General features: G+C 73.7%; 58 protein-coding genes (1 of these 58 running past the window's edge). 37 read left to right on the forward strand and 21 right to left on the reverse strand.

The features are described from left to right. Positions 1-82 precede the first annotated feature (82 nt). Both MFF61_RS15990 and MFF61_RS15995 read left to right on the forward strand, forming a co-directional pair. Positions 83-1,528 (forward strand): YcjX family GTP-binding protein, encoded by a 1,446-nt coding sequence (locus MFF61_RS15990; protein WP_238236198.1) that lies wholly within the window; start codon positions 83-85, stop codon positions 1,526-1,528. A 10-nt stretch (positions 1,529-1,538) separates the two neighbouring features. Continuing rightward, positions 1,539-2,552 (forward strand): YcjF family protein, encoded by a 1,014-nt coding sequence (locus MFF61_RS15995; protein ID WP_238236067.1) that lies wholly within the window; start codon positions 1,539-1,541, stop codon positions 2,550-2,552. Between the two features lie 77 nt (positions 2,553-2,629). Here the strand turns inward: MFF61_RS15995 and pobA are convergent, their stop codons facing one another. After that, entirely contained in the window at positions 2,630-3,805 is a 1,176-nt protein-coding gene (pobA, locus tag MFF61_RS16000) for a 4-hydroxybenzoate 3-monooxygenase (protein ID WP_238236068.1), read from the reverse strand. Positions 3,806-3,964: 159 nt separating this feature from the next. Between pobA and MFF61_RS16005 the strand changes: the two genes are divergently transcribed. From MFF61_RS16005 to MFF61_RS16015, 3 genes are all read left to right on the forward strand, one after another. Further along, complete coding sequence (locus tag MFF61_RS16005) at positions 3,965-4,876, forward strand: helix-turn-helix domain-containing protein (protein WP_238236069.1); 912 nt, start codon at positions 3,965-3,967, stop codon at positions 4,874-4,876. Then, positions 4,873-5,784 carry an aldo/keto reductase gene (locus MFF61_RS16010; protein WP_238236070.1) on the forward strand — a complete coding sequence of 304 codons (912 nt, stop codon included), beginning with the start codon at positions 4,873-4,875 and terminating at the stop codon, positions 5,782-5,784. The genes MFF61_RS16005 and MFF61_RS16010 overlap by 4 nt, the downstream gene beginning before the upstream one ends. Before the next feature lie 247 nt (positions 5,785-6,031). After that, positions 6,032-6,433 carry a hypothetical protein gene (locus MFF61_RS16015; protein ID WP_238236072.1) on the forward strand — a complete coding sequence of 134 codons (402 nt, stop codon included), beginning with the start codon at positions 6,032-6,034 and terminating at the stop codon, positions 6,431-6,433. 26 nt (positions 6,434-6,459) lie between these two features. Here the strand turns inward: MFF61_RS16015 and MFF61_RS16020 are convergent, their stop codons facing one another. Beyond that, positions 6,460-7,152, reverse strand: coding sequence for a LexA family transcriptional regulator (locus MFF61_RS16020; RefSeq protein ID WP_238236073.1), 693 nt, complete (start codon positions 7,150-7,152; stop codon positions 6,460-6,462). A gap of 260 nt (positions 7,153-7,412) precedes the next feature. On the opposite strand from MFF61_RS16020, the gene MFF61_RS16025 reads away from it, so the two are divergent. The 22 genes from MFF61_RS16025 to MFF61_RS16130 all read left to right on the forward strand — a co-directional run bounded on the left by MFF61_RS16025 (position 7,413) and on the right by MFF61_RS16130 (position 25,650). Then, positions 7,413-7,589, forward strand: coding sequence for a hypothetical protein (locus MFF61_RS16025; RefSeq protein WP_238236074.1), 177 nt, complete (start codon positions 7,413-7,415; stop codon positions 7,587-7,589). Between the two features lie 61 nt (positions 7,590-7,650). Beyond that, complete coding sequence (gene nusG / locus MFF61_RS16030; protein ID WP_238236076.1) at positions 7,651-8,328, forward strand: transcription termination/antitermination protein NusG; 678 nt, start codon at positions 7,651-7,653, stop codon at positions 8,326-8,328. 181 nt (positions 8,329-8,509) lie between these two features. Next, positions 8,510-9,118, forward strand: a complete 609-nt coding sequence (locus MFF61_RS16035; RefSeq protein ID WP_238236077.1) for a hypothetical protein — start codon at positions 8,510-8,512, stop codon at positions 9,116-9,118. Between the two features lie 34 nt (positions 9,119-9,152). Beyond that, positions 9,153-10,520 (forward strand): phage terminase large subunit, encoded by a 1,368-nt coding sequence (gene terL, locus MFF61_RS16040; RefSeq protein WP_238236078.1) that lies wholly within the window; start codon positions 9,153-9,155, stop codon positions 10,518-10,520. Then, positions 10,520-11,782, forward strand: a complete 1,263-nt coding sequence (locus MFF61_RS16045; protein ID WP_238236079.1) for a DUF1073 domain-containing protein — start codon at positions 10,520-10,522, stop codon at positions 11,780-11,782. Before terL ends, MFF61_RS16045 begins: the two co-directional genes overlap by 1 nt. A 97-nt stretch (positions 11,783-11,879) precedes the next feature. After that, complete coding sequence (locus MFF61_RS16050; RefSeq protein WP_238236080.1) at positions 11,880-12,896, forward strand: DUF2213 domain-containing protein; 1,017 nt, start codon at positions 11,880-11,882, stop codon at positions 12,894-12,896. Then, positions 12,896-13,333, forward strand: coding sequence for a structural cement protein Gp24 (locus MFF61_RS16055; protein WP_238236081.1), 438 nt, complete (start codon positions 12,896-12,898; stop codon positions 13,331-13,333). The genes MFF61_RS16050 and MFF61_RS16055 overlap by 1 nt, the downstream gene beginning before the upstream one ends. A 13-nt stretch (positions 13,334-13,346) precedes the next feature. Next, positions 13,347-14,297, forward strand: a complete 951-nt coding sequence (locus MFF61_RS16060) for a DUF2184 domain-containing protein (protein ID WP_238236084.1) — start codon at positions 13,347-13,349, stop codon at positions 14,295-14,297. A gap of 3 nt (positions 14,298-14,300) precedes the next feature. Next, positions 14,301-14,519, forward strand: coding sequence for a hypothetical protein (locus tag MFF61_RS16065; protein WP_238236085.1), 219 nt, complete (start codon positions 14,301-14,303; stop codon positions 14,517-14,519). A 4-nt stretch (positions 14,520-14,523) separates the two neighbouring features. After that, positions 14,524-14,883 carry a DUF4054 domain-containing protein gene (locus MFF61_RS16070; protein ID WP_238236086.1) on the forward strand — a complete coding sequence of 120 codons (360 nt, stop codon included), beginning with the start codon at positions 14,524-14,526 and terminating at the stop codon, positions 14,881-14,883. Then, positions 14,883-15,206 (forward strand): hypothetical protein, encoded by a 324-nt coding sequence (locus MFF61_RS16075; protein ID WP_238236087.1) that lies wholly within the window; start codon positions 14,883-14,885, stop codon positions 15,204-15,206. The genes MFF61_RS16070 and MFF61_RS16075 overlap by 1 nt, the downstream gene beginning before the upstream one ends. Continuing rightward, positions 15,203-15,481, forward strand: a complete 279-nt coding sequence (locus MFF61_RS16080; protein ID WP_238236088.1) for a hypothetical protein — start codon at positions 15,203-15,205, stop codon at positions 15,479-15,481. Before MFF61_RS16075 ends, MFF61_RS16080 begins: the two co-directional genes overlap by 4 nt. Before the next feature lies 1 nt (position 15,482). Next, positions 15,483-15,902, forward strand: a complete 420-nt coding sequence (locus MFF61_RS16085; protein ID WP_238236089.1) for a DUF3168 domain-containing protein — start codon at positions 15,483-15,485, stop codon at positions 15,900-15,902. Between the two features lie 28 nt (positions 15,903-15,930). Continuing rightward, complete coding sequence (locus tag MFF61_RS16090) at positions 15,931-16,377, forward strand: phage tail tube protein (protein ID WP_238236092.1); 447 nt, start codon at positions 15,931-15,933, stop codon at positions 16,375-16,377. A gap of 8 nt (positions 16,378-16,385) precedes the next feature. After that, complete coding sequence (locus tag MFF61_RS16095) at positions 16,386-16,985, forward strand: gene transfer agent family protein (RefSeq protein WP_238236094.1); 600 nt, start codon at positions 16,386-16,388, stop codon at positions 16,983-16,985. Then, positions 16,969-17,925 carry a hypothetical protein gene (locus tag MFF61_RS16100; RefSeq protein ID WP_238236096.1) on the forward strand — a complete coding sequence of 319 codons (957 nt, stop codon included), beginning with the start codon at positions 16,969-16,971 and terminating at the stop codon, positions 17,923-17,925. The genes MFF61_RS16095 and MFF61_RS16100 overlap by 17 nt, the downstream gene beginning before the upstream one ends. Before the next feature lies 1 nt (position 17,926). Next, positions 17,927-18,562 carry a DUF2460 domain-containing protein gene (locus MFF61_RS16105; protein WP_238236099.1) on the forward strand — a complete coding sequence of 212 codons (636 nt, stop codon included), beginning with the start codon at positions 17,927-17,929 and terminating at the stop codon, positions 18,560-18,562. Next, on the forward strand, positions 18,559-19,452 hold the full coding sequence (locus MFF61_RS16110; RefSeq protein ID WP_238236100.1) for a phage/gene transfer agent baseplate hub protein: 894 nt from the start codon (positions 18,559-18,561) through the stop codon (positions 19,450-19,452). Before MFF61_RS16105 ends, MFF61_RS16110 begins: the two co-directional genes overlap by 4 nt. Beyond that, on the forward strand, positions 19,445-19,888 hold the full coding sequence (locus MFF61_RS16115) for an NlpC/P60 family protein (protein ID WP_238236101.1): 444 nt from the start codon (positions 19,445-19,447) through the stop codon (positions 19,886-19,888). Before MFF61_RS16110 ends, MFF61_RS16115 begins: the two co-directional genes overlap by 8 nt. Beyond that, a complete protein-coding gene (locus MFF61_RS16120) occupies positions 19,885-23,802 on the forward strand; it encodes a baseplate multidomain protein megatron (RefSeq protein ID WP_238236102.1) in 3,918 nt (1,305 codons plus the stop codon). Before MFF61_RS16115 ends, MFF61_RS16120 begins: the two co-directional genes overlap by 4 nt. Continuing rightward, positions 23,795-25,285 (forward strand): DUF2793 domain-containing protein, encoded by a 1,491-nt coding sequence (locus tag MFF61_RS16125; RefSeq protein WP_238236103.1) that lies wholly within the window; start codon positions 23,795-23,797, stop codon positions 25,283-25,285. Before MFF61_RS16120 ends, MFF61_RS16125 begins: the two co-directional genes overlap by 8 nt. Before the next feature lie 8 nt (positions 25,286-25,293). Then, on the forward strand, positions 25,294-25,650 hold the full coding sequence (locus MFF61_RS16130; protein ID WP_238236104.1) for a hypothetical protein: 357 nt from the start codon (positions 25,294-25,296) through the stop codon (positions 25,648-25,650). 18 nt (positions 25,651-25,668) lie between these two features. Here MFF61_RS16130 and MFF61_RS16135 read toward each other — a convergent pair whose 3' ends face one another. Beyond that, positions 25,669-26,487 (reverse strand): L,D-transpeptidase, encoded by an 819-nt coding sequence (locus MFF61_RS16135; RefSeq protein WP_238236105.1) that lies wholly within the window; start codon positions 26,485-26,487, stop codon positions 25,669-25,671. 282 nt (positions 26,488-26,769) lie between these two features. On the opposite strand from MFF61_RS16135, the gene MFF61_RS16140 reads away from it, so the two are divergent. Together MFF61_RS16140 and MFF61_RS16145 are read left to right on the forward strand one after the other, a co-directional pair. After that, positions 26,770-27,300 (forward strand): Ros/MucR family transcriptional regulator, encoded by a 531-nt coding sequence (locus MFF61_RS16140; RefSeq protein WP_238236106.1) that lies wholly within the window; start codon positions 26,770-26,772, stop codon positions 27,298-27,300. A 163-nt stretch (positions 27,301-27,463) separates the two neighbouring features. Next, positions 27,464-27,775 (forward strand): GCG_CRPN prefix-to-repeats domain-containing protein, encoded by a 312-nt coding sequence (locus MFF61_RS16145; RefSeq protein WP_238236108.1) that lies wholly within the window; start codon positions 27,464-27,466, stop codon positions 27,773-27,775. Positions 27,776-27,808: 33 nt separating this feature from the next. Here MFF61_RS16145 and MFF61_RS16150 read toward each other — a convergent pair whose 3' ends face one another. The 7 genes from MFF61_RS16150 to MFF61_RS16180 form a co-directional block, all read right to left on the reverse strand. After that, complete coding sequence (locus tag MFF61_RS16150) at positions 27,809-28,699, reverse strand: 3'-5' exonuclease (RefSeq protein WP_238236109.1); 891 nt, start codon at positions 28,697-28,699, stop codon at positions 27,809-27,811. A gap of 99 nt (positions 28,700-28,798) precedes the next feature. Then, positions 28,799-30,091, reverse strand: coding sequence for an MFS transporter (locus tag MFF61_RS16155; protein ID WP_238236112.1), 1,293 nt, complete (start codon positions 30,089-30,091; stop codon positions 28,799-28,801). Positions 30,092-30,162: 71 nt separating this feature from the next. Continuing rightward, entirely contained in the window at positions 30,163-31,713 is a 1,551-nt protein-coding gene (locus MFF61_RS16160) for a UxaA family hydrolase (protein ID WP_238236114.1), read from the reverse strand. A 107-nt stretch (positions 31,714-31,820) separates the two neighbouring features. Beyond that, a complete protein-coding gene (locus MFF61_RS16165; RefSeq protein WP_238236120.1) occupies positions 31,821-32,555 on the reverse strand; it encodes an ABC transporter ATP-binding protein in 735 nt (244 codons plus the stop codon). A gap of 10 nt (positions 32,556-32,565) precedes the next feature. Further along, positions 32,566-34,410: a branched-chain amino acid ABC transporter ATP-binding protein/permease gene (locus tag MFF61_RS16170; protein ID WP_238236121.1), complete on the reverse strand. Its 1,845-nt coding sequence runs from the start codon at positions 34,408-34,410 to the stop codon at positions 32,566-32,568. Then, positions 34,407-35,282 carry a branched-chain amino acid ABC transporter permease gene (locus MFF61_RS16175; protein WP_238236122.1) on the reverse strand — a complete coding sequence of 292 codons (876 nt, stop codon included), beginning with the start codon at positions 35,280-35,282 and terminating at the stop codon, positions 34,407-34,409. The genes MFF61_RS16170 and MFF61_RS16175 overlap by 4 nt, the downstream gene beginning before the upstream one ends. Before the next feature lie 64 nt (positions 35,283-35,346). Continuing rightward, positions 35,347-36,513 (reverse strand): ABC transporter substrate-binding protein, encoded by a 1,167-nt coding sequence (locus MFF61_RS16180; protein WP_238236123.1) that lies wholly within the window; start codon positions 36,511-36,513, stop codon positions 35,347-35,349. Between the two features lie 214 nt (positions 36,514-36,727). On the opposite strand from MFF61_RS16180, the gene MFF61_RS16185 reads away from it, so the two are divergent. After that, entirely contained in the window at positions 36,728-37,804 is a 1,077-nt protein-coding gene (locus tag MFF61_RS16185) for a malate/lactate/ureidoglycolate dehydrogenase (RefSeq protein WP_238236124.1), read from the forward strand. Positions 37,805-37,895: 91 nt separating this feature from the next. Here MFF61_RS16185 and MFF61_RS16190 read toward each other — a convergent pair whose 3' ends face one another. The 5 genes from MFF61_RS16190 to MFF61_RS16210 are packed head-to-tail and all read right to left on the reverse strand — an operon-like array spanning position 37,896 to position 42,219. Next, the gene (locus tag MFF61_RS16190) at positions 37,896-38,738 is read right to left on the reverse strand and encodes an alpha/beta hydrolase (RefSeq protein WP_238236125.1); all 843 of its coding nucleotides are present in this window, start codon (positions 38,736-38,738) and stop codon (positions 37,896-37,898) included. Next, complete coding sequence (locus tag MFF61_RS16195) at positions 38,731-39,636, reverse strand: polysaccharide deacetylase family protein (protein ID WP_238236127.1); 906 nt, start codon at positions 39,634-39,636, stop codon at positions 38,731-38,733. The genes MFF61_RS16190 and MFF61_RS16195 overlap by 8 nt, the downstream gene beginning before the upstream one ends. Then, a complete protein-coding gene (locus tag MFF61_RS16200) occupies positions 39,633-40,412 on the reverse strand; it encodes an ABC transporter ATP-binding protein (protein WP_238236130.1) in 780 nt (259 codons plus the stop codon). The genes MFF61_RS16195 and MFF61_RS16200 overlap by 4 nt, the downstream gene beginning before the upstream one ends. A gap of 8 nt (positions 40,413-40,420) precedes the next feature. Then, positions 40,421-41,275, reverse strand: coding sequence for an ABC transporter permease (locus MFF61_RS16205; protein WP_373324711.1), 855 nt, complete (start codon positions 41,273-41,275; stop codon positions 40,421-40,423). Continuing rightward, entirely contained in the window at positions 41,272-42,219 is a 948-nt protein-coding gene (locus MFF61_RS16210; RefSeq protein WP_238236131.1) for an ABC transporter substrate-binding protein, read from the reverse strand. The genes MFF61_RS16205 and MFF61_RS16210 overlap by 4 nt, the downstream gene beginning before the upstream one ends. 120 nt (positions 42,220-42,339) lie before the next feature. On the opposite strand from MFF61_RS16210, the gene MFF61_RS16215 reads away from it, so the two are divergent. Further along, positions 42,340-43,263 carry a LysR family transcriptional regulator gene (locus MFF61_RS16215; protein ID WP_238236132.1) on the forward strand — a complete coding sequence of 308 codons (924 nt, stop codon included), beginning with the start codon at positions 42,340-42,342 and terminating at the stop codon, positions 43,261-43,263. A gap of 106 nt (positions 43,264-43,369) precedes the next feature. Here the strand turns inward: MFF61_RS16215 and MFF61_RS16220 are convergent, their stop codons facing one another. Both MFF61_RS16220 and MFF61_RS16225 read right to left on the reverse strand, forming a co-directional pair. Further along, the gene (locus MFF61_RS16220; protein ID WP_238236133.1) at positions 43,370-44,467 is read right to left on the reverse strand and encodes an SPL family radical SAM protein; all 1,098 of its coding nucleotides are present in this window, start codon (positions 44,465-44,467) and stop codon (positions 43,370-43,372) included. Between the two features lie 56 nt (positions 44,468-44,523). Next, on the reverse strand, positions 44,524-46,926 hold the full coding sequence (locus tag MFF61_RS16225; RefSeq protein ID WP_238236134.1) for a PAS domain-containing sensor histidine kinase: 2,403 nt from the start codon (positions 46,924-46,926) through the stop codon (positions 44,524-44,526). Between the two features lie 182 nt (positions 46,927-47,108). Here MFF61_RS16225 and MFF61_RS16230 point away from each other — a divergent pair, with 182 nt between their 5' ends. Then, positions 47,109-47,996 (forward strand): lytic transglycosylase domain-containing protein, encoded by an 888-nt coding sequence (locus MFF61_RS16230; RefSeq protein WP_373324714.1) that lies wholly within the window; start codon positions 47,109-47,111, stop codon positions 47,994-47,996. Positions 47,997-48,023: 27 nt separating this feature from the next. Here the strand turns inward: MFF61_RS16230 and MFF61_RS16235 are convergent, their stop codons facing one another. The 3 genes from MFF61_RS16235 to MFF61_RS16245 are packed head-to-tail and all read right to left on the reverse strand — an operon-like array spanning position 48,024 to position 49,284. Further along, positions 48,024-48,734: a hypothetical protein gene (locus MFF61_RS16235; protein ID WP_238236135.1), complete on the reverse strand. Its 711-nt coding sequence runs from the start codon at positions 48,732-48,734 to the stop codon at positions 48,024-48,026. 56 nt (positions 48,735-48,790) lie between these two features. Next, positions 48,791-49,117, reverse strand: a complete 327-nt coding sequence (locus MFF61_RS16240; protein WP_238236138.1) for a hypothetical protein — start codon at positions 49,115-49,117, stop codon at positions 48,791-48,793. Beyond that, a complete protein-coding gene (locus MFF61_RS16245) occupies positions 49,114-49,284 on the reverse strand; it encodes a hypothetical protein (RefSeq protein WP_238236139.1) in 171 nt (56 codons plus the stop codon). Before MFF61_RS16245 ends, MFF61_RS16240 begins: the two co-directional genes overlap by 4 nt. A 224-nt stretch (positions 49,285-49,508) precedes the next feature. Between MFF61_RS16245 and MFF61_RS16250 the strand changes: the two genes are divergently transcribed. Continuing rightward, entirely contained in the window at positions 49,509-49,760 is a 252-nt protein-coding gene (locus MFF61_RS16250; protein WP_238236140.1) for a DUF3297 family protein, read from the forward strand. A gap of 15 nt (positions 49,761-49,775) precedes the next feature. Here the strand turns inward: MFF61_RS16250 and MFF61_RS16255 are convergent, their stop codons facing one another. Continuing rightward, positions 49,776-50,009, reverse strand: a complete 234-nt coding sequence (locus MFF61_RS16255) for a hypothetical protein (protein WP_238236142.1) — start codon at positions 50,007-50,009, stop codon at positions 49,776-49,778. A 177-nt stretch (positions 50,010-50,186) separates the two neighbouring features. Here MFF61_RS16255 and MFF61_RS16260 point away from each other — a divergent pair, with 177 nt between their 5' ends. From MFF61_RS16260 to upp, 4 genes are all read left to right on the forward strand, one after another. Then, positions 50,187-50,609 carry a DUF2852 domain-containing protein gene (locus tag MFF61_RS16260; protein ID WP_238236144.1) on the forward strand — a complete coding sequence of 141 codons (423 nt, stop codon included), beginning with the start codon at positions 50,187-50,189 and terminating at the stop codon, positions 50,607-50,609. 171 nt (positions 50,610-50,780) lie between these two features. Beyond that, a complete protein-coding gene (locus MFF61_RS16265) occupies positions 50,781-52,037 on the forward strand; it encodes a GTP cyclohydrolase II (protein WP_238236145.1) in 1,257 nt (418 codons plus the stop codon). 11 nt (positions 52,038-52,048) lie between these two features. Next, positions 52,049-53,296, forward strand: coding sequence for a URC4/urg3 family protein (locus MFF61_RS16270; RefSeq protein WP_238236146.1), 1,248 nt, complete (start codon positions 52,049-52,051; stop codon positions 53,294-53,296). Between the two features lie 125 nt (positions 53,297-53,421). Then, positions 53,422-53,909, forward strand: the 5' portion of a protein-coding gene (upp, locus tag MFF61_RS16275) for a uracil phosphoribosyltransferase (protein WP_238236206.1). The gene runs 175 nt beyond the window's last position; only the first 488 of its 663 coding nucleotides appear in the window; the start codon lies at positions 53,422-53,424; its stop codon lies off the right edge, out of view.

Below are 53,909 nucleotides of genomic sequence, written 5' to 3' on the forward strand. Positions count from 1 at the left end.
CCGCGCCCTGACCGCGCCCTTGCGCAAAGCGTGGGCGGGCGCCACCTCCACACCCGACCTCCAGAGAGAGCCTGACTTCCTCGTGCTTGCCCTCCCCAGCTTCGTCGAGCGCGCCGGCTCCGCCGCCCGGGCGCTCGCCGAGGCGTCGAGCGACCTCCTCGTCCAGCCGACCGTGCGCCTCGGCGTCACCGGCCTTGCCCGCTCGGGCAAGACCGTGTTCACGGCCGCGCTCGTCCACCACCTCACCGGCCTCCACCCGCTGCCGGCGCTCCGGGCCTCGCAGGAGGGCCGCCTGCGCCGCGCCCGCCTCGTGCCGCAGCCCGACGACGACGTGCCGCGCTTCCCCTACGAGGAGCATTTCGCCGCCCTCACGCAGGAGCGGCGCTGGCCCCGCTCCACCGACCGCATCAGTCAGCTGCGGCTCGCGGTCGATTACGAGCGCAAGTCCGGCTGGCGTCCCGGCCCGGCGAACCTGATGGTCGACATCGTGGACTATCCGGGCGAATGGCTGCTCGACCTCGCGCTGATCGAGCAGACCTACGAGGGCTGGTCGCGCGAGACCATCGCGGCCGCGCAGCGCCCCGGCCGCGCCGCGGTCGCGGCGCCCTGGCTCGACGTCCTGCGCCGCCTCGACCCGAACCAGCCCCTCGACGAGGTGGTGGCCGAGCGGGCGAGCGACGCCTTCAAGACCTACCTCGCCGCCGTGCGGGCCGGGCCGGAGGCGGTGGCCACCACGCCGCCGGGCCGCTTCCTGATGCCCGGCGACCTCGCGGGCTCGCCCGCGCTCACCTTCGCGCCGCTGGCGCTGACCAGTCCCATCGCGCCGGACAGCCTCGGCGGCCTGATGGAGCGCCGCTTCGAAGCCTACAAGAGCCGCGTGGTGACGCCGTTCTTCCGGGATCACTTCCAGCGCATCGACCGCCAGATCGTGCTGGTCGACGTGCTGGCGGCGGTCGATGCCGGCGCGGCCGCGCTCGCCGAGCTGGAGGATGCCCTCGACCGGGTGCTGATGAGCCTGAACATCGGGCGCAACACCCTGTTGTCGCGCCTGTTCGCGCCGCGCACCGACCGGATCATGTTCGCCGCCACCAAGGCCGACCACCTCCACCACGCCAGCCACGACCGGCTCGACGCGCTGCTGCGCCTCCTCGTCGCCCGCGCGATGCGGCGCACCGAGGCGGCGGGCGCCCGGGTCGGCACCGTGGCGCTCGCCTCGGTGCGGGCCACCCGCGAGGTGATGGTGGAGGAGGGCGGGCAGGCCCTGCGCACGGTGGCCGGCACGCCCGAGGCCGGCGAGGCGATCGACGGCGAGATCTTCGACGGGGAGACGGAGGCGGCGATCTTCCCGGGCGAGCTGCCGGAGCGCCCGGAGGCGGTGCTGGAGGGCGCGGTGCCGCCGGGATCGCTGCGCTTCCCGCGCTTCCGGCCGCCGCGCGTGCCCCTCGACGCGCTCGGGCGGCCGGGCCGGCTGCCGCAGATCCGCCTCGACCGTGCCCTGGAATTCCTGGTCGGCGACCGCCTGGCCTGAGGATCGTGCGATGAGCCAGCCCCCGAAGCCCAGGGCCTTCCGCCTGCCCGCGGACCCGCCGCGCCCCGCCGGCACCGAGACGCCGCTCGCCGAGGGCGTGCGGGTGGTGGAGGAGCCGTTCGAGATCGTGGACGCCGCCGACGGCGTGCCGGTGCCGGTGGCGCCGCGCTCCGGCCCGCCCTGGGGAAGCCTGCTGCTCTCGGCCCTCGGCGCCCTGGCGACGCTCGGGATCGGGCTTGCGGTCGAACGGCTGATCGCGGACCTGTTCAGCGCCGCCCCCTGGCTCGGCGTGGTGGCGCTCGCGCTCCTCGCCGTCGCGGCCGTGGCGCTCCTCGCCCTCGTCTGGCGCGAGGTCGCGGGCGTGCTGCGCGAGCGGCGCATCGAGGCGATCCGCGAGGCCGCCCTGGAGGCCCTGGCCGCCCGCGACCACACCGCCGCCAAGGCCGTGGTGCGGGACGTGACGGCGCTCTACGCCGACCGTCCGGGTCTCGCGGCCGGCCGCGGGCGGCTCGACGCGGTGGCGGACGCGATCCTCGACGTGGAGGACCGCCTCGGCATCGCCGAGCACGAGTTGCTCGGTCCGCTCGACCGGCAGGCGAAGGGCGCGGTGGCGGAGGCCGCCAAGCAGGTCTCGGCCGTGACGGCGCTGAGCCCGCGGGCGATCGTCGATGTCGGCTTCGTGATCTTCGCGGCGGTCCGGCTCCTGCGCCGCATCGCCACGATCTATGGCGGCCGGCCCGGCCTGTTCGGGTTCCTGCGCCTCGCGCGCGCGGCGCTCGCGCATCTCGCGGTCACGGGGGGCGTCGCGGTGGGCGACAGCCTCGTGCAGCAGGTGCTGGGGCTCGGTCTCGCCGCCCGCGTCTCGGCGAAGCTCGGCGAGGGCGTGCTCAACGGCCTCATGACCGCCCGCTTCGGCCTCGCGGCCCTGGCCGTCTGCCGCCCGCTGCCCTTCGTGCGCGAGCCGGCGCCCCGGCTCGGGGACGTTGCCGGGGAGCTGATCCGCAGCGGGGAGCCGGATCGATGACCCGGTGATCAGCTGCGGATCGCCCTCACCTCAAGCCGCGGCGGGTTCGCGCGGCCTGATCGTCGGACCACCCGCCGCTACGCCAGCGGCAGCCCCACGTAGTTCTCGGCCAGCACCGTCTGCGCCGCGCGCGAGCCGCGGATATAGGCGAGTTCGGCCACCTGCATGCGGCGCGCGAACGGGTCCATGTCGGGGAAGCGGTGGGTGAGGCCGGTGAACCACCAGCTGAACCGCTCCGCCTTCCAGATCCGGGCCAGCGCCCGTTCGGAATAGCCGTCGAGCCCGGACGGATCGCCGTCGCGGTAGTGGCGCACCAGCGCCTCGGCCAGCATGGCGACGTCCGAGACCGCGAGGTTCATGCCCTTGGCGCCGGTCGGCGGCACGATGTGGGCGGCATCGCCCGCCAGAAACAGGCGGCCGTGGCGCATCGGCTCGGCGACGAAGCTGCGCAAGGGGGCGATGCTCTTCTCGAAGGAGGGACCGCGCTCCAGACCGGCCGCCGCTTCCGGCCCGAGGCGCACGGCCAGTTCGTCCCAGAACCGCGCGTCGGACCAATCCTCGATGCGCTCGTCGAGCCCGACCTGCACGTAGTAGCGGCTGCGCGTCGGCGAGCGCATGCTGGCGAGCGCGAAGCCGTTCTCGTGGTTGGCGTAGATGAGTTCGTGGTTGACCGGCGCCACCTCCGCCAGGATGCCGAGCCAGCCGAACGGGTAGACCCGCTCGAACACCTTGAGCACGTCGGCCGGCATCGCCGCACGGCTCGCCCCGTGGAAGCCGTCGCAGCCCGCAATCCAGTCGCAGGCCAGCGTGTGGCCGCTGCCGCCGCGGCGGAACCGGACGCTCGGGCTGTCGGTCTCGATTCCGCAGATCGCCACGTCCTCGGCCTCGAACAGGATGCGCACGCCCCGCGCCTCGGCGGCGTCGAAGAGGTCGCGCATCACCTCCTGCTGGCCGTAGACCGTGACGGTGGAGCCGCCGGTGAGCGCGGCCATGTCGATGCGGAAGAGACGCCCGTCATAGGCGATGTTGGTGCCGGTATGGACCAGCCCCTCCGCACGCAGGCGCGCGTCGAGCCCGAGTTCGGCGAGGAGCGCGACGGTGCCCTGCTCCAGCACGCCCGCCCGCACCCGGCCCTCGACGTAGTCGCGGGTGCGCCGCTCCAGCACCACCGCGTCGATCCCGGCCCGGGCGAGGAGATGGGCAAGCACCAGGCCGGCCGGTCCGGCCCCGATGATCGCGACTTGCGTGCGCATGGAGATCCTCCGGGTGTTTCGCTCCGGCCGCCCGCGCGGCGTCGAGGCCCCACGGTGGCGATGGTGCGACTCTGCCCCCGCGCGGGCCGGCCGGCGATGGACGGCACGGCGAAAGTGTTGGACTTTTTTGCTCCTGCCCGATGGCCGCGAGAGAGGCCCGTGAGATCCGCCGAGCCCGCGCAACTCCCTGTCGTGCCGCACTTCTTCCTCTACGGGGAGGCGCCGCGCGACGTCGACGACCGCTTCCTGCATGTGGAGGCCTTGGACGATCGCAGCCGTCCCAACCGCTGGAGCATCCGCCCCCACGTCCACGCCGCCCTGCATCAGGTGTTTCACCTCTCGGCGGGCGGCGGCGTGATGCAGGCGGAAGCCGAGACGCTGGTGCTTGCGGCGCCCTGCCTCGTTCTCGTACCGGCCGGCACGGCGCACGGCTTCCGCTTCGGCGACGAGACGCAGGGGACCGTGCTCACCCTCTCGGACCGCTACTGGCGCGACCTCGCCCGCCGCGAGCCCGACCTCGCGGGGCTGTTCGCGGCCCCCGCGGCCCTGCCCGCCGGGGAGGGGGAGCCGTTCGGCGAGAGCATCGCCGAACTCGCCCGCGAACTGGCCTGGGCGGTGCCGGGCCGGCGGGCGGCGATCGAGGGGCATTTGCTGATCCTGCTCGTCGCCGCCCTGCGGCAGCGGGAGGTGGTGCAGGGTGCGGCGGCGCAGCCGGGGCCGCAGGCGGTGCTGGTGGCGCGCTTCCGGGAGGCGGTGGAGGCGCATCACCGCCGCGAGCGCGCCCTCGACGACTACGCCCGCGACCTCGGCGTGACGCCCGCCCGCCTGCGCGCCGCCTGCCGGGGCGTGACGGGCCTGAGCCCCGGCAGGCTGATCCGCGACCGGCGCCTCATCGAGGCCAAGCGCCTGCTGCTCTACTCCGACCTCGCGGTGGCCGAGGTCGCCTACGATCTCGGCTTCACCGACCCGGCCTATTTCTCGCGCTTCTTCGCCAAGGGCACCGGAGAGGCCCCGCGCGCGTTCCGGGAGCGGAGAGGCGCCCCGGCGGGCGCGACGGGAGAATCCGCATGATCACGCACAAGCCGGGCCTGACCCGGCAGGGCATGATGCGGGGCGCGCTCGGGGCGACGCTCGCCGCCGCGCTGCCGGCCGCCGCGCAGACCGCCCTGCACCGGCGGGCGATCCCGTCGAGCGGCGAGAGCCTGCCGGTGATCGGGCTCGGCACCTGGATCGGCTTCGATGTCGGTGAGGCCGACGGGGAGCGCCAGCGGCTGGGACAGGTGCTCGCGGCGCTCCTCGACGGCGGCGGCCGGGTGATCGATTCCTCGCCGATGTACGGCCGCGCCGAGGCCGTGACGGGCGATCTCGTGGCCGCCGCCGGCGCCCGCGAGCGCGTCTTCCTCGCCACCAAGGTCTGGACCCGCGGGCGCGAGGCCGGGCTCGCGCAGATGCGCCAGTCGCTGGAGCGGCTGCGCACGGACCGGCTCGACCTGATGCAGATCCACAATCTCCTCGACTGGCGCACGCATCTCCCGGTGCTGCGCGCCTGGAAGCAGGAGGGGCGGATCCGCTACCTCGGCATCTCGCACTACACCGAGAGCGCCTACGACGAGGTCGAGGCGGTGCTGCGGGCCGAGCCGCTCGACTTCCTGCAGATCAACTACGCGCTCGACGACCGGGCCGCGGAGGAGCGCCTGCTGCCCCTGGCCGCCGACCGGGGCGTGGCGGTGCTGGTGAACCGGCCCTTCGGCGGCGGGGGGCTGCTGCGGCGCCTGCGCGACCGGCCGCTCCCGGGCTATGCGGCCGAGATCGGCTGCGGGAGCTGGGCCGAGATCCTGCTCAAGTTCGTGATCGCCCACCCGGCCGTGACCTGCGCGATCCCCGGCACCGGGCAGCCGCACCACATGGCCATGAACCTGCGCGCCGGCACCGGCCCCTTGCCCGACCGAGCCCTGCGCCGCCGCATGCAGGCCGCATAGATGAACGACAGTTCATCCGGCGCCCGGCGCCAACTGGCCAAGCTCGACCGTGACGAAGGCGCGACGAAAGGTCCGCGAGCGGCAGCGTCATGCGGGCGGAACCTGCCGCCTTCGCCCTATTTCTGCCAGTTCTTCTGAGTTAATCACCCCTCATTCACGCCATCGCAGCGGCGAGCGCGCCGGGGCTGCTGCCCGGGTCGCGCCGAGGCCGGGCTGTTGCCCGGCCATTACTCGAAGAGGGGGTCTCATGCTCAAGTCGGTCGTCGTCATGCTCGGTGTCGGTGCGGGGCTGGTCGCGTCGCTGCAGGCGGTCTCGGCGGAATCGCGCGGCGGCGGCAGCGACTACAACGGCACCTGGAACGTCCAGCTGGTGACCGAATCGGGCCTGTGCGACAGCCGCTACAGCTTCTCCCTCGCGGTGCGCGACGGCGACATCCGCCTCGCCTCGACCGCGGAGGGCGCGTCGGTCAGCGGCCGCATCTCCGGGGACGGCAATGTCGGCCTCAGCGTGCGGCGCAGCGGCGCGAGCGGCGCCGCCTCCGGGCGCCTCCAGGCCAATTCGGGCTCCGGCACGTGGAGCGTGTCCTCGCTGTGCTCCGGCCGCTGGACCGCCCAGCGCCGCTCGACCCGGGTCGCCCAGGCCGACTGAGCGAGGCCCGGGACCGTCCCGCGGACTCAGCCCAGGAACCGCGCCCAGGCCTGGGCGTGGACCGTGCTGATGATGCCCGAGGCCCAAACAAGGTGCCGGTCCGGCATCAGCGGCGCGTTGTGGCTCTCCAGGTGGTAGACCCCGCGCCGCGAGCCCCGCAGGATCTTCTTGAGGTAGCGGTGGCCGTCCCACGTGGCGACCGCGGCGTAGCGGTCGATCAGGCGCTCGGGATTCTCCCCGGCCCGTGCGCAGAGCACGACGTCATCCGGCTCGTACTTCGGATACATCGACGTCCCGGCAACCCGGAACGCGATCGTGCCGTGCGGAACCGGGAACGGCACCGCGATCTCGAACAGGATGCCGTGCGGCTCGGGTTGCTCGTCGCCGGTCTCGATCAGCCCGCCCGCGCTGATCACCCCCTGCACCGCCACCACGTGACTGCCGTCCCCCGGCGGCTCTGCCGCCTGGTCATCCCCGAACAGCAGCCCCTTGGCGCTGACCAGCACCCCGTCCCGACGGAAGCGCTCGGCGTAACGCTCGGCGTCGTCGCGGCCGATCGTGCGCGTCCCGGCCTCGTGCGCCCGGTAGGTGCTCTCCGGCCAGCCGTTGCGCAGAGCCGCGTCGCGGGCGGACCGATAGCCGGCCGCGAGCCGCGCCAGCCGCAGCCGCTCGCCCTGCTCCAGGCGGATCAGGCTCTCGCGCGATCGATCGGCGGCCATCCACAACCCTGCCATCCACAACCTTGAACGACGAAATCACCACCTAGCGTGTTGATCGTAATCATTACATCGGGTAGCAATCACGATCGCAAGCCGCCGTCTGGCGGCCGCCATCTTCCCCAACGGCAGGAGCTGCCTCATGTTCCGGCGCCCCCATGCGCCGCGCGCCTGCGCGCGCGGCCCCACCCCCTTTCGGCCGCGTGCGTTGCCCCCGCCCACCGGCATGGCGCGGCCAGCCGCTTCCCGGGTAGACAGGCCCCATGAAGACCGCCCTGATCGTTCTCTGGACCCTGGCGGCAGGGATCCTGCTGTTCCTGATCGTGCGCAGGCGCATCACCCAGGCGATCCGCGACATCGCGCGCGAGGCGGGCGACCCGCCGCCCCGGGACGGCGACGCGCCCCCCAGGTCGCCGGAGGATCGCGGCCCGGCACCCTGAGCAACAATCGGCCGGAGGGGCCGCGGTTCTCCCGCACGGCAACAACGCGGGGTGATGCGCCATGACCGACCGCAAGCGGAAGCTGCGGCGCATCACCCGCCGCCGTCGCGAGGCGCTCGCCCACGACCGGCCGTCCGCCGCGCTGGCCGGGGCGATCCGCCGCCGCCGACGGCGGCCGCGGCCGGCGCGCATCGTGGTGGCGCCCGACCGGGTCTGGCTCGTGGTGCGCACCCGCCCGCGCTGGTCGGCGCGCGTCGCCCGCGAGCTGGAGGAGGCCGGTCTCGCCACCTTCGAGGCCCGCGAGGAGGTGGAGCGGGTGGAGGAGACCGGGCGCCGCCGGTTCGTCCGTGAGCCGCTGCTGCGCCGCCTCGTCTTCGTGGGCCTGCGCGACGATGCCGAGTTGCGGCTCGCGGAGGCCCATCCGGGCGTCGACCGGGTGCTGTTTCGCGACGGGCGCGCCGTGGTGATCCCGGCCGCGCTGCTCCAGGTCTTCGCGGACGCGCTCACCGGCCACACCGCGGACGGGGAGGCGGTCTCGGCCGTCCTGTTCGCCCTCGGGGACGCCGTGCGGGTGACCAAGGGGCCGCTCGCCCAGGCCGCCGGCATCATTGAGGCCGTCGATCCGGCGCGCCGCCGCTACCGCGTCGCGGTCGAGATGTTCGGCCGCGCGACCCCGGTCGATCTCGGCGAGGAGCAGATCGAGCCCGCCACCAAGCAGGATCCGAAAAAGAACATTTGACGAACAAAACGGGATCGCGTATCAGAGGGGCAGGTTATCCAGGTTTGCGGCCTGCCACTCACGGACGTGGCCGCTCGACTGCCCCTTTCGGGGGATGTGTCCCTGGACCCGGCCCACGGCATCACCGAGGCGACAGGGGGCTCGTGCCCTCGTCCGGCCGGGGCGGAGTCTCAGGCAGGACATGGCGCGATCAGACATCGACTGGGCGGCGATCGGGGCCGCGTGGCGGGAAGGCCGCTCGGCGGCGGCGATCGCCCGGGCCTTCGGGGTTCACCCGGACACGGTGCGCAGGCGCGCCAGGGCGGAACGCTGGGAGCGGGCGAAGGCCGAGGCGAGCCGGCTCGTCCCGGCACCGCCGCAGCCGAACCCCGCGGGCGACCGGGTGCTCGACGGGCACCGGACGGTGATCGAGCAGGGTCAGGCCCTGACCCTGCAACTCCTCGGCGAAGCGCTCGCCGCCTCCGGCCAGGCCGGGGCCTTCGCGGCGCTGCTCACCGAAGCCTCGAACGAGGACCCGGAGCGCCGAAGCGCCCTGGAACGGCTGGCCTCGCTCCCGAAGCGCAGCGCGGCCCTGCGCGACCTCGCCACCGCGGCGCGGCTCTGGATCGCTCTCGAACGGCAGGCCTGGGATCTGGATGGCAGAGATCTCGATGCGAAGGCGGCCGGCGAGATCCCGCCGCTCGACCTCGACGCCGCCCTCCGGCGTCTCGACCCCGAGCAGCGCGAGCAGCTGCGCCGGATCGCCGAGGTCCTGGCTGTCCGCGCCCGCGATCCTGCTGCGGGCGCTTGACCGGGTCGACAGCGAGCAGAGCCTCGCGGGCTTCGTGCGGCGGGCCTGGCCCACGGTGGAGCCGGGCGCCCCCTACATCCACGGCTGGCACATCGACGCGGTGGCTGAGCACCTGGAGGCGATCACCGCAGGCCGCATCACCCGGCTCCTCATCAACGTGCCCCCGGGCAGCATGAAGAGCCTGCTGGCCGGCGTCTTCTGGCCGGCCTGGGAATGGGGGCCGCGCAACCGGCCCGACCTGCGCACGCTCGCGGTCTCCCACACCCGCGCGCTCGCCATCCGCGACAACCTGCGCACCCGCCGCCTCGTCACCTCCGACTGGTACCGCGCCCTCTGGGGCGAGCGCGTCCGCCTCGCCCGCGACCAGAACCGCAAGCAGCGCTTCGAGACCACGGCGACCGGCCTGCGCGAGGCGCTCGCCGCCGGCTCGATCACCGGCGCGCGCGGCGACCGGGTCATCCTCGACGACCCGATCTCGGTGGACGGCGCCAATTCCGAGCGGGTGCGCGAGGCGGTCAACCGCTGGTTCCTCGAAGCCGTGCCGACCCGCCTCAACGATCCCGCCCGCTCGGCCATCGTGGTGATCATGCAGCGCCTCCACGCCCGCGACCTTTCCGGCCTGATCCTGGCGCGCGACCTCGGCTACGAGCACCTGATGCTGCCGATGGAGTTCGAGCGGGAGCGGCGCTGCGTCACCGGCATCGGCTTCGTCGACCCCCGGCGCCAGGAGGGGGAACTGCTGTTCCCGGCCCGCTTCCCCCGCGCGGTGGTGGAGCGCGACACGGCCGTGATGGGCGCCTATGCGGCGGCGGGCCAGTTCCAGCAGCGCCCGGCCCCGCGCGAGGGCGGGCTGTTCAAGCGCCACTGGTTCGGCCTCGTGCGCGCGCTGCCCGCCGGCTGCCGCTTCGTCCGCGCCTGGGACCTCGCGGCCAGCGTCGAGCGGGCCGGGCGCCCGCCCGCCTTCACGGCGGGGCTCAAGCTCGGGCGCGCGCCGGACGGGCACCTCTACGTGGCCGATGTGCGGCGCGACCGGCTCTCGCCGGGCGGCGTGGTGCGGATGATCCTCGCCACCGCCGCCGAGGACGGCCCCGAGTGCCGCATCGCCCTGCCGCAGGATCCCGGGCAGGCCGGGAAGGCCCAGGCCCAGGACCTGATCCGGCGGCTGGCCGGCTACGACGCCCGGGCGACACCCGAGAGCGGCGACAAGGCCACCCGCGCCGCGCCCGTCTCGGCGCAGGCCGAGGCCGGCAACCTGCACCTCCTCGAAGGCCCCTGGAACGAGGCCTTCCTCGACGAGGTCGCGTCCTTCCCCAACGGCGCCTTCCTCGACCAGGTCGACGCCCTCTCGCGCGCCTTCGGCACCCCGAGCGAGGCGCGCTACGGCATGCTGGGAGTTCTCTGATGTGGCTCGCCGACCGCCTCGCCAACCTCGTCACCGGCCTCGGCGGCCCGCGCGACAAGAGCGCCGGCAACCTCCACGTCCACGTGCCGCGCGCCAGGGCGGAGCTCGATGCCGCCTATCGCGACAACTGGCTCGCCCGCAAGATCGTGGACGTCGTGCCCTTCGACATGCTGCGCGAGTGGCGGGACTGGCAGGCGCCGCCCGCCGAGGTGGCGGCGATCGAGGCCGCCGAGACGGCGCTCGGCCTGCGCGAGGTGCTGCTGCGGGCCCTGCGCCTCGCACGCCTGCACGGCGGCGCCGCCATCCTGATCGGCGATGCGAGCCCCGATCCGGCCGCCCCTCTGCGCCCCGAGAGCCTCGGGCAGGGGGGCCTGCGCTACCTCCACGTGCTGGGGCGCCACGCGATCCAGGCCGGCGAGATCGAGCGCGACCCGCTCTCGCCCTGGTTCGGGGAGCCGGCGAGCTACGGGCTGGCGGGCGGCCAGCCGGTGCACCCGTCGCGCATCCTGCGCCTCGTCGGCGCCCCGGTGCCCGAGGAGGCGGGGGGCGATGCCTTCGGCGACAGCGTGCTGCAGGCGCTCCTCGAAGCCGTCGACCACGCCACCGCGGCGGCCGCCCACATCGCCGCGATGCTGCCCGAGGCCAAGCAGGACGTGATCTCGGTGCCGGGCCTCTCCCAGGCCCTCTCCACAGACGAGGGCACGCGCCGCCTCACCGAGCGCTTCGGCTACGCGGCGCGGATGAAGTCGATGTTCGGGATGCTGCTCCTCGAAGGCGACGGGCGCTCCCCCGAGGGCGAGCGCTACCAGCAGAAGCAGCTCGACTTCTCGGGCCTGCCCGAGGTGGCGCGCCTCTTCCTCCAGACCGCGGCCGGCGCCGCCGACATCCCGGTCACGCGGCTGCTGGGCCAGTCGCCCGCCGGCCTCAACGCCACGGGCGATGCCGACCTGCGCAACTACTACGACCACATCGCCGCGCGCCAAGCGGTGGAACTCACCCCCGCGCTCGCCCGCCTGGACGCGCTGCTCGTGCGCCACGCGCTGGGCCGCCCGGCCCCGGAGGTCTGGTACGCGTGGCGCCCACTGCTCCAGACCTCCGAGCGCGACAAGGCCGAGATCGGCCGCCTGAGGGCCGAGACCGCCGCCACCCTCGCGCGCGAGGCCCTGTGCCCCCGCGAGGTTCTGGCCGCCGGCGTCGAGGGCTGGCTCGTGAACGCCGACCTCTTCCCCGGCATCGAGGCCGCTTACCGGAAGGGCCGCTGATCGGGGCGTCGCCCCGCAGGGTTTCACCCTGAGACCCACGCGGGCGCCGCCCGCGACCCGCCGGGGTCGCAGACCCCGGAACCCAGAAGAGGGACCCATGCAGATCGTCGACAGGCTCAGCCTCGGCCCCCCGGCCGGGATCGCGGACGCGCGCCCCCTGCGCAGCGGGGCGCTGGTGGTGCAGGCCCGGGCGGCCCGCGCCGGCAACGTCCAGGTCTATGCCGGTGCCGAACTGGCGCGGCCCGACCGCGCGACCGTCCGGGTCTACCGCGACCCGGAGGAGATCTTCCGGGCGGAATCCCTGGCGAGCTTCGGCCACAAGCCCGTCACCCTCGACCACCCGCCCGAGGCGGTGACGCCCGAGACGTGGCGGCGCGTCGCCCGCGGGCATGTCGGCGACGAGGTGCTGCGGGACGGCGAGTTCGTGCGCATCCCGCTGCTCCTCGCCGACGCCGAGGCGATCGCGGCGGTGCGGGCGGGGCAGCAGGAGATCTCGGTCGGCTACACCTGCACCCTCGACTGGACCCCCGGCACCGCTCCGGACGGCACGCCCTACGACGCCCGGCAGACCGCCGTGGTCGTCGACCACGTCGCCATCGTGGCGGAGGGCCGGGCCGGACCGCAATGCCGGATCGACGACACCGCCGCTCTGCGCCGCGAACTGGCGGACGCGGTCGTCCGGGCGCTTGCCGCGGAGGCGCAGGCCGCGCGGCTCAGCGCCGAGCACGAGGCGGCCCTGGCGGAGCGGGAGCGCGAGATCGCGTCGCTGCGCGCGCCGGGCGCCCTCGACGCCCTGGCCGCGGCCCGGGCCGACGCGGTGGCGGGCGCGCGCCGCATCCTCGGCGACGCGTTCGACCCGGCCGGTCTCGATGCCGGCGCGATCCGGCGCGCCGCGGTCGCCCATGCCCTCGGCGAGGCCGCCGCCGGCCTCGACGCGGCCGGGATCGACGGCGCCTTCCGGGCGCTCACCGCCCCCACCGACCCGCTGCGCGCCGTCCTGCGCCGCCGGCAGGACGCCGTCACTCCCGACGCCCTCACCCCCGACGCGGCCCACGCCGCGATGGTCGAGACCCTCCGCACCGCCTGGAAGGCGAATCCCCGAGGAGCCCGCTGATGCCGATCCAGACCACCTATGCCGGCCGCGCCGCACCCGCCTACGAAGGCATGGTCGCCGCCGAGGAGCCGAGCCTCACCCTCAGCCGCACCGTCGAGACGCAAGGCGGGATCGCCTTCGGCAAACCCGCCTTCCAGGGCACGCGTGACGACGGCATCGCCGCCGCCGGATCGATCTTTCGCGGTGTCGTCCTCGCCGACCGCGGCGTCCGCCCGGAGAACGGCGGCGACCTCTTCGCCAGGGGCGACACGGCCCCGGTGCTCGTCAGGGGCGTCGTCTGGGTCGCGGTCGCGGGGGCCGTCACGGCCGGCGCGCCTGCCCATCTGACCGCCGCGGGCGGCTTCTCGACCGCGGGCGCCGGCACCACCGCCATCCCGGGCGGCCTCTTCGACTCCTCCGCCCCCGCGGGCGGGCTCGCGCGCCTGCGCCTCAACTAGGGAAGCCCTCGCCATGAATACCCGCACGCTCGTCACCGACGCGCCGCGCGCGCTCGCCTTCCTGGTGAGCCAGCAGGCCCATATCGAGCCCACCGTCTACCGCACGCAGTACCCGGCGATCCGCTATCCGCGGCTCGTGCCCGTCGACACCGACGCGCCCGACTGGGTGCCCACCGTCACCTACTTCTCCTCCGACCGCGTCGGCCAGGCGGCCTGGGTGCACGGCGCCGCCGACGACGTGCCCAAGGCCGAGGTGCTGCGCCGCCAGCACGAGACCGCCGTCGCGATGGCGGGCATCGGCTACGGCTACGACCTCGAGGAACTCGGCAAGGCCCAGCTGATGGGCATGAACCTCGGCACCGACAAGGCCGACGCCGCGCGGCTCGCCTCCGAGGAGTTCATCGATCAGGTCGCGCTGTTCGGGGACCAGGCCAAGGGCTTCGCGGGCCTGCTCAACCACCCCGCCGTCACCGTGGGGACCGCCGCGGCGACCGGGGAGGGCGGCAGCCGGGCCTGGGCGGCCAAGAGCGCCGAGCAGGTGCTGGCCGACGTCAACGGGCAGCTCACCGGCCTGTTCACCGCCTCGGCCCATGTCGAGATGGCCGACACCCTGCTCCTGCCCTACGAGCAGATGCTCGGGCTCGGCCTGCGCCGCATCGACTCCCTGAGCCCCATCACCATCCTCGACTGGGTCCGGCGCCACAACGTCTACACGCTGGAGACCGGGCAGGACCTGACGGTGATCGGCGTGCGGGCGCTGGAGAGCGCCGGCACCGGCGGGACGGCCCGCATGGTCGCCTACCGCCGCGACCCCTCGGTGCTGAAGCTCTGGCTGCCGATGCCGTTTCGGTTCTTCCCGGCGTGGCAGACCGGACCCTGGCGCTTCGAGGTGCCGGGCGCCTTCCGGCTCGGCGGCCTCGACATCCGCCGTCCCGGCGCCTTCCGCTACCTCGACGGGATCTGAGCGATGGCCCGCGTGACGAACCGCGCCCCGGGCGCCCGGCTGTTCTGGGTCCGCGGCGAGGCCGCACCCCGGCGCATCGCCCCCGGCGAGAGCGCCGACCTCGACCTCCTCGACCGCGACGACCCGCTCCTGCGCGCCTGGGAGGCGGCGGGCGAGGTCGCGGTCGAGGACGGACCGCCCGACGCCGCGCCGCGGCGCCGGCCCGCGCGGCGGGAGGGCTGACCGCATGGCCCCGACACCCGCCGCGCTCAAGGCGCGCTTCCCGGCCTTCGCGCCGGTGCCCGACGGCACCGTCGCGGCAGCGCTCGCCGAGGCCGAGGCCCGGGTCGACGCGGCCTGGGCCGCCGCCGACCGCGACCCGGCCCGGATGCTCTACGCCGCCCACCTCCTCACCCTCGACGGGCTCGGCGGCCCGGAGGGGGTGCTGGCGGGCGCGCTCGACCTGCGGGCGCTGCGCAGCGGCACGCTGCAGATCGAGCGGCATCCCCCGGACGCGACGCTGCCCGGAACCCTGGGGCAGACCTCCTACGGCCGGCGCTTCCACGAGCTGATGATGCGCAACGGCCCCGGCATCGTGGTGGTGTGATGGCGACGCTGACCGACAGCCTCGCGGCGATCCTGGCCGGCGCCGCCTCCCCCCTGTTCGGCGACGGGATGCTGCACCGCGCGCAGGCGCAAGGCGGCTTCGCGGACGTGCCGATTCGCTGCCGCACCGAGGCGCTGTGGCAGGGAACCGGCGAGCCCGGCCTGCCGGAGCACCGCCTCACCCTGATCGTGCTCCTGCCCGGCCTCGGCACCGGCCCGACGACCGAGGACGAGGTCACGGCGGCGGGGCGCCGCTGGCGCATCGCCGCGGTCGAGCAGGACCCGGCCGGGAGCCACGCCATCCTCGACGCGAGGCCGCTGTGAGCGACCAGCGGCGCATCGAGCGCCGGATCGCCCGCCTCGCCCGCGAGGGCACCCGCCGCGCCCGCAGGCGGGCCGGGGCCGCAGCCGAAGCCCTCGCCTCGTCCCTGCCCGCCACGGTGACCGTCGCGGTGAGCCGCGGACCCACGACTACCTCGGTCGTCGTCGCGGCACCGGGCTTGGCCGCGCGGGAACTCGGCACGGCCGCGACGCCGGCCGAGCCGGTGGTCGGGCCGGCCCTCGACCGCCTGCGGGCGGCCCCTCCGCCGGAGTCCTGACATGGCCGGCCTCGATCTCGGGCAACCCGTCGCCAGCGCGCTGCTGGCACATCTGCGCAGCGATCCCGCACTCGGCGCCCTCGTCGGGGAGCGCGTGCGCGACTATGTGCGCGCCTCGGAGGAATGGCCCTTCCTGCGGCTCGATCCCGTCGAGACCGCGCCCTACGAGGCGGAGGGGTGGATCGGCTGCACCTGCCGCATCACGCTGCACGCCTTCGTGCGGGGCGAGCGGAGCGCGGGCGCGATCCAGCGCCTCGCCGCCGTGGCGACCGCGCGCCTCGACGAGGCCGACCTCGCGCTGTCCCGCGGCCTGCTCCTGTGGATCGCGCACGAGCGCAGCCTGTTCGTGCCCGATCCGCAGGGCCCCGCCTCCTGGCACGCCGTCCTGCGCTTCGCCGCCGTCGCGGCCGAATCCGTCTAGCTCCCGATCCCAACCAGGAAGCCATCGCATGTCGAGCGCCGCCACCCTGCCGTTCTCGGGCGTCTCCGTGAAGCTGGAGAGCCCCACCGCCGCCGGCACCTTCGAGGCGCCCTGCGGCCTCACGGAGCGCGCCGTGCAGTTCACCAAGGAGGTGAACAGCGCCGTCATCCCCGATTGCGCCGACGAGGATGCGGCGCCCTACGTGGAGCGCGACGTAGTCTCGAAATCGGTCTCGATCACCGGCAAGGGGGTCATGGCCCGCCAGAGCATCGGGCGCTGGCGCGCGGCCTTCGAGGCCGACCAGCCCGTGCGCGCCCGCATCGACCTCGCCGGCAGCGGCGCCCAGAGCGGCGGGCGCTGGGAGGGCTCGTTCCACCTGACGAGCTTCGAGGTCGGCGCCGTGCGGGGCGAGCGCTGCACCGTCTCGGTCGCCCTCCAGTCGAGCGGCCCGGTGCCGTTCACCCCGGCCGCGTGAGGCGGGCGATGAGCCGGGACGGCCATGTCGACCTCGACTTCGCGGGCGCCGCGCGGCGCTTCCGCCTCGGGCTCGGCGATCTCGAAACGCTTCAGGAGGCGACGGGCCTCGGCCCCGGCGACCTCCTGCACCGCCTCCACGCGGGCCGCGCCTACCGCTTCGCCGACGTGCGCGAGGTGCTGCGCGCGGCGCTGATCGGCGGCGGGGCGGGCGTCGGAGAGGCGCATGCCCTCACGGCCGGGCTCGACCGGATGCCGTGCCTCACCGTCATCGCCACCGCGACGCTCGCGCTCGCGGCCGGGCTCGACGGCGCCGAGGACGAGCGGGTCGGGGATCTCGCGCGCGGCGAGCCGGCGCCGGGCCGCCCGGACGGCCGCATGGCCTTCGCGCCGTTCTACGAGGCCGCCGCCGCGATGGGCCTAGCCGTCGCGGACCTGCGGGCGATGAGCCTCTGGCAGTTCGCCGCCTACCTCGACGGGTTCAACCGCGCCCGCGGCGCCGAGGCGCAGACCCCCACGACGCCTGCCCCGATGACCCAGGCCGAGGCGGACGGGCTCTGGGACTGGATCCGCTCAGAGACGGGAGACCGCGATGGCGACCGAGCTTGACCGGCTGGTGGTGTCGCTCGAGGCCAATGTCGGGGCCTACGAGCGGGAACTCGCCCGTGCGGCGCCGCTCGCCGAGCGGGCGCTGGGCCAGGCGGAACGCACCGCGACGGCGGGCGCCGCACGGCTGCAGGCCGCGATGGCGCGGGCCGGGCAGGGGGTGCGCGACGAGGTCGCCCGCAGCGCCGCGTCCCCGGCGGCTGGCGGCACCACCGACGAATCCGACTTCACCGCGGAGGCGGCCCGCCTCGCCAAGCGCACCGGCCTGCTCAAGGTCCTGGCCGAGACGATGGGCCAGTCGGAGGGCGCGGCCGCGAAGGCCGAGGCCGCCTTCCGGCTCCTGACGGCGGCCAAGAGCGCCGACCTCGCGGTGACGCCCGCACTCTCCGCCGAGATCGAGCGCGTGGCGGCGGCCTACGGCGAGGCGGCCGAGCAGGCGGCCAAGGCCGAGCAGGCGCAGCGCACCTTCGAGCGCACCTCCCGCGATTTCGGAGCGGCTCTCTCGGACGGGCTGAAAGGCGCGATCCTGAACGGCGAGCGCCTGGGCAGCGTGCTCGACCGCCTCGCCACCACGCTGGCCTCGCGCGGCATCGATCGCGCGATCGACGGCCTGTTCGCCAAGGGCGGCCTGGGCAGCGACCTGCTGGGCGGCGTGTTCGGGAGCCTCGGTCTCGACCTCAATCCAACCGGCCGCGCGGCCGGCGGGCCGGTGACGCCGGGCCTCGCCTACACGGTGGGCGAGCGCGGCCGCGAGACCTTCGTGCCGCTCCAGCCCGGCCGCATCCTGCCCGCCGCCCGCGACCCCGGCCCGCCCGCCGCGGCGCCGCCCGTGCAGGTCTCGGTGTCGATCGCCACACCGGATGCGCCGAGCTTCGCGCGGGCCGAGGCCCAGGTCACCGCCGCTCTCGCTCGCGCGGTCCAGCGCGGCCTCAGGGGAGTGTGAGATGGCCCCGCCCTTCCACGAGGTGCGCTTCCCGCTCGCCCTCTCGTACGGCTCGCGCGGCGGGCCGGAGCGGCGCACCGAGATCGTGACGCTCGCCTCCGGCGAGGAGGAGCGCAACAGCCTCTGGCGCCACTCCCGGCGCACCTACAACGCCGGCCCGGCTCTGCGCCGCGCCGAGGACATCGCGCTCCTGATCGCCTTCTTCGAGGAGCGCCGCGGCCAGCTCTACGGCTTCCGCTGGCGCGACACCTTCGACCATGCCTCCGGCCCCCTCGGCCGCCCGCCTAACTCCGCCGACCAGCCGCTCGGCAGCGGCGACGGCAGCACCCGCGCCTTCCAGCTCACCAAGACCTACGGCGGCGCCTTCGCGCCCTACGCCCGCCCGATCACCAAGCCGGTGGCGGGCTCGCTGCGGCTGGCGGTGGCGGGCGCCGAGCTGGCGCCGTCCGGCTTCTCGCTCGATGCCACCACCGGCCGGGTGACGCTCGCCCAGGCGCCGCCGGCGGGGGCGGCCGTGACGGCCGGGTTCCTGTTCGACGTGCCGGTGCGCTTTGCCACCGACCGTCTGGAGATCGACCACCAGGCGGTGCTGGCCGGCGTGGTCGCCGACATCCCGGTCATCGAGCTGCGCCGATGAAGACGCTTCCCCCCGGCCTCGCCGCTAGCCTCGCGAGCGGCGCCACCACGCTGGCGTGGTGCTGGCTGCTCACCCGTGCGGATGGCCTGCGCCTCGGCTTCACCGACCACGACGAGGACCTCGTCGTCGAGGGCGTCGCCTGTGCGGCCGAGACCGGGCTCGCGGCCTCCGCCCTGGAGCAATCGACGGGGCTCGCCGTCGACGGGCTGGAGGTGATGGGCGCGCTCGCCGACGGCCGGCTGGCGGAGGCCGAGCTCGCCCGCGGCCTGTTCGACGGCGCCGCCGTCGAGGTCTGGCGGGTCGACTGGCAGCGCCCGGCCGACCGCGTGCTGGTGATGAGCGGCCATGTCGGCGAGGTCGCCCGCGGCCGCGCCGGCTTCGTGGCCGAGCTGCGCAGCCTCAGCGCCGCCCTCAACCAGCCCCGCGGCCGCCTCTACCAGCGCGCCTGCGACGCGCTGCTGGGCGACGCGCGCTGCGGCATCGACCTCACGCGCCCGCTCTACCGCGCGGCCGGCACGGTGGCGGGCGTGCTCTCGGCACGCACGCTGCGCACCGAGGAACTCGCCGCCTTCGCGGAGGGCTGGTTCGCCGGCGGGCGCCTCGCCTGGACCTCGGGCGCCAATGCCGGCCTGCAGGCCGAGGTGCGCGGCCATGCCCGCCCCGGCCCGCTCGCCCCGGCGCTCCTCGACCTGTGGGAGCCCTGCCCGGAGCCGATCGCACCGGGCGACGCGTTCACCCTCACGGCGGGCTGCGACAAGACCTTCGATGCCTGCCGGAGCAAGTTCGCCAACGCGGCCAACTTCCGCGGCTGCCCGCACATCCCGGGCAACGACTACGCCACCGCCTACGCGGCCTCGGGCGCGGGCAACGACGGAGGCCGGGTTGTCTGAGGTGGTGGCCGCCGCCCGGGCGTGGCTCGGCACGCCCTACCGGCATCAGGCCAGCTTGCGCGGGGTGGGCTGCGATTGCCTCGGCCTGGTGCGGGGCGTCTGGCGCGACCGGTTCGGCGAGGAGCCGGAGGCGCCCCCGCCCTACACCCCCGATTGGGGCGAGGCGGACGGGGCCGAGACCCTGCGCGATGCCGCCCGCCGTCACCTCGCCGAGATCCCGCTCGCGGCGGCCGCGCCCGGCGACGTGCTGCTGTTCCGCTGGCGCCAGGGCCTTCCGGCCAAGCACTGCGCCATCCTGTCCGAGCCCGGGCGGATGATCCACGCCTATGACGGCCACGCGGTGGTCGAGAGCTGGATCCCCGCCGCCTGGGAGCGGCGCCTCGCCTACGCGTTCCGGTTCCCGGCTGTGACGCCGATCGGGCGATCGGCCCCGTGAGCACCCTGATCCTCGGCGCAGCCGGCCGCACCGTCGGGGCGGCCGCCGGCCCGCTCGGCTCGCTTGCGGGCGGCCTCGTCGGCACGCTGGCCGGCGGGCTCCTCGACGGCGCCCTGTTCGGCCGCCGCGCCAAGCCGGTCATCAACCAGGGCGCCCGGCTCTCCGACCTCTACGTCACCGCCTCCACCGAGGGCGCCGTCGTGCCCCGCGTCTACGGCCGCATGCGCGTCGCCGGCCAGATCATCTGGGCCACCAAGCTCAAGGAGACCCAGAGCGTCGAGCGGGTCAGGACCAGCGGCGGCAAGGGCACCGCGCAGCCCAAGACCTTCAACGTCACCTACAGCTACACCGCCTCCTTCGCGGTCGCCCTGGGCGAGGGGCCGATCACCGGGCTCGGCACCGTCTACGCCGACGGCAAGCCCCTGCGCCTGGCCGACCACGTCCACCGCCTGCACCGCGGCGGCGAGGACCAGGCCCCCGACCCGCTGATCGAGGCGGTGGAGGGCACCGGCCACGCCCCGGCCTATCGCGGGCTGGCCTACCTCGTGTTCGAGAACCTGGCCCTGGGGCCGTTCGGCAATCGCGTCCCCGTCATCACCGCCGAGGTGATCCGCCGCCCGCCGCCGGCCGACGGCCGGCCCGCGCTCGAAGACCTCGTCACCGCCGTCACGCTGATCCCCGGCATGGGCGAATTCGCCTACGCCACCGACCCGGTCACCGCCACGGCGGGCGGCGCGCTCACCGGCCAGAACACCGTCACGGGCGGGCCGGACCTGCTGCTCGCCCTCGACCAGCTGCAGGAGACCGCCCCGCGCTGCCGCCACGTCTCGCTGGTGGTGGCGTGGCACGGCACCGACCTGCGGCTCGCCGCCTGCCGCATCCTCCCCAAGGTCGAGAGCCGCGGCAAGCAGACGCGCGGCGCCACCTGGCGCGCGGGCGGGCTGACGCGCGAGACCGCCGAGGCGGTCAGCCGCGATCTGGCCGGTGCTCCCTATCTCGGCGGCGCGCCCTCCGACCTCACGGTGGTGCAGGCCATCGCCGAGCTGAAGCGGCGCGGGCTCTCCGTCACGCTCTACCCGTTCGTGATGATGGACATCGCGCCCGGCAACGGCCTGCCCGACCCCTACGGCCGGCCCGAGCAGCCGCCCTTTCCCTGGCGCGGGCGCGTCACCTGCGACCCCGCCCCCGGCCGGCCGGGCAGCGTCGACCGCACGGCGGCGGCCGCCGTGCAGGTCGCGGCCTTCTTCGGCGCGACCGAGGCCGCCGACCTCGCCTGGAGCGGCGAGACCGTCACCAGCGCCCGCCCGCAGGACTGGGGCCTGCGCCGCTTCGTCCTGCACTGCGCCCGCCTCGCCGAGGCCGCCGGTGGCGTCGACGCTTTCCTGATCGGCTCGGAGATGATCGGGCTCACCACGGTGCGATCGAGCCCCACCGCCTTCCCGGCGGTGGCGCAGCTCCGGCGCCTCGCCGCCGACGTGCGCGCCGTGCTCGGCCCGGCCACCGCGCTGACCTACGCGGCCGACTGGACCGAGTACGGCGCCTACCGCCCGCAGGATGGCAGCGGCGACGTGTTCTTCCCCCTCGACCCGCTCTGGGCCGACCCGGCGATCGCCTGCATCGGCATCGACAACTACATGCCGCTGGCCGACTGGCGCGAGGGCTTCGACCACCGCGACGCCAAGGCCGGCTGGTCCGCGCCCTACGACCGCGCCTACCTCACCGCCAACATCGAAGGCGGCGAACTCTACGACTGGTACTACCCGACACCCGCCGACCGCGCCGCCCAGAACCGGGTGCCGATCACCGACGGCGCCCACGGCGAGGCCTGGATCCACCGGATCAAGGACCTGCGCGCGTGGTGGGAGAACCCGCACCACGAGCGCCCCGGCGGCGTGCGCGAAGCCCACCCTACCGCCTGGGTGCCGCGCGCGAAGCCGATCCGCTTCACCGAGCTCGGCTGCCCGGCGATCGACAAGGGCATGAACCAGCCCAACGTGTTCGTGGACCCGAAATCCGCCGAGTCGCTCACGCCGCACTTCTCCCTCGGCCGGCGCGACCTGCTGGCCCAGCGCGCCGCGCTGGAGGCGGTGCTGGCCTACTGGCGCCCGCAGGCCGGCCACAACCCGGTCTCGCCGCTCTATGGCGGGCCGATGCTCGACTGGGAGCGCATCGCGGTCTGGACCTGGGACGCGCGGCCCTACCCGGCCTTCCCGCGCCAGTCGGGCGTGTGGCGCGACGCGCCCAACTACCGGCTCGGCCACTGGATCAACGGCCGGCTCGGGCTGGCGCCGCTGGCCGACGTGGTGGCCGACCTCTGCCGCGACCTGCCGGTGCGGGTGGACGTCTCGGAGCTGCACGGCCTCGTCGAGGGCTACGCGCTCGCCGAGGTTGCGGCCCCCCGCGACGCGCTGGAGCCGCTCGGGCGCCTCTACCATTGCGAGGCGGTGGAGAGCGGCGGGGTGCTGCGCTTCCGCCACCTCGCCCGTGCCCCGGTGCTGCGGCTGACGCCCGACGACCTCGTGGCCGGCCGCGGCGGGCGGGCGGGCGCGGACTTCACCCGCACCCGGGCGGAGGCGCTGGCGCTGCCCGGCAGCCTCGCGCTCGGCTACGTCGACCCGCTGCGCGACCACCGCAGCGCCACGGTCGAGGCGCGCCGCAGCGTCGGGAGCGCCAAGGCCAGCCTGTCGGCGGATCTCGCCCTCGACGAGGGCGAGGCCCGGGCGCTCGCCCAGGCGCTGCTCTACCGGGCGCAGGCCGAGCGCGAGACGCTGGCCTGCGCGCTGCCGCCCTCGGCGCTGGCCCTCGATCCGGGCGACGTGATCTCCTTCAGTGTGGCGGGCCGGGCCACCGACTACCGGGTGACGCGGATCGGCATCGAGGGCGCGCGCCCGCTGGAGGCGGTGCGCTCCGATGCCGGCCTGTTCGCCTATCCGGACGGCGGGCGCACCAGCCGCGACCCCGACCCGCCGGCGACGGTGGGGGTGGGTCTGTTCGAGATCCTCGACCTGCCGCTGCTGCGGCCGGACGCAACCGCACACGCGCCCTACCTCGCGGCCTACACCCGACCCTGGTCGCCGGTGGCGGTGCTCCGGGGGGGCGAGGGAGCGGCGCTCGCCGAGGATGCGGTGATCGGCGCCCGCTCGATCATCGGGCGGCTCGCGGCCGACCTGCACAGCGGGCCGCGCTGGCGCTGGGACGGGGTGAACACCCTGCACATCGAGGTGCCGCGCGAGGCCGAGCTCGCCGCGGCCAGCGAGCGGGCGGTGCTCGACGGGGCGAACGCCGCGGCCGTGCGCACCCCGTCGGGCCGCTGGGAGGTGCTGCAATGGGCGCGGGCGGAGCTCATCGCGCCGGGCCGCTACCGGCTGACGCGGCTGCTGCGCGGCCAGCTCGGCACCGAAGCCGACATGGCGCCCGTGGTGCCAGCCGGCAGCGCCTTCGTTGTGCTCACCGACGCGCTGGTGCAGTCGGGCCTGCCCCTGTCGGCGCGCACGCTGCCGCAGGTCTTCCGCTACGGCCCGCTCGGCCGACCGAGCGAGGCGGGCGACCCGACGCTCACCCTCGTGCCCGACGGGGTGGGCCTGCGGCCCTACGCGCCGACGCAGGCGCGCCTGCACCGGCTGGAGAGCGGGGACCTGCTCCTCACCTGGATCCGCCGCACCCGCCTCAACGGCGATGCCTGGGAGCAGGCCGAGGTGCCGCTCGCCGAGGAGCGCGAGGCCTACGCCGTCGAGATCCTGAACGGCACCACCGTCCTGCGCCGCCGCGAGGTCGCCGAGCCGCGCCTCACCTACACGGCCGCCGAGCAAGCCACCGACCTCGGCGGACCCGTCACCAGCCTCGCGGTCGCCATCCACCAGCTCTCTACCGCCTATGGCCGCGGCCCCGCCCTACGGACCACCCTGCATGTCTGACGCGACCCCGCTCCTCGCCCTGCCGCTCCTCGCCGCCGCCCAGGCCCAGAAGCACGTCACCCACAACGAGGCCCTCACCGCGCTGGACACCCTCGTCCAGCTCGCCGTCCTCGACAAGGATCTCGCCGCGCCCCCGCCCACCCCCGCCGAGGGCGACCGCTACCTCATCGCCGGGAGCACCCCCACCGGCGCCTGGGCCGGATGGGCGGGCCGCATCGTGCGCTACCAGGACGGGGCCTGGCGCGCCTTCGTCCCGAAGCCCGGATGGTTCGCCTACGTCGCCGACGAGGCCGACCTCTACACCTACACCGGGGCCGGCGGCTGGGTGGGCTTCCGCGCCACCCTCACCGCCCTGCACAACCTCACCCGGCTCGGCATCGGCACCACGGCCGACGCCGCCAATCCCTTCGCCGCCAAGCTGAACGCCGCCCTCTGGACCGCGCGCGGCAGCACCGAGGGCGGCACGGGCGACCTGCGCTACACCCTCAACAAGGAAGGCCCCGCCCGCGTCCTCTCGCTGCTCATGCAATCGGGCTGGTCGGGCCGGGCCGAACTCGGCCTGATCGGCGATGACGATCTCACTCTCAAGGTCTCGGCCGACGGCGGCACCTGGCGCGAGGCGCTGCGGGTGGCGCGCGCCAGCGGCGGCGTCGATCTTGCCGCTACCGAGGCCAGCGCCGCGGCCGCCGCCACGGTCGACCTCGGCGCGCTCGCCGCCCTCAGGGTCGCGCTCAGCGGAGCGGGCACGGTCACGAGCTTCGGCAGCGCGCCCAACCGGCTGCGCTTCCTGCGCTTCACCGGCGCCGCCACCCTCGTGCACGACCCCGCCCGCCTGATCCTGCCGGGTGGAGCCTCCCTGGTGACCGCGCCCGGCGACACCGCGCTCGCCGCCTCGGACGGCGCCGGCCTGTGGCGGGTGCTCGCCTACGCGCGCGCCTCCGGCAAGGCGCTGGCCGGCCCGGCCGCGGCCGAGATCGCGGATGCCAGCAGCACGGGGCGCGCGGTGCTGACCGGCACGCCCGCGCAAGGGGCGGCGGCGCTGGGGCTCGGCCCGAGCGACGGCCCGACCTTCGCCACGCTGGTCGCCGGGAGCTTCGTGCGGTTGCTCCCCGGCCGGCAGCTCGATGCCAACGACGGCAAGGTGGGGGCGCGGCTGTTCGCGCGGGGCCTCAACATCGTCGGCGTGGCCAGCGAGGCGGACGACCCGCAGCGCTACCTGACGATGTTCGGCCTGCTGGATCTGTCGGGTCCGCTGATGGTGTACGGCCCGGCGTCGCTGTACGGCCCGGTGACGGTGGGCGGGAGCCTGCGTCTGGCGAGCTACACGGTGGCGACGGTGCCGGTTGGGGCGGCGGGGGCGACGATCTACGTCAGCAACGCCCGCAAGGTGGGCGAGGCGAGCGGGGCCGGGACGGGGGTGGCGGCCTACTACTCGAACGGCGCGTGGCGCCGTCCGTCCGACGACAGCGCCATAGCAGCGTGAGGCAAGCGATGAGCGAGACGTTCCTGTACGAGTTCCTGTTCCGGGGCCGGCCGGGCGGGGAGGCAGCTGCGGCGTCCTGGCACGTGATCCTGGGCCAGATGGTGATGCCGCCCGGCGGCGGGGCGGGCCAGTTCGTGGCGAGCGGGGCGCTGACGCCGGCGCAGGCGGCGGCGGCGGGGTTCCCGCTGGAGCGGGTTCTGGGGGGCATCGAGACGGCGGCGCTGGCGGAGCGGGATGCGGCGGTGGCGGCGCTGGCCGCGGTGACGGCCGAGCGCGACGCGCTGCGGGCCGAGATCGCCGCCCTCTCGGCCGGGCGCGCCGCGCCCGGGATCAACGCCGCCGCAGAGGTGGAACGATCGCCCTGATGCCATCCGCACGGCGCGTCAGCTCAGCACCACCACCTGCGCGCCCACCGCCACGCGCGCGTAGAGATCGATCACGTCCTGATTGATCATCCGGATGCAGCCGGAGGAAACGCTGCGTCCGATGCTCTCCGGCTCCGTCGTGCCGTGGATGCGGTAGAGCGTGTCCTTGTTGTTCTGCCACAGGTAGAGCGCCCGGGCGCCGAGCGGGTTGCGCGGCCCCCCGGGGACGCCGAGCCCGCTCTGCAGCTGACTCACCTGACGGGCGAGATCCGGCTGGCGAGCGATCATCTCCTTGGGCGGGTACCAGTCCGGCCAAGCCTGCTTGGAGTTGATCGTGGCGATGCCCGACCACGCGAAGCCCTGGCGCCCGACCCCGACGCCGTAGCGCCGCGCCCGGCCACCGCCCTCCACGAGGTAGAGCAGGCGCGCCCGCGGGTCGATCACCACCGTGCCGGGCTCGTAGCGGCCGCCATAGGCGACCTCCTGGCGCAGGAAGGTCGGGTTCGCCCGCTGCCAGCGGAAGGCCGGGACCGGGAAGGGCTCGCCGCCGATTGCCGCATAGGCGCGGGCATAGTCGATCGGCCCATTGTCGACGGCGACGGCCGGGCCCCCGGGGGGCGGTGCGGGCTGGCGCCGGACGGGCCCGCCCCAGAAGGATTCCTCCTCCGGCTCGACCTCCTGGCGGCGCGGGCCGAAGAGCCAGTCCTCGCTCTCCTCCTCGCGGGAGGGCGCCCGCGGAGCGCGCACGGGCCAAGCCCGCGCAGAGCCGGGCAGGGCCACCGCAGCCAAGCCCGCGAGGGCGCCGTTGACGAGGAAGCGGCGGTACAGATCGGTCATGGTCTATCGTGGGAACGCGGCGGGAGGGCGACCTTGGCCCCTTCCGCAAGGACCTGCAACGGCTTGGCGGCCGAAATGAGACGACGGCGGCCCGCCATCCCCATCCCTTTGGCCTCCTGACCATGCGCACCGCCGGTTTCGTTCATCCATGAAGATAATCGTGCACGATGCATTCGCTTCTTCGCGATTGTCACGATGTTGTTGAGTGACTTTATGGCTATGTAAGTTGACGTTTCTCGAAATACGTGCCCATGCTGTTGCACCAAGCCGCATTGGTGCAGCATGACGAACGACGATCCGAACCTTCCAGCCGACCTCATCGGTCTCGCTGCCGACATCGTGTCGGCCTATGTCTCGAACAATTCGGTTCCGGCGTCGGAAGTGCCGGGACTGATCGGGGCCATCCACTCCTCCCTGACCCAGCTCGGCACGCCGACGGCGCCCGAGCCGGAGAAGCTGACGCCGCCCGTGCCGATCAAGAGGACGGTGACGCCGGACCACATCATCAGCCTGGAGGACGGCAAACCCTACAAGACTCTCAAGCGGCACCTGTCGGGGCGTGGCCTGACCCCCGATCAGTACCGCCAGAAATGGGGTCTGCCGCCCGACTATCCGATGGTGGCGGCCAACTATGCCGCCCAGCGCTCCGAACTCGCCAAGACGAGCGGGCTCGGCCAGAGCCGCCGCAGCCGCACCGCCGCCCGCAGCGCGGCGCCCGACGCCGTGGTGTCGGGACCCGACGCGGGAGAGCGCAAGGGCCGGTCGGGCAAGGATCAGTCGGGCAAGGGCCGGTCGAGCAAGGCTTCGGCCTGACGGCCGGGGACCGGGCGGACCACCCCCGACGCGGCGCGTGGGCCGGATCGCCCGGCGCCGGACCGCTCTCTCGCGCTCATCGGACGTTCAGCTCGTGGGCGCTTATCTCTCCGCCGACCCGGCGGCCGTCAGGCCGTCCGGCAACGTCAGGAGAGATCGCACGATGACGCACGTCAAGGTGCTGGGGCTCGCGGCCCTGGTGGCGGGCAGCCTCGGACTCGCCTCGGCGGCCAGCGCCGCACCGATCGGCCTCGGCGCGGCCGGTTCCCTCGCGGGCGCGGCGGCGACGCCCGTCGCGGGCGGCTGCGGCCCCGGCTTCTTCCCGAACCGGTTCGGCATCTGCCGCCCGTTCTACGGCCCGCGGCCCTTCTACGGTCCGCGGCCGTACTATTACGGCCCGCGGCGCTTCTACGGTCCGAGACCGTTCTACGGGCCGCGCCCCTATTATGGACGCCGGTTCTACTACGGCTACTGACCGACCCGGCCCGGCGCCCTGGCGCCGGGTTTTTCATGTCTCCGGGTCGCTGCGGGCCGAGAAGCGGTCGCGGGCGGTGAACCGGTCCGCGGGCAGACCGGGCAGGATCCCACCGTAGATCTCGCGGGACAGGAACGAGCGCTCGATCTCGATCTGCTCCTCGTCGAGGTCGATGTACCAGCAGCGCCGCCGGCTCGACCAACGGTAGTTGCGGTCCTTCAGCCGGTCCTTGAGAGCGAAGGGCGCGTCGGAGGCCCAGAGGCGCACCGTGGGCCGGCGCGCCGCCTCCAGCAGGGCGGCAAGGCCGAGGCGGCCGGAGCGCCGCAGCGGCCATGCAAGCAGGGCGAGCAGCGCCTCGCAATCGTCGATCGCCCGGTGGCCGTTGTGGAAGTAGCCGTGGTCGGCGAGCAGCCCGCCGAGGCGCGCCGCCTCGTGGCCCTCCTCCCGCCAGGGAATCTGGTGGCAGGAACAGGCCCAGTTGCGCGTGGCGAAGACCGGCCAGCGCACCTCGCACATCCGGCGGTCGAAGCGGGCGTTGTGGGCGATGATCACCCGGGCGCGGCCCGCCAGGGCCTCCACGGCCGCGTCGTCGATGCGCTGCCCGGCCACGTCCGCGTCGGTGATGCCGGTGAGGCGCGTCACCGTCTCGGGGATCGGCCTGGACGGCTCCTGAAGCTGGTTGAAGCGCTGGCCCACCCGGTAGATGCGCCCGCTCGCCCCGTACGAGAAGGCGATGATGCCGAGTTCGATCACCTCGTCGGTCGCAGGGTCGAGGCCGGTGGTCTCGGTATCGAGGATCAGCCCGAGATAGGTCGGTTCATCCGCAGGCTCCCCGGAAGCCGCGAAGGGCTTGAGGCGCCGCAGTACCCTGTACTCCCCGGTACGCTCGAGGATTCCGGCGATGTCGTCGAGCGCGTCCGTCACGCGTCACCCACGCTGCCCGCGTCCCAGTTCGGCCACGCTCTCGATAGCCCGCTCCGGAGCGCGGCACCAGGGCAGGGCGGGCGACGTCCACCGCAGATTTCAACCGGACACGGACGCAACCTCGCCGACCCGCAGCCGGCTATCGCCGAGGCGCAGGGCCGTGAGGAGGCCGACCAGGGCGACGCCCGCGATGATGAGGCCGGGAGCGGCGGGCCAGCCCGTGGCGCCGATCAGCGCATTGGCGGCGAGCGGCCCCAGACCGCTGAGCAGCGTGAAGCCGAGGTTGAGCGAGAGCGCCACCCCGCTGAAGCGCACCCGGGTCGGGAACAGGGTCGCCAGCAGGTAGGCGAAGCTGCCGTTCGCGCCCGCCATCGCCACGGTGAGAAGCGGCAGGACCAGGAACAGGTTCGCGTCGCCCCGCGCCAGCACCACGTAGGCCGGCACGGCGCCGACGAGGAGCAGCAGCGTCGAGGCCTGGAGGAGCCGCCGGGGCGGGATGCGGTCCGCGAACCACGAGGCGGCGAGCAGCGAGACCGACATCGCCAGCAGCGCCACGTTGATGGCGAGCGCCACGGTCTGCCGGTCGTAGCGCAGCACCTGGCCCAGATAGGCCGGCATGTGCGCGAACAGGATGCCGTTGAAGGCAGCGGTCAGCGCGACGATGCCGATGCCGGTGAGGACGGCGCGGCGGTGGAGGCGCAGCACCTCGCCGACCGGGCTGCGCGAGGCCGTGTGCTGCAGGCGCAGGAATTCCGGCGTCTCCTCCAGCGAGCGGCGCAGCCAGAAGCTCACGAGGCCGAGCATGCCGCCGAACAGGAAGGCGATGCGCCAGCCGTACTCGGCCATGGCGGCGGGGGGCAGCCACGTCTGCAGGGCGAGGTAGACGAGGGCCGCGAGGATCACGCCGCTGTTGACGAAGCAGAAGACGATGCCGCAGGCGAAGCCCGGGCGACGCGAGGCGGTCTCGACCACGAAGGTGATGGCGCCCGGCAACTCGCCGCCGATGCACAGTCCCTGCACGAAGCGCAGACCGACGAGCAGCAGGGTCGCCGCCACGCCCCAGGAGGCGTGGGGCGGCACGAGCCCCATGCCGAGCGTGCAGGCCGACATGGTGAAGACCGTGACCACGAACACCGTCTTGCGCCCGTAGCGGTCGCCGAAATGGCTGAGCACCACGCCGCCGAGGGGCCGCGCGAGGTAGCCCACGGCGAAGACCGCGAGCGAGAGGGTGAGGGCGGCCACCGGATCGCTCGCCGGGAAGAACGCCGCGGCGATGTACTGGGCGAAGATGCCGTAGACGATGAAGTCGTAGTATTCGAGCCCGCCGCCGAGGCTCGCCAGCACCGTCATGGTCCATTGGCGGCGGGTCAGGTCCGGGGCTTCGGCTGTCATGGTCGCGTGTCCGCATCCGGAGCCCTCGATCCGGCTCCGGCCGCGCCCTTACCCCGGTTCGGGCCGCGCGCCTACATCACGGCGCCGATCTGCCAGGGCACGAACTCGGCGTCGCCGTAGCCGAGCGCCTCCGATTTCGAGCGCTCGCCGGAGGCAACAGAGAGGATCCTGGCGAAGATCTCGTCGCCCTTCTGGCGGATCGAGACGCCGTCGAGGACATCGCCGCAATCGATGTCCATGTCCTCTTCCATGCGGCGGTAGATCTCGCTGTTGGTCGCGAGCTTGATCGACGGCGTGGGCTTGCAGCCGTAGGCCGAGCCGCGCCCGGTGGTGAAGCACAGGATGTTCGCCCCGCCCGCCACCTGGCCGGTGGCCGAGACGGGATCGAAGCCCGGCGTGTCCATGTAGACGAAGCCCCTGGCGGTGACGGGCTCGGCGTAGCGGAAGACGCCGTTGAGCCGCGTCGTGCCGCCCTTGGCCGCGGCCCCGAGGGATTTTTCCAGGATGGTGGTGAGCCCGCCCGCCTTGTTGCCGGGGGAGGGATTGTTGTTCATCTCGCCGCCGTTGCGGGCGGTGTAGCCCTCCCACCAGCGGATCATCTCCACGAGCGCCTCGCCGGTGGCGCGGTCGACCGCGCGGCGGGTGAGCAGGTGCTCGGCCCCATAGATCTCGGGCGTCTCGGACAGGATCGCGGTGCCGCCCTCGGCCACGAGCCGGTCCACGGCGGCGCCGAGCGCCGGGTTGGCCGTGATGCCCGAATAGCCGTCCGAGCCGCCGCACTGGAGCGCGAGCATCAGCGCGGAGGCCGGCACGGTCTCGCGCCGGACCCTGGCCACGGCCGGCAGCATCTCGCGGATCGCCGCCACGCCCGCCTCGACGCTGCGGCGCGTGCCGCCGGTCTCCTGGATGGTGAAGCTGCGGAAGGTGTCGCTCTCGACGATCCCATAGGCGCGCTTCCAGCGGTCGATCTGGAAGCCCTCGCAGCCGAGGCCCACCATGATGACCCCGCCCATGTTGGGGTTGGCCGCGTAGCCCCACTGGGTGCGCTTGAGGATCTCGCTGCCCTCGCCCTGGATGTCGTAGCCGCAGCCGGTGCCGTGCACGAGCGGGATGATGCCGTCGATGGCCGGGTAGTCGTCGAGCAGGCCGGAGCGCCGCACCTCCTCGGCGATGAAGCGCGCGACGGAGGCCGAGCAGTTCACCGAAGTGAGGACGCCGATGTAGTTGCGGGTGCCGACCCGCCCGTCGGCCCGGCGGTAGCCCTGGAAGGTCGCGCGCTCGGCCTCCGGGACCATGGCCGTCTCGCGGGCCTCCTCGGCGAAGCGGTAGTCGCGGGCGAAGTCGCCCTTGGCCTCGCCCAGGCCCACATTGTGCTCGTGCACCCATTCGCCCGGGGCGATCCCGCGGCTCGCGAAGCCGATCACCTGCCCGAACTTGCGGATCGGGCCGCCCTCGGGAATCGCCGCCGTCGCGATCTTGTGGCCCTTGGGCACGCGGGCGGAGGCCGTCACGCCCTCGACCGCGGCGCCCGGCAGGATCGCGTCCACCGCCACCACCACGTTGTCGTCGGGGCTGAGGCGCACGGTGCGGGGCGGCGGGGGCAGGGCGGTTGCGGCGAACATGAGCGACTCCGAAACATCCATCGATGAAGCACTTGAGATGAAGCACTCGGAACCCCTCTCCCGCACCGGAGAGGGGTTTCCCGCGCCAGTCTCCTCGGCGGCTCACCCTATCCCGCGGCCGCCTTGCGCCCGCCGAGATACGCCGCCCGGATGTCGTCGTTGGCCCAGAGCGATTCCGGCGAGCCGCTGAGCACGAGCTGGCCGGTCTCCAGCACGTAGCCGCGATCGGCCACCGAGAGGCCCATGCGGGCGTTCTGCTCGACGAGCAGCACCGTGGTGCCGCGGCGGCGCACCTCGGCGATGATGGCGAAGACCGCCTGGACGATCACCGGGGCGAGCCCGAGCGAGGGCTCGTCGAGCAGGAGGATGCGCGGCTTGGCCATGAGGCCGCGGGCGAGCGCCACCATCTGGAGCTGGCCGCCCGAGAGCGTCCAGCCGAGGGCGTCGGCGAAGCGGCGGATGTCGGGGAAGAGGTCGAACATCGCGTCCGCCTCGTCGCGGATCTGGCGCGACGAGAGCCCGGTGCGGTTCGAGGCGCCGAGCATGATGTTCTCGCGCACGGTCAGCCCGGGGAAGACCCGGCGCCCCTCCGGCACGTGGGCGACGCCACGGCGCACGATCTCCTCGGGCTTGAGGCCGACGAGCGACTCGCCCTCGAACAGGATCTCGCCGCCCGCCGGCTTCACCAGGCCCGAGATGGTCTTGAGGGTGGTGGACTTGCCGGCCCCGTTGGAGCCGAGCAGCGTCACGACCTCGCCAGCCTCCACCGAGAAGGAGACGCCGCGCACGGCCTCGATCTCGCCGTAGCGGACGGTCAGGTCGCGGATGTCGAGGAGCGCCATGCTGCCGCCTTCAGGCCGGATGGAGGTCGGTGCGCAGGCCCGGGTCGCGGCGGCCCGCGCCCGGCTCCGCGCTGTCCTGGCCGAGATAGGCCTCGATCACCGCGGGCTCGCGCAGCACCGTGGCGGTCACGCCGTCGGCGATGCGCCGGCCGAAATTGAGCACCGTGATGTGGTTGGCGACGTCGCTCACCAGCGTCATGTCGTGGTCGATGATGAGGATCGTCACCCCCTTGGCGGCGACCCGGCGCAGGAGGCCGGTGAGCGCACCCTTCTCGCTGGTGTTGAGGCCCGCCGCCGGCTCGTCGAGGAGGAGGAGCGAGGGGTTGCCGGCGAGCGCCCGGGCGATCTCGATCAGGCGCTGGTGGCCGTAGGAGAAGGCCGAGACCGGCTCCTCGGCCCGCGCCTCCAGCCCCACGAAGGCGAGCGCCGCGCGGGCGCGGGCCTGGAGCGTGGCGCGGTCTGCCCCCGCAAACTCGTTGCCCGGACGCTCGGCGCCGATCACCACGTTCTCCAGCGCGCTCATCGAGCGGAAGAGCCGGATGTTCTGGAAGGTGCGACCCAGGCCCGCCGCCGCCCGGGCATGGGGCGGGAGGTGGGTGATGTCGCGCCCGTCGAGCCGCACCCGGCCCGCGGTCGGCTTGTAGAGGCCCGAGAGCACGTTGAGGGTCGTGGTCTTGCCCGAGCCGTTCGGGCCGATCAGCGCGTGGATGCCCCCGCGCGTCACCGTGAACGACACCTCGTCCACCGCCTTGAGGCCGCCGAAGTGCTTCGAGAGCGCCTCGACCTCCAGCACCGGGCCCGCGCTCGCCGCACTCTGCGTCAGCACGAGGTCGCCCGCGCGGGGCGGCGCCGGGCGCCGGGGGCGCAGGCGCTTCACCTGATCGCCGAGGAAGCCCCAGATGCCCTCGGGCATGAACACCACGATCAGGATCACCGCGAGCCCGTAGATGGCGAGGTAGAGACCCGGGATCTCCTTCAGGAACCGCAGCCATTCGGGGATCAGGATCAGGAGGCCCGTGCCGATCACCGCCCCTGCGGGCGAGCCGACGCCGCCGAGCAGGGCCATCGTCAGGAAGACGATCGATTCCGCGAAGGCGAACTGGTCGGGGCTGACATACGTGAAGCCGCCGGCGAACAGCCCGCCGCCGAGCCCCGCCAGCAGCGCCCCGATGGCGAAGGCCGTCACCTTGGTGCGGTAGACGTCGATGCCCGTGACGCCGGCCGCGAGCTCGTTGTCGCGCACCGCCCGCATGGCGCGGCCGAGCCGCGTGCGGGGCATGTGCCAGACCACCCAGGCCACGACCGCCAGCACCGCGAGGCACAGGCCGAGATAGACCTGCCCGTCCGTGAACAGGGCGGGGCGCTGGATGCGCGGCACGCCGTCCGGCCCGTGCGTGACCGGGATCCAGTTGACCAGCACCAGGGTGAGGATCTGCTGGAAGCTGATCGTCACCATGGCGAGGTAGTGGCCGCCCAGACGCAGCGTCGAGGCGCCCAGGAACGCCCCCATGACCAGGGCCGCCGCAAGACCGGCGGCGAGGCAGATCCAGAAATTGACGCCGAGATCCACCGTGCCGAGGCCCACCGCGTAGGCGCCGATGCCGAAGAAGGCCGCCTGCGCGAGGTTGATCTGCCCGCACAGCCCCAGCACGACGGTGAGGCCGATCACCGCGATCGCGTAGGTCGCGGCCTGCATCAGGATGTTGAGGAGGTAGCCGTTGAGCGGCGTCGACACCGCCACGAACACGGCGCAGGCCGAGAGCGCCGCGTAGATCAGGGAGCCCACCGGCAGGCGGCGGGGGGCGGGGGAGGCGGGCGCCGCCACGCCGGCCTGGGGGAGAGGGGAGCCGGTCATGCCTTCTCCGCGATGCGTTCGCCGAACAGCCCCTGGGGCCGCAGGACCAGGAAGGCGACGAGCACGATGAACGCGAAGGCATCCTTGTAGGGTACCGAGACGTAGGCCGCCCCGAACGTCTCGATGATGCCGAGCGCGAGCCCGCCGATGATCGCCCCCGTGACGTCGCCGAAGCCGCCGATGATGGTGGCGGCGAAGGCCTTGAGGGCGATCGTCGCGCCCATCTGGATCGACACGAACAGCACGGGCGCCACCAGGATGCCGGCGATGCCCCCCAGCACCGCGCTGTACACGAAGGTCAGCATGATCATCCCGGCGACCGGGATGCCCAGCAGCGCGGCCATCTCCTTGTCCTGCGAGGTGGCCTGCAGCTTCTTGCCGATCAAGGTGTGTTCGAAGAACCAGTACTGGAAGGCGACGAGCACCGCCGTCACGGCGATGATCAGCAGGTACTGGCTGTCGAGGAAGACCGGCCCGACGAGGAACCCTTGTGTCTCGAACACCGGCGAGAGCACCTGCGGCTGCGGCCCGTAGAGCGCCAGCGTCGAGTTGGCGAGGAAGATCGAGGCGCCGATGGTCGAGATGATCACCGGCAGGTAGGTGCGGTGGCGCAACGGATAGTAGACGCCGAGGTTGAACAGGGCGCCGAGCAGCGCCATGCCGCCGATGGCGATCAGGAACGACAGCCAGTAGGGCCATTCGAGGTCGACCGCGAAGACGACCATCAGGAACGCCGCCACCATCGAGAACTCGCCCTGGGCGAAGTTCACCACGTTGGTGGCGCGGAAGATCAGCACGAAGCCGAGCGCCACGAGGGCGTAGACGGCGCCGATGCCGATTCCGGTGAAGAGGAGTTGAAGGACGAGATCCATGCTGTCCGCCCCGGCTGGCCTGGAGGAGGGCCCGCCCCGGCGGGGCGGACCGGAGGTGGGGGGATCAGCCCTGGTAGAAGTCGATGCGCTTGTCGAAGACGATGTTGCCCTTGTCGTTCTTCACGACGTTGTAGCCGTGCAGGCCGTCGCCGTTCTTGTCGAAGTTGTAGGTGCCCTCGGCGCCCTCGTGGCCGCGCACGGCGAGCAGCGCCTCGCGGATCGCCTGCGGATCGGTCTTGCCGGCCTTGTTGATGGCAAGCGCCAGCACCGTGACGGCGTCGAAGGTCCAGGAGGACTGGTTGTCGGGCGCGATCTTGGTGGCGGCCCGGTAGGCCTTGCCGAAGTTCCGCGCCGCGTCGCTCGATTCCTCGGCGTAGTCCGCGACCCCGTAGGTGCCGAAGAGCGAGGGACCGGCGAGCTTGAGCGCCGTGACGTTGACGATCGAGGGCGAGCCCACCCACGGCACCGTGACGCCGAGCTGGCGCAGCTGCCGCGCGAAGATGCCGAGGTCGTTCTCGAAGGTGAAGTAGGAGCCGATCACGTCCGCGCCCGACTGGCGGATCGCCAGCACGACCGGGGTGAAGTCCTGGCTCTGGTTCGTGTAGCCCTGGTCGAGGGCGATGGTGGCCCCGGCCTTGCCGAGCGCCTCGGTGAGCGCCTTGGCGCCGCTGGTGCCGAAGGCGTCGGTGGAGTGGATGATCGCCCACTTCTTCTTGGCGAGCGTGGTGACGCCGAAATCCGCGATGACGCGCGCCGAGTAGCTGTCGTTGGGGCGGAAGCGGAAGAGCCAGGGATTGCCCATCTGGGTCAGCACCGGATCGGTGCCGCCGAAGCAGACCGGCTTGCCCGTCTTCAGGATGTCGGGCGCCATGGCGTGGTTCTGGGTCGAGCGGATCGAGCCCAGGAAGCCCACGAGGTCGCTCTGCGAGGCGAGCTTCGAGAAGGCGAGCACCGCGCCCGGATTGGTGGTGAGGTCGTCCTCTGTGACGATCTCGAGCGGCTTGCCGAGCACGCCGCCGGCCTTGTTGACCTGCTCCAGGGCGAGCTTGGCGCCGTTGAGCGCGAAGCGCCCGGCGTCGGCGCCCGGCCCGGTGACGGGCAGCACCATGCCGATCCGCACGGTGGAGGCCGCTCCCTGCGCGCAGGCGGAGCGGATCACGCCCGGGCCCGCCATGCCGCCGATCACCGCGGATGCGGCTCCGCCCAGGAAAACGCGACGCGTCGTCCTCATGAGGTCTGTCCTCCCATCGTCCGGTGTCGAGGCCCGGTTGTTGGGGGGAATAGGACACCGGCAGCGCTGCCATGTCTACCCCTGATGGAAAACGCTCCGCGGCGAATGGCGGGCGGGCGCTTCGCTGGGCGCATCGGACGGGCGCGTCGGCGCGGCTTGGATCCCCCCTCGCCATTCGCTATTCGCGGTTCGGCATAAGAATCGGGAGGAATCCATGCAGATCGCCGCCGCCGGGCTCACGGCCTTCGTCCGGGACATCTTCGTCGGGGAGGGCTGCACGCCCGAAGAGGCCGAGCGGATCGGGCGCTACCTCGTGGCCGCCAACCTCACGGGTCACGACAGCCACGGGGTGATCCGGGTGCCGCGCTACGTCGGATGGCTGCGCGAGGGCGAGGTGGTGGCGGGGCAGGCGCCCGAGGTGGTGAGCGACAGCCCGTCCTTCGCGCTCGTCGACGCGCATTACGGCTTCGGCCAGACCGCCGGACCCTTCGCGACGCAGCTCGGCATCGCCAAGGCGCGCCAGAACGGCGTCGCGATCGTGGCCCTGCGCCATGCCGGGCATCTCGGCCGGATCGGCGAGTGGGCCGAGCAGGCCGCAGCGGCGGGCCTCGTCTCGGTCCATTTCGTCAACGTGGCGGGCAGCCTCCTCGTCGCTCCCTACGGCTCGGTGGACCGCCGCTTCTCGACCGCCCCCTTCGCGGCGGGCTTTCCGGTCGCGGGGGCGGAGCCGGTCATCCTCGATTTCGCCACTTCGGCGGTGGCCGAGGGCAAGGTGCTGGTGGCCTCGCAGGGCGGCAAGCCGCTGCCGGAGGGCGTGCTGATCGAGCCCGACGGCCGCCTGAGCCGGGATCCGGCGACGCTGTTCGGTCCGATCGAGGGCACGCCCGAGCGCGACAGCCGGAAGGGGGCGGGCGCGATCCGGGCCTTCGGCGAGCACAAGGGCTCGGGGCTCGCCCTGATGTGCGAACTCCTGGCGGGCGCGCTCACGGGCTCGGGCACCTCGGGACCGGGGCCGAAGCGGTTCTGCAACGGGATGCTGTCGGTCTACCTCACGCCGGAGGCGTTCGGCTCGCAGGACGCGGTGGCGGCCGAGACCCGGACCTACCTCGACTTCTTCAAGGGCGCGCGCGCGGCGAGCCCGGACGGCGAGGTGCTGCTGCCGGGCGAGCCCGAGCGGCGCACCCGCGCGCAGCGCCTCTCCGAGGGCGTGCCGCTCCCCGACCCGGTCTGGGCGACGCTGATCGCGGCGGGCCGGCCGCACGGGTTGGACGGGGAGACCTACCGGGGCTGACGCGCGGCTGCCGCTCGAAGCATGCGAACCCCTCCCTCACGGGAGGGGGGATCCCGCGCTTGCTGCGGTGGCGGAGCGGACCAGGGACGCGCTACGCCCGCGCCGGCCCCACCGCCAGCCCCACCACCATGTCGGTGAGCGCGCCGTCCGGGCGGATGAGTTCGTCGAGGACCGAGAAGTGGTCGTGGCCCGCGAGCGCGACGAGGTCCCCGGGCAGGCCCGCCCCGCGCCATGCGGCGTGGTAGGCGCAGGATTGGCGGCGCAGCTCCGGCAGCTCGCCGGCGCCGTACGCCACGGCCAGCGGACCGGACGCCTCTGGCAGGTGGCGGATCGGCGAGAGCGCGTCGGTCTCGGCCTCGGTGAGCGTCAGCGCGTCGTTGAGGACCGTGCCCCTGATCGGCGCGAGGTCGAAGATGCCGCTCACGGCCAAGCCCGCATCGGCGGCGCCCGCCGAGAGCGCCAGGGCCGCGAGGTGGCCGCCCGCCGACCAGCCGGCGACGACGAGGCGGGGCTTGCCGCCGCGCTCGCCCTCGTAGGAGCGCAGGAAGGCCAGGGCGGCCCGGACCTCGCCGCCGATTGCCGTCATCGTGGCATCGGGGGCGAGCGTGTAGCCGATCAGCGCCACGTCGAGCCCGCGGGCGAGCGGGCCCTCGGCCATGCAGGCGAACCCCTCCTTGGCGTTCCGCTGCCAGTAGCCGCCATGCAGGAAGGCCAGCATCGGCGCGCCGGCCGCGCCGCAGCGGAAGACGTCGATGCGCTGGCGCGCCTGCGGCCCGTAGGGCAGGTCGAGTTCGCCCGGATGCGCCTCCCGGAACGCGGCGCTGCGCTCGCGCCAGCCCGCGACGGTGGCGGCGCTGCCCGCGACCGCGCCCGAATTGTCGTAGGCCGCGCTCAGCGCGGCCCGGTCCAACGTCCGCCAGTCAGCTTCAGCCATCGTCACCCGTTCCGAGATACCAGTCGAGGAGGTCGCCTCCCTGCCAGAAGAGCACGTCGGGGCGCGCCCGCAAGGCGTCGAGGAGCCGCTCCACCACGCCGATGCGGTGGGGCACCCCGGTGATGTAGGGATGGATGGCGAACCCCATCACCTTGGCGCCGCCGAGCGGGCCCTCGCTCCCGGCCTCGGCGGCGAGGCGGTCGACCTGCGCGAGCGCCCGCTCCACGAACTCCTCCGCCCGGTGATGCTGGATCGCCAGGATCGGGATGTCGTTGAGTTCCACCGAGTAGGGCAGGGTGACGAGCGGGCCGTGGCGCGTGGCGATGCGGCAGGGCCGGTCGTCCACCACCCAGTCGCCGACGTAGCGGATGCCGGCGGCCGCGAGGTGGTCGGGGGTGTCGAGCGTCTCGGTGAGGCCGGGGCCGAGCCAGCCGAGCGGGGGAGCGCCGGTGAAGCGCGCGATCGTCTCGACCGTGCGGGCGATCATCGCGGGCTGATCCTCGATCCGGTGCGTGGGCACCTGATGGAAGCCGTGGCCCATGAACTCCCAGCCGGCGTCGCGCGCGGCCGCCGCGACCCGCGGGTAGGCCTCGCAGACCGAGCCGTTGATCGACAGCGTCGGGCGGATGTCCCGGCGCACGAAGGCGTCGAGGAAGCGCCAGAAGCCGACGCGCATCCCGTATTCGTGCCACGCCCAGTTCGGCACGTCCGGCAGCAGCACGGCGGAGGTGGGCGCCACCAGCACCTGCCGGGGCATCGGATTGTCGATCAGCCAGTGCTCGACGTTGACGACCGGCCAGATCGCCACGGATCGGCCGCCGGGCAGGCTCAGGCGCGGGCGGTCGATGGCCGCCCGGTAGGGGAGGCGGTTCTCCGGGCGGCGGGGATCGTGCGTCATGCGGCCTTGCGGGCGTGATGGCTGTGGAGCTGGCCCGCGAGCATGCGGCGCACGTCGTTGAAGGCGGGGCTCGACACGTCCCGGCGGCGCGGGAGCGCGATGTCGTGCACCGCCTCGATCCGCCCCGGGCTCGGCGACATCACCACCACCCGGTCGGCGAGAAAGACGGCCTCCTCGATCGCATGGGTGACGAACAGCACGGTGAGGCCGGTACGGCGCCAGAGGTCGAGCAGTTCATCCTGCAGCCGCTCGCGGGTCATGGCGTCGAGCGCCCCGAACGGCTCGTCCATCAGCACCACCTCGGCGTCGTTGGCGAGCACGCGCGCGATGGCGACGCGCTGCTTCATGCCGCCCGAGAGCTGGTGCGGGTAGGCATCGGCGAAGCGCTGCAGGCCGACGACGTCGATGTAGCGGGCGGCGGTCTCGCGCACCTCCGCGGCCGGCCGGCCGCGGGATTTCGGCCCGAAGCCGATGTTGTCGCGCACGGTGAGCCAGGGAAACAGGCCGTAATCCTGGAACACCATGCCGCGGCCCGGGTCCGGGCCGGCGATGGGCTTGCCCCACATCAGCGCCTCGCCCTCGCTGGCGGATTCGAACCCCGCCACGATGCGCAGCAGCGTGGACTTGCCGCAGCCCGAGGCGCCGAGCAGACAGATGAACTCGCCGCGGCGCACCGTGAGGTTGGCGCCGCGCAGGGCGTCGATGCGGGCGCCGTTCACCGTGAAGGTCTTCGAGACGCCCCGGATATCGAGGATCGGCAGTGTCGGCTCAGACATGGTTGGACTCAGACATGGGCGGGGCTCCAGGCGAGGAGGCGGCGGCCGATCAGGGTGACGATGCGGTCGGAGACGAAGCCGGCGAGCCCGATCACCACCATGCCGCAGATCACGATCTCGGTGCGCGACAGCTGGCGGGCCTCCATGATCATGGCGCCGAGGCCGGTGGGCACGCCCGTCATCTCGCCCACCACGATCACCACCCAGGCGAAGCCGAGGCCGAGCCGCAGGCCGGTGAAGATCGACGGCAGGGCGGCCGGCAGCACGACGCGGGCGAACTGCGCCGAGCCGCGGCAGCCGAGCATGGACGCCGCCTCGAACAGCCGCGGCTCCACCGAGCGCACCCCGAACACCGTGTTGACGAGGATCGGGTAGAAGGCGCCGAGGAAGACGAGGAAGTAGGCCGAGCGCGGCCCGAGCCCGAACAGGATCATGGCGAGCGGCAGCCACGCGGTGACGGGCACCGGGCGCAGGATCTGGAAGGTCGGGTCGAGGAGCTGGCGCACCAGCGGCACGCGGCCGATCAGGAGGCCGAGCGGCAGCGCGGCGAGGACCGCGAGGCCGAAGCCGCCGAAGACGCGGGCGAGCGAGGCGCCCAGATGCGTGAGCAGCGTCGCGCTGAAGGCGTCGTCGTTGATGCCGCCGACCGCAAGATCGCGCAACGCCGTCCACACCTCGGCCGGGGGCGGGATCAGGCTGTAGGGCCGCCCCACCGTGGCGAAGTGCCAGATCACGCCGAGCGCGAGCGGGAAGGCGAGCGCGAGCAGGATCTCGCGCAGGCGCCCGAGCGCGAGGCCGGGGCGCCTCGGCGCGGGTTCGGCCGAGACGGCCGCCACCGCAGGGGAGAGACCGGCGCTGCTCACGCCGCCCTCATCGCGTCGACGAAGCGGGTGTCGATGAAGGTGGCGAAGTCGGGCAGGCGCTTGATCTGCTTGAGCGCCAGCATGTGGTCGGCATAGGCCCTGGCCTGCCGGATCTCGGTGTCGCCGAGGCGCCAGGTCAGCTCCACGTTCGGCGCCGACAGCTCGATCGCCTCGCGCTTCTGCCCGAGCTTGGCCACCGCCATCGCCACCATCGCGTCGCGGTTCCTGGCCGCGTACTCGGTGCCCTTGCGGTGGATGTCGAGCATGGTGCGCACGAGGTCCGGCTTCTCGGCCAGCGTGTCGCGGTGGGCGCCGAACACCATGTTGAGCGCGCCCATCTCGGTCCCGTAGGGATACTCGACGAGGCTGCCGATGCCGGTCGACAGGCTCACGCCCGGCCCGGGCTCGGCGCCCACATAGGCGTCCACGTCGCCGCGCGCGAGCGCGATGTGCATCTCGCTGAAGGAGACGCGCACGGGCGTGATGTCCTTGACGCTCATCCCCTCCATGCGCAGCCGCTCCAGCACGAACACCTCCTGGGTGGAGCCCGGCCAGATGGCGACGCGCTTGCCCTTGAGGTCCTTCAGGGCGGCGATGCCCGCATCCTTCTTGGCGATGATCGCCATACCGCGGTTGCAGGTGGTGGCGATGACCACGAGCGGCTCGCCCGCCGCCGCGCCCAGCGTGGCCGCCGCGATGCCGAAGGTGCCGAAATCGACGGATTTCGTGACGACGGCGTTCTTGCACTCGGTCGGGCTCTCGAAGGGGACCACCTCGACCCGGACGCCGGCCGGCGTGAACTGGTCGTAGAAGTGCGGCGCGATCGAGTGGATGAGCTTGAGCGAGCCCATGCGGATGACGGTGGGCGTCTGGGCCCGCACCGGCAGCGGTGCGAGCGCGAGGCCGGCGCCCAGGCCGGTCAGGAGGTCACGGCGGCGGATCATGGCGGCGTCCCGTCGAGGAAGAACGCGTGCAGGCTACGCAGCGCCCCTGTTGCAGGCGAGTGCTCGTTTTCGATTGACCCGTTGCCCGAAAGGCAACGGCTTGGGGCGAGGGTCCCGCCGATGAAGCACCTGCGCACGCTCTCCTACGTGGCCGAGATCGCCCGCAGCGGGTCGATCCGGCGCGCCGCGGAGGCGCTCAACATCACGCCCTCGGCCCTCACCCGGCAGGTGCAGGACCTCGAATACGAACTCGGGACGCCGATCTTCGAGCGGATCGCGCAGGGCATGCGGCTCAACGCGGCGGGCGAACTCCTGGTGCGGCACATCCGCGACCAGTTCGCGGATCTCGAACGGGTGCGCTCGCAGATCGCCGACCTCTCGGGCGTGCGCCGCGGCCACGTCGCCATCGCCTGCAGCCAAGCTTTCGTGAACCACGTCGTGCCCGACGAGGTGGAAGCCTACCGGACGCGGTTTCCCCAAGTGTCCTTCACCGTGCAGGTGCGCGATCACGCGCAGGCGGTGGCGGCCGTCACCGCCTTCGAGGCCGATCTCGCGCTGGTGCTGCAGCCGCCGCCCTCCGGCGACCTGCAGGTGCTGTTCGCCTGCCGCCAGCCGGTCTGCGCCCTGATGCGGCGGGCGCACCCCCTGGCGCGCGAGCCCGGACCGGTGCGCCTGCGCGACTGCCTCGCGCACGCGCTGGCGCTGCCCGACCGCTCGCTGGCGCTGCGCCATCACCTCGACCGGGCGCTCCTGCGCACCGGGCCGCCCGCGCGCCCGGCGGTGGAATCCGGCTCGCTCGAACTCCTGCGCAACCTCGTGCTCCGGGAGGAGCTGATCACCTTCCAGGTGCCGAGCGGCATCCCGGACGATCCGAGCCTGTGCGCGCGTCCGATCGATGCGCGCGACCTCGACACGATGGCGATGATCCTCGGCCAGTTGCGCGGCCGGATGCTGCCCGTCGCCGCCGCCAAATTCGCCGACCAGCTGGCGAGCAGCCTCAACCGCCGCTACGGGCAGGACGAGGCTCATACGAAATCCGGTTGATCGCTTGGCGATGCGGATTTCGGCTTCGCTCAGGCGTGTGGAGCCCTGGGCCCCACCGCGCGGGCTTGCGATCCCGTGTCCGGGAAGGGATCTTCCGGACACAGTATCAGGTCCAGTAGAGCAGGCGCGCCGCCGGCAGCCGCGCGGCGAGCGAGGCGGTGAGCCGGCCGCGCATCTCGGCCATCAGGTCCCTCGGGAGGACGTACTTGACCGAGCCGAACTTGGTGAGCTTGCGGCTGCGCTCCCCCTCCCGCATCGGCAGGTCCGAGCCCGGATACCAGCCCTCCAGCACCGTCTTGGAGCCGGGCGTGAAGCGGTGGGTGATGAGTTCGGCGGTGAGATCGAGGTCCGGCACGCCCGCGAGGGCTGCCGCGGCCTCGGCGAACAGCGCGTCGTAGGCGCCGGCCCAGTCCGGCACCGGCAGGATCGGGGCGACGGTCAGCCCGACCGGGTAGCCGGCGAGCGCCACCGCCCGCAGGGCGGCCAGCCGCGCCGGGAGCGGCGCCGTGCCGCCCTCGTAGCGCGCCGCCGCGCGGGCGTTGACCGAGAACCGGATGCGCGTGCGCCGGGCGTGCGGCAGGGCGAGCAGCGGCTCGACCGCGGCGAACTTGGTGGTGAAGCGCAGCGACACCGGCGCCCGCCACGCCCCGAACCGGCGGATCGCGGCGGAGAGCGAGCCGGTCAGGTGCTCGATGCCGAGCGGGTCGGTGTAGCAGGAGGCCTCGAAGGTCGTGCCCTCGTGCGCCCGCGCGTCCTGCACCGAGGTGATCTGCCCGGCGCCCGCATAGGCGCGCAGATTCTCCAGGATCTCGTCGAGATTGGCGTAGACCCGCGTCACCGGCGGCCCCGCAAGCGAGCCCGCGAGGTAGCAGTACTGGCAATGGGCGGGGCAGCCCTCGGCGAGGTCGACGCGCCAGTCGGCGCTCGGCGGGATCGGCTGCAGCTTCAGCTTGGTCGGCGGCGCGACGACGATCGCCAGGATGTTCTTGGCCTCGGCGTAGGCGCGGCGCGGATCGGCGTGGCGCAGGCCGGTGAGCCGGTTGCCGGCGAGGCGCTCGACCGGCAGGCCAAGCGCCTCGACCCGCGCCACCATCGCGCGGCCATGCGCGTGGTCGAGGGCGGCGGGCGTCACCAGCACCCGGCGCGGGCGCCACGGACGGGCGGGCCGAGCCGCGGCGCGCGGAACAGGAGCGTGGACGTTCATCCCGGTGAACGCGGGCGAGCCGAACCGGTTCTCAGCCGGGCCGCCAGGACGCCACGTCAGGGGTCCGCCCCCTCCGCCGCCTGCGTGGAGATCGGCAGGACGATCGTGCAGCGCACGCCGTCGGGCGCGAGGGCGTAGTCGGTCTCGGCGTTGAGCTGGTAGGGCAGCGCCTGCTCGATCAGCTCCCGCCCGTAGCCCCGGCGCCGGCTCAGCTCCTCCTCCGTCAACGTCACCGCCACGCCGCTCTCGCGCCAGTCGACGCGCAGCCGCGGCGCCTCGCTTCGCCCCCGAACGAGGCGCCAGTCCACGCGCAGGCGCCTCTCGGGCCGCGACAGTGCCCCGTACTTCAGGGCGTTGGTCGCCAGTTCGTGCAGGCCGAGCGCGAAGACCTGCACGGTCGAGGAGCGCAGGCGGATGCCGGCCGGCCCGGCCAGCACCACCTGGGTGCCTCCCACCTCCCGGGCGACGACCCCGTGCGCCGCGAGTTCGCTCCGGATGAGGTCGTCGAAGGTGATGCGCCCGCCCGCATCGAGACGCGACAGCAGGCCGTTGACGCGGGCGAGCGCCGCCAAGCGGTCCTCGAAGCGGCGCTGGAAATCCGCCAGGGAGACGCTCCCGGCGAGGGTGCGGCCCGCCACCGAGCGCACCACGCCGAGGAGATTGCGGGTGCGGTGCTGCAGTTCGGCCACCAGCACCTGCATTCGCTCGGCCGCTCTGCGCTGCAGCGTGATGTCGGTGGCGATGCCGCCGAGGCGCTGCACGCGGCCCGCCGCGTCGACGAGCGGGAAATCGGTATTGTGGATCCAGCGCTCCTCCCCGTCGGACGCCCGCAGGATCCGGAACTCGTGGGACACGCGCTCGCCCGCGCGCAGACGCCGCAGGGCCGCGATCGCGCGCGCCCGGTCCGCAGGGTGGATCCGCTCGATCCAGCGCCGCACGGCCCCGTTCGCCAGCGCCGCCTCGGACCGCACCCCGTAGATCGCCTCGAAGGCCGGACCGGCATATTCGAGCCGCAGGGTGTCGGCGTCCCGGATCCAGAGCAGGTCCGAGGAGGCATCGGTGAACTGGCGGAAGCGCTCCTCGCTCTCGCGCAGCGCCGTGCTGGTCCGCTTGTTGAGGACGGCCTGCAGGATGGCGGGCGCGAGCGCCTCGGCCGCCTCCAGGTCCTCGGCACGGTAGCCCCCCGGACGGTTGCCCAGGCCCACCATGCCCACCGTGCGCCCGGCCTGGATCAGCGGCACGCCCAGGAACGCGTGGAGGCGCGGGTGCCCCGGGGGCGTGCCGATCCGATCCGGATGGGTCGCCGGATCGTTGGCGATCAGGCCCCTGCCGTCGCGCAGCACCCGGCCGTAGAGGCCGTGGATCCTGAACCCGGTCGGAACCTTGCCGTAGGGGAAGTTGGGATCGTCCATCGTGAAGGCGGCCCAGCCGCGCTCGCTCACGGACAGATCGTCGAGGCGGTCGGTCTCGGCGTTGATCTCTCCCATGAAGCTGAAGGCACTACCGGTGACCTCCTCCGCCACCGCGAGGCAGACGCGGCCGAGTTCCTCCTCGGAGGCCGCGGTCAGCGCCTCGCGGAAGATGCGGTTCACGCCTTCCAGCACCGCGTTCTTGCGCCTGAGCCGGTCCTCGGCCCGCGCCCGCTCGACCGCGTTCCGGGTGCGCTCGGCGGTGTCCTGCACGAGCGCCACCTCCTGCGCCGTCCATGCGCGCACCGGCTCGACTCCGGAGGGGGACGCGACGAGATCGCCCGGCCCGGCGAGCGGGACGCCGGGTCCGCGCGCGGCGGCCCCGTCGTGAGGCGCCGCGCCGGCTTCCCGCTCGGCACAGGCCGTGCGCCCGGCCTCGAGATGCTCGGCGAGGAGGCGCGCCGCCTTCGCCTCGATCTCGCCCGGGTCGTCGAGCGGGCGCAGGGCGTCGCTGAGCGCGAGCAGGAAGGCCTGCCGCTCCTCGCTCGCGCGCAGGGCGTCCCGGGCCGCGACGGCGTCGCTCGTCTCGATCGCGGTGAGCTGCGCGCCGGCAATCGCCCCGTCCGCGTCCCGCACCGGACCGCACGCGACGGTGAAGTAGCCGAGTTCGGGGCCCCGCCCCCGGTCGGGCCGGAGGGCGAAGTCGTCGATCCGCCGCGCCTCGCCGTGCGCGTAGGCGGCCTCGATGAGGGGGCCGAGGCCGGGCCAGATCTCCGCCCAGCTCTCGCGCGCCGGCCGGCCGAGCGCATCCGGGTGCTTGGCGCCGATCAGCGCAGCGGCCGCGTCGTTGTAGATCTGCACCAGCTCATCGCCCCAGCCGACGAGGCAGGCGAGCGGCGTGGAAAGGCAGATGTCGACCGCCCCGCGCAACCGGTCGGGCCAGCCGACGATCGGCCCGAGCGGCGTCGCCGCCCAGTCATGGGTGCGGATGCGTCCGGCCATCTCGCCCGTGTCGAGAGGCCAGGACGGAACGTCACGACGGCCATCCACCGGCCTCTCCCTCGCCTGTCCGGGCATCCGGCCTACGCCGGAGCGGGCCGACCCCGCCATTCAGAGTGATAAGACCCGCAGAGCGACAAGACCCGGCGCGTCGCGGCAGCCCGGACTGGAACTCGCGACCGCAACCGTGGGGCTCGCGCGCACCGTGTGCACCGCGCTATAGGCAAGCTGTGATCCGCACGCTCGTTCCCTGTCTCGCGACCTGCCTCGCGCTCCTCCTGCTCGCGGCGCCGGCCCGTCCGGCGCCTGCGGCCCCGGCGGCCGCCACCCCGACGGCCGGCGCCACCGAGACCGTCGAGCAGGCGCTCTGCCGCCTGATCGAGGGCGCCGCCCAGGGGCAATCCCTGCCGGTGGCCTTCCTGACCCGGCTGATCTGGCGCGAAAGCAGCTTCCGGCCGGGCGTGGTGAGCCCGGCGGGTGCCCAGGGCGTTGCGCAGTTCATGCCCGGCACGGCGGCCGAGCGCGGCCTCGCCGATCCCTTCGATCCCGAGCAGGCGATCCCCCACGCCGCGCGCCTGCTCACCGACCTGCGCAAGCGCTTCGGCAATCTCGGCCTCGCGGCGGCGGCCTATAACGGCGGTCCGGGGCGGGTCTCGGCCTGGCTCGCCGGCACCGGCGGCCTGCCGGGCGAGACCCGGGCCTACGTGGCGGCGATCACCGGGCGCAGCGCCGAGGATTGGGCCGCGGAGGCGAAGGGCGAGCGCGGCGACCTGACCGAGCCCCCCGGCACCCGCTGCCTGCAGGTCACCGCCGCCCTGCGGGTGCGGGGCCGCAACGAGACCTATTTCGCCGACAGCACGCCCTCGCTGGCACCCTGGGGCATCCAGCTCGCGGGCAATTTCTCGAAGGCGGCCGCCCTCGCGGCCTTCGGGCGCGCCCGCGACCGCTACGCCTCCCTCCTCGGCGACGTGCGGCCGATGGTCATCGGCACCCGCTTCCGCAGCCGCGGCACGCGCGCCTTCTACCGCATCCGCGTGCCCGCCGAGACCCGCGCCGACGCCGAGACCCTCTGCAACCGCATCCGCGGCGTGGGTGGGGCCTGCCTCGTGCTGAAGACCTGACGGGAGCGCGGCGAGCGGACCCGGCGGTCAGGCCGCCACACCCGATCGTGCCGCCGCCATGCGGGCGCCGGCCGCCTCCGGCGTCAGCGGCGGCGCCTGCCGGCCGACGCCGAGGGCCTCGTCGAGGATCGCCGTCGCCTCGCGCCAGGCGGCCGGCGAGAACAGGGAGGCGGCCTCCGCCGCGTCCGCGGCCGTGCGGGCATCGGGCTCGGCCGCGAAGGTGGCGGCCCGGGCCGCCGCCGCGGCACGCGCGCCCCGCACCCAGACCGCGCCGCGGGCGGCCATGTCCGCCACGGCGCCCGCCTCCCAGGCCGCCCGGCGTGCCGCCGCCATCGCCTCCGCCGGGGTCTCGGCCTGCCGGCACGCCCGGGCTTCGCCGGGAAGGCCGATGCCGTCGAGCACCGGCGGCAGGATGCGGCGCACGGTCTGGAGCGTCAGGTAGGCGGTGCGCTCCGCCTCGACCTGCGGATCGTCGGCCGAGCCCGAGAGGCGCAGCACGAAGGCCATCAGGCGCGGACGCTCGGCATCCGGCATCGCGTCGTTGAGGCCGAGTGCGTAGGCGGCGAGCGGGGGCGAGAAGCAGGGTGGACAATCCGCCGAGGAGCGGATCTCGCGGTAGGGCAGGCCGGCCGCCACCACCGCCGCCTCGTTGATGCAGGTGCCGCCGTCCGGCCCCGGAAAGGCGTGGGAGCCCGGCAGCAGCCGCCAGTTCAGGATGTGGTCGAACGCTCCGCGCATGAGGCCTCCGGATGCTCGGCCGGAAGCTTACAGGGTTTCGCGGCGGCGGCGAGTCCTCAGGCGGTGCCGGCCGCCGGCATCGCCGCGAGGGTCTGCGCCGGCGTCTCGGTGAGGGCCGCAGCCAGCATGGCTTCGAGGCGCAGGAGATCGTCCTCGGGATCGGGCTGCCAGCCGCAGGCGCAGTGCGGATCGTCGCCGTGCAGGGAGGCGGCCTGCCGGTAGAGGTCGCCGACCGCGCGGGCCGCCGCTTCGAGGGCCGCCATCGGCGCCATCGGGCATCGCTCCAGCGCCTGCCAGAACGCCAGGGTCAGGGCGTGGCCGAGCGCGGCCTGCGCCCGTGCCTCGGCCTGCGCGCGCAGGCGCGCCTCGCGCTGCCCGCTCACCGCCGCGCCCTCCCGACACCGCCGAGCAGGGCTTCGAGCCGCGCGACGCTCAGGCCCCGCACCGGCCATCCCTCGCCGAGGAGGCCGACGCAGCCGTGGATCAGGGTCAAGGCACGCGCCATCGCGGGCTCCATCGCGGGGTCGGACGAGAGAGGAGCATTGGCCATCCGAACGCTCCGTCGTCAGGACGAATGCAAGGATTTGCTCCGCGTTGCAAGGGTCGACACGAAGATTGGAGCCGTTCGATACTATCGATCAACGCGTCTGTTCTTGTTGTTCATTATGATGATTCCAAGCGGCACCGAGGCCGCCGGAGCCGCGGGCGCGATTGGCAGGAGCCGCCCGAGCGGGTAGGGGAGCGCCCGATTGCGACATGCCGGCAGGACCACCGATGAGCGACACCCCTCCCGACCGCCTCTGCACCGACCCGAACAGCCCCCATCACGATGCCGCCGCGCTGGAGCGCGGGGTCGGCGTCCGCTTCAAGGGCGTCGAGAAGACGAACGTCGAGGAATACTGCGTGAGCGAGGGCTGGGTGCGGCTCGTGGCGGGCAATGCCCGCGACCGGGCCGGCAGCCCGATGACGATCAAGCTGAAGGGGCCGGTCGAGCCCTATTTCCGCAGCCCCGCGAAGGAGAGCTGAGGCGGGCGCCCCGCCTCAGCCGCCGATCCCGAAGTCGGGATCGGCCTCCCCGGGAGCGCCCGGGAGCGCGGCGAGGACGTCGTGGGGCGAGCGGCCGAGGAGCAGCGAGAGCGCCAGGAGCGCGAGGCCGCCGGCCGCCGCCCCGGCGAGGCGGCGGACCTTGCGGCCGAGCCAGAGGCCGGAGACGAGCGGGCCGGAGACGAGCGGGCCGGAAACGAGCGGGCCGGACGAACGGGTGGGCGTGGTCATCGGAACCTCCATCGCGGCCGGGCCGGTGCCCGCCGCCATGTCCCTTGAGTGCCCCGAGGCGGGCCGTTCCGTGTGCGGAAGCGCACGCGCAGGATCGCGATAGGCCCCCCTTGAAAGCGCCCCGGCGGCCCCGCATGTAAATGTCGTTCACATTCATATCTCCCCGGGAGACACGACGTGACTTTCTCTTCTGCCCCCTGGTCGAGCGGACGCACCTGCCGCGGTGCCGGCCCGTTCCCGCGCCGGTCCCTGGAGATCGGCGCGATCGTCCTCGGTTTCATCTATGTCTGGCCGCTGGCGGCCGCCTACGTGGTGTGGAAGCTCATGGGCTACCCGGCTCTCAACGAACTGAAATCCTTCGCGGAGCGCGGCTTCCGCGGCGGATTCGGAGTCTCCGCGTCCGGCTTCCGGCAAGGCACCGGCAACTGGGCCTTCGAGGAGTACCGCCGCGGCGAACTCGAGCGCCTGGAGCAGGAGCGCCGCCGCCTCGAGGAGGAGAGCCGCGCCTTCACGGAGTTCGTGGAGGAGCTGAAGCGTGCCCGCGACCGCGAGCAGTTCGACGCGTTCATGGCCAAGCGCCGCGCCGGCACGAACTTCTGACGTCCGGCAGGCAGGGCGGCGGGATTCCGAACCCGCCGCCGGTCCGGACGAGGAACCCGGCCGGGAACTTGACGCTCCGGCCGGGTTCGGCCATCGTCGCCAAGGTCAAGCCAACGAGGCTCCCCGGGTGGACAATCCGGGGAGCCTTCTCCGTTCGGAGACGGCCGCGCCATGACCACGTCCAACCGCTCGACGCATATCCGGCTGACCTCGCACCCGACGCCGGGCGCGGCCCGGTGGCCGATCCGCTGGGGCGCCGCCGATCCGCGGGAGCGCGGCCCGGTGATCGGAACGGTGACGAACCCGGCCGACCGCAACGTGATCGGGGCGAATGGCGGCGCCTACTCGCTCTACCGGGCGCTCGCCATCGCGGGGCGCGCCCTCAATCCGCTGGCCCGGCCCGACCTCACCAACACCCATCCGGTGGTGCCGATCGGCCCGCACCCGCAATGGGGCGAGCCAGACCGCATCGTCTCGCTCGACCCCTGGGGCCACGTGCCGGGGGAGGTCTTCGCCCCGGAGATCGCCACCGGCACCGACATCCGCCCCACCATCGCGATCACCAAGGCGCGGCTCGGCCTGCCGGAGATCCTGGCGGCCATCGGGGCGCACCGGCTCGCGGCGGACGGCACCATCCTGCACCACACCGGCGACATCGCGGTCACCAAGATCGCCGTCGATCCGGTGTGGCACCTGCCGGGCGTGGCGGCGCGCTTCGGCACCACCGAGACCGCCCTGCGCCGCACGCTGTTCGAGCAGACCGGCGGCATGTTCCCGGAACTCGTGACCCGGCCCGACCTCCAGGTCTTCCTGCCGCCGATCGGCGGCTGCACCGTCTACATCATGGGCGAGGCCGCCCGCATCGGCGCGCCCGGCACCCGCATCGCCTGCCGCGTCCACGACGAGTGCAACGGCTCGGACGTGTTCGGCTCCGACATCTGCACCTGCCGGCCCTACCTGACCCACGGCATCGAGGAATGCGTGCGGGAGGCGCAAGGGGGCGGCGTCGGCGTGATCGTCTACAACCGCAAGGAGGGCCGGGCGCTCGGCGAGGTGACGAAGTTCCTCGTCTACAACGCCCGCAAGCGCCAGGAGGGGGGCGATTCCGCCGCCACCTACTTCGAGCGCACCGAGTGCGTGGCGGGCGTGCAGGACGCGCGCTTCCAGCAGCTCATGCCCGACGTGCTGCACTGGCTCGGCATCCGCCGCATCGATCGGCTGATGTCGATGTCCAACATGAAGTACGACGCGATCGTGAATTCCGGCATCGAGGTCGGCGAACGCGTGCCGATCCCGCCCGAACTGATCCCGCCCGATGCGGCGGTGGAGATCGAGGCCAAGAAGGCGGCGGGCTACTACGCGCCGGGCGAGGCGCCGGCGGCTGGCGACCTCGACGCGGTCAAGGGCCGCGACCTCGAGCGGTTCTGAGGGAGACGGCTTTGGCGCAGGGATCGACCGGGGCAGGGGCGCGGGACGCGCGCTGGCTCCTCACCACGGAGGCGGTGCGCGAGCGGGCCGCGGGGCTCCTCGCCCGCTGCCTCGACGGCGGGCTCGACCATTTCGCGGTCGACCCCGATCGGCTCGGCCCCTGCGCCGACGCCGTAGTGGAGACGATCCGCGACGCCTATCCGGACCTCGACATCCCGTACCATTCGCGCTGGCGCCACTTCGCCGTGGACGGGTTCGAGCGCTGGGGCTCGCTCGTGCACGCCGCCCCGTGGGACGACGTCGCCGCCCGCGCCCGGGCGGCCTTCGACCTCGTCATCGTCAGCGTCCTCATCGATGCCGGCGCCGGGCCGACCTGGCGCTACGAGGAGGGCCGCACCGGCGAGACCTATGCGCGCTCGGAGGGACTGGCGGTCGCGAGCTTCGACCTGTTCGTCTCCGGCCTGTTCTCGGAGGTGCCGGAGGATCCGTTCCGGGTCGACGCGCGGGCGCTGGCGAGCCTCACCGAGGCCGATCTCGCGCAGGGCTTCCAGGTCTCGCCCACGAACCCGCTGGTGGGGCTGGCGGGTCGCACGGCGCTCCTCAACCGGCTGGGCCAGGTCGTCGCCGCCGATCCGGACGGGTTCGGGCCGCAGGCGCGCCCCGGCGGCCTCTACGACCGGCTCGCGGGCCAAGCGCAGGACGGCGCCCTGCCGGCGAGCGCGATCCTCGCCGCCCTCCTCACCCATCTGGGGCCCATCTGGCCGGGACGCATCACCCTCGACGGGGTCGACCTCGGCGACACGTGGCGCCACCCGCGGGCGGGCGGGGAGGGCGAGACGGCCGGCCTCGTGCCCTTCCACAAGCTCTCGCAGTGGCTCGCCTACTCGCTCCTGGAGCCGCTGGAGGAGGCCGGCCTGACGGTCACCGGGCTCGACGCGCTCACCGGCCTGCCGGAATACCGCAACGGCGGGCTCTTCCTCGATACCGGCGTGCTCGCCCTGAAGCGGCCGGAGGAGGCGGGCCGCCCGCACGCGGTCGGATCGGAGCTGGTGGTCGAGTGGCGGGCGCTCACGGTGGCGCTCCTCGACCGGCTGGCGCCGCTCGTGCGCGAACGCCTCGGCATCCGCGACCCGGCCGCGCTGCCGCTCGCCAAGGTGCTGGAGGGCGGCACCTGGGCGACGGGCCGGCGCCTCGCGAAGGGTCTGCGCCCGGACGGCACGCCGCCCCTGACGATCGAGAGCGACGGCACGGTGTTCTGAGACCCGGTCCGGTTCCGCGACGAAAACCTGCGACAGATCAAAACCCTAAGCGGCCAGAGCAGTGGCCTGCCGAAGCGACTCCGCTTAAGGTGCCGGCCGGATCACATGGTGGGATGGGGGACGGGATGCAGGCGGCGAGCGCGCGGGACGGGGTCAAGGCCGCTTCGGTCACGGTGGTGGATCACCCGCTGGTGCAGCACAAGCTGACGCTGATGCGCGACAAGGCCCGCTCCACCAAGGGCTTCCGGCAGCTCCTGAACGAGATCGGCACGCTGCTCGCCTACGAGGTGACGCGCGACCTGCCGCTGGAGCCCGTCGAGATCGAGACGCCGCTCGTGACCATGCAGGGGGTGCAGATCGCCGGCAAGAAGCTGGTGCTGGCGCCGATTCTGCGGGCCGGCATCGGCTTCCTCGACGGGATGCTGTCGCTCCTGCCCTCCGCCCGCGTCGCCCATGTGGGCCTCTACCGCGATCCCGACTCGCTCGAAGCGGTGGAGTACTACTTCAAGGCGCCGTCCGACCTCGCCGACCGCACGGTGCTGATCCTCGATCCCATGCTCGCCACCGCGAACTCGGCCATCGCGGCGGTGGACCGGCTGAAGGAGCGGGGGGC

The sequence above is a fragment of the Methylobacterium isbiliense genome (assembly GCF_022179325.1).
In the GTDB taxonomy this organism is placed as follows: domain Bacteria; phylum Pseudomonadota; class Alphaproteobacteria; order Rhizobiales; family Beijerinckiaceae; genus Methylobacterium; species Methylobacterium isbiliense.

Excerpts from the sequence above, each read along its gene's own strand:
- MFF61_RS15995 (WP_238236067.1), top strand. The coding sequence starts at position 1,539 with ATGAGCCAGCCCCCGAAGCCCAGGGCCTTCCGCCTGCCCGCGGACCCG.
- pobA (WP_238236068.1), bottom strand. The coding sequence starts at position 3,805 with ATGCGCACGCAAGTCGCGATCATCGGGGCCGGACCGGCCGGCCTGGTG.
- MFF61_RS16010 (WP_238236070.1), top strand. The coding sequence starts at position 4,873 with ATGATCACGCACAAGCCGGGCCTGACCCGGCAGGGCATGATGCGGGGC.
- MFF61_RS16015 (WP_238236072.1), top strand. The coding sequence starts at position 6,032 with ATGCTCAAGTCGGTCGTCGTCATGCTCGGTGTCGGTGCGGGGCTGGTC.
- MFF61_RS16020 (WP_238236073.1), bottom strand. The coding sequence starts at position 7,152 with ATGGCCGCCGATCGATCGCGCGAGAGCCTGATCCGCCTGGAGCAGGGC.
- MFF61_RS16025 (WP_238236074.1), top strand. The coding sequence starts at position 7,413 with ATGAAGACCGCCCTGATCGTTCTCTGGACCCTGGCGGCAGGGATCCTG.
- nusG (WP_238236076.1), top strand. The coding sequence starts at position 7,651 with ATGACCGACCGCAAGCGGAAGCTGCGGCGCATCACCCGCCGCCGTCGC.
- MFF61_RS16035 (WP_238236077.1), top strand. The coding sequence starts at position 8,510 with ATGGCGCGATCAGACATCGACTGGGCGGCGATCGGGGCCGCGTGGCGG.
- MFF61_RS16045 (WP_238236079.1), top strand. The coding sequence starts at position 10,520 with ATGTGGCTCGCCGACCGCCTCGCCAACCTCGTCACCGGCCTCGGCGGC.
- MFF61_RS16050 (WP_238236080.1), top strand. The coding sequence starts at position 11,880 with ATGCAGATCGTCGACAGGCTCAGCCTCGGCCCCCCGGCCGGGATCGCG.
- MFF61_RS16055 (WP_238236081.1), top strand. The coding sequence starts at position 12,896 with ATGCCGATCCAGACCACCTATGCCGGCCGCGCCGCACCCGCCTACGAA.
- MFF61_RS16060 (WP_238236084.1), top strand. The coding sequence starts at position 13,347 with ATGAATACCCGCACGCTCGTCACCGACGCGCCGCGCGCGCTCGCCTTC.
- MFF61_RS16065 (WP_238236085.1), top strand. The coding sequence starts at position 14,301 with ATGGCCCGCGTGACGAACCGCGCCCCGGGCGCCCGGCTGTTCTGGGTC.
- MFF61_RS16070 (WP_238236086.1), top strand. The coding sequence starts at position 14,524 with ATGGCCCCGACACCCGCCGCGCTCAAGGCGCGCTTCCCGGCCTTCGCG.
- MFF61_RS16075 (WP_238236087.1), top strand. The coding sequence starts at position 14,883 with ATGGCGACGCTGACCGACAGCCTCGCGGCGATCCTGGCCGGCGCCGCC.
- MFF61_RS16085 (WP_238236089.1), top strand. The coding sequence starts at position 15,483 with ATGGCCGGCCTCGATCTCGGGCAACCCGTCGCCAGCGCGCTGCTGGCA.
- MFF61_RS16090 (WP_238236092.1), top strand. The coding sequence starts at position 15,931 with ATGTCGAGCGCCGCCACCCTGCCGTTCTCGGGCGTCTCCGTGAAGCTG.
- MFF61_RS16095 (WP_238236094.1), top strand. The coding sequence starts at position 16,386 with ATGAGCCGGGACGGCCATGTCGACCTCGACTTCGCGGGCGCCGCGCGG.
- MFF61_RS16100 (WP_238236096.1), top strand. The coding sequence starts at position 16,969 with ATGGCGACCGAGCTTGACCGGCTGGTGGTGTCGCTCGAGGCCAATGTC.
- MFF61_RS16105 (WP_238236099.1), top strand. The coding sequence starts at position 17,927 with ATGGCCCCGCCCTTCCACGAGGTGCGCTTCCCGCTCGCCCTCTCGTAC.
- MFF61_RS16110 (WP_238236100.1), top strand. The coding sequence starts at position 18,559 with ATGAAGACGCTTCCCCCCGGCCTCGCCGCTAGCCTCGCGAGCGGCGCC.
- MFF61_RS16125 (WP_238236103.1), top strand. The coding sequence starts at position 23,795 with ATGTCTGACGCGACCCCGCTCCTCGCCCTGCCGCTCCTCGCCGCCGCC.
- MFF61_RS16130 (WP_238236104.1), top strand. The coding sequence starts at position 25,294 with ATGAGCGAGACGTTCCTGTACGAGTTCCTGTTCCGGGGCCGGCCGGGC.
- MFF61_RS16135 (WP_238236105.1), bottom strand. The coding sequence starts at position 26,487 with ATGACCGATCTGTACCGCCGCTTCCTCGTCAACGGCGCCCTCGCGGGC.
- MFF61_RS16140 (WP_238236106.1), top strand. The coding sequence starts at position 26,770 with ATGACGAACGACGATCCGAACCTTCCAGCCGACCTCATCGGTCTCGCT.
- MFF61_RS16145 (WP_238236108.1), top strand. The coding sequence starts at position 27,464 with ATGACGCACGTCAAGGTGCTGGGGCTCGCGGCCCTGGTGGCGGGCAGC.
- MFF61_RS16155 (WP_238236112.1), bottom strand. The coding sequence starts at position 30,091 with ATGACAGCCGAAGCCCCGGACCTGACCCGCCGCCAATGGACCATGACG.
- MFF61_RS16160 (WP_238236114.1), bottom strand. The coding sequence starts at position 31,713 with ATGTTCGCCGCAACCGCCCTGCCCCCGCCGCCCCGCACCGTGCGCCTC.
- MFF61_RS16165 (WP_238236120.1), bottom strand. The coding sequence starts at position 32,555 with ATGGCGCTCCTCGACATCCGCGACCTGACCGTCCGCTACGGCGAGATC.
- MFF61_RS16170 (WP_238236121.1), bottom strand. The coding sequence starts at position 34,410 with ATGACCGGCTCCCCTCTCCCCCAGGCCGGCGTGGCGGCGCCCGCCTCC.
- MFF61_RS16175 (WP_238236122.1), bottom strand. The coding sequence starts at position 35,282 with ATGGATCTCGTCCTTCAACTCCTCTTCACCGGAATCGGCATCGGCGCC.
- MFF61_RS16180 (WP_238236123.1), bottom strand. The coding sequence starts at position 36,513 with ATGAGGACGACGCGTCGCGTTTTCCTGGGCGGAGCCGCATCCGCGGTG.
- MFF61_RS16185 (WP_238236124.1), top strand. The coding sequence starts at position 36,728 with ATGCAGATCGCCGCCGCCGGGCTCACGGCCTTCGTCCGGGACATCTTC.
- MFF61_RS16190 (WP_238236125.1), bottom strand. The coding sequence starts at position 38,738 with ATGGCTGAAGCTGACTGGCGGACGTTGGACCGGGCCGCGCTGAGCGCG.
- MFF61_RS16195 (WP_238236127.1), bottom strand. The coding sequence starts at position 39,636 with ATGACGCACGATCCCCGCCGCCCGGAGAACCGCCTCCCCTACCGGGCG.
- MFF61_RS16200 (WP_238236130.1), bottom strand. The coding sequence starts at position 40,412 with ATGTCTGAGCCGACACTGCCGATCCTCGATATCCGGGGCGTCTCGAAG.
- MFF61_RS16210 (WP_238236131.1), bottom strand. The coding sequence starts at position 42,219 with ATGATCCGCCGCCGTGACCTCCTGACCGGCCTGGGCGCCGGCCTCGCG.
- MFF61_RS16215 (WP_238236132.1), top strand. The coding sequence starts at position 42,340 with ATGAAGCACCTGCGCACGCTCTCCTACGTGGCCGAGATCGCCCGCAGC.
- MFF61_RS16220 (WP_238236133.1), bottom strand. The coding sequence starts at position 44,467 with ATGAACGTCCACGCTCCTGTTCCGCGCGCCGCGGCTCGGCCCGCCCGT.
- MFF61_RS16235 (WP_238236135.1), bottom strand. The coding sequence starts at position 48,734 with ATGCGCGGAGCGTTCGACCACATCCTGAACTGGCGGCTGCTGCCGGGC.
- MFF61_RS16245 (WP_238236139.1), bottom strand. The coding sequence starts at position 49,284 with ATGGCCAATGCTCCTCTCTCGTCCGACCCCGCGATGGAGCCCGCGATG.
- MFF61_RS16250 (WP_238236140.1), top strand. The coding sequence starts at position 49,509 with ATGAGCGACACCCCTCCCGACCGCCTCTGCACCGACCCGAACAGCCCC.
- MFF61_RS16255 (WP_238236142.1), bottom strand. The coding sequence starts at position 50,009 with ATGACCACGCCCACCCGTTCGTCCGGCCCGCTCGTTTCCGGCCCGCTC.
- MFF61_RS16265 (WP_238236145.1), top strand. The coding sequence starts at position 50,781 with ATGACCACGTCCAACCGCTCGACGCATATCCGGCTGACCTCGCACCCG.